The sequence below is a fragment of the Clostridium yunnanense genome, assembly GCF_016595795.1.
In the GTDB taxonomy this organism is placed as follows: Bacteria; Bacillota; Clostridia; order Clostridiales; family Clostridiaceae; genus Clostridium_AR; species Clostridium_AR yunnanense.
This window is the reverse complement of record NZ_JAENHN010000026.1, coordinates 1-57,671: the sequence shown is the minus strand read 5'-3', so window position 1 is coordinate 57,671 and position 57,671 is coordinate 1. Positions and strand designations below refer to the sequence as shown.

At 30.3% G+C, this 57,671-nt stretch carries 61 protein-coding genes and 1 riboswitch (1 of these 62 running past the window's edge); of the genes, 7 read left to right on the top strand and 54 right to left on the bottom strand.

Features of this window, described 5'->3' with window-relative positions:
* From plsX to pta, 5 genes are all read right to left on the bottom strand, one after another.
* Positions 1-4, bottom strand: partial view of a phosphate acyltransferase PlsX gene (gene plsX, locus JHL18_RS08295; protein ID WP_200268039.1) — the 5' portion only. The gene continues 1,004 nt to the left of window position 1, outside the view; the window shows 4 of its 1,008 coding nt (coding positions 1-4); it begins with the start codon at positions 2-4; its stop codon lies beyond the left edge, outside the window.
* A 492-nt stretch (positions 5-496) separates the two neighbouring features.
* Positions 497-679 carry a 50S ribosomal protein L32 gene (gene rpmF, locus JHL18_RS08290; RefSeq protein WP_200268037.1) on the bottom strand — a complete coding sequence of 61 codons (183 nt, stop codon included), beginning with the start codon at positions 677-679 and terminating at the stop codon, positions 497-499.
* A 12-nt stretch (positions 680-691) separates the two neighbouring features.
* A complete protein-coding gene (locus tag JHL18_RS08285; RefSeq protein ID WP_200268035.1) occupies positions 692-1,189 on the bottom strand; it encodes a YceD family protein in 498 nt (165 codons plus the stop codon).
* A 122-nt stretch (positions 1,190-1,311) separates the two neighbouring features.
* Entirely contained in the window at positions 1,312-2,508 is a 1,197-nt protein-coding gene (locus JHL18_RS08280; protein ID WP_200268033.1) for an acetate/propionate family kinase, read from the bottom strand.
* Positions 2,509-2,538: 30 nt separating this feature from the next.
* Positions 2,539-3,540 carry a phosphate acetyltransferase gene (gene pta / locus JHL18_RS08275; protein WP_200268031.1) on the bottom strand — a complete coding sequence of 334 codons (1,002 nt, stop codon included), beginning with the start codon at positions 3,538-3,540 and terminating at the stop codon, positions 2,539-2,541.
* Positions 3,541-3,753: 213 nt separating this feature from the next.
* On the opposite strand from pta, the gene JHL18_RS08270 reads away from it, so the two are divergent.
* Both JHL18_RS08270 and ylbJ read left to right on the top strand, forming a co-directional pair.
* A complete protein-coding gene (locus tag JHL18_RS08270) occupies positions 3,754-4,983 on the top strand; it encodes a nucleotidyltransferase (RefSeq protein ID WP_200268029.1) in 1,230 nt (409 codons plus the stop codon).
* A 75-nt stretch (positions 4,984-5,058) separates the two neighbouring features.
* Entirely contained in the window at positions 5,059-6,216 is a 1,158-nt protein-coding gene (gene ylbJ, locus JHL18_RS08265; RefSeq protein WP_200268027.1) for a sporulation integral membrane protein YlbJ, read from the top strand.
* Here the strand turns inward: ylbJ and JHL18_RS08260 are convergent.
* From JHL18_RS08260 to JHL18_RS08235, 6 genes are all read right to left on the bottom strand, one after another.
* Positions 6,199-6,738 carry an ATP synthase subunit B family protein gene (locus tag JHL18_RS08260; protein WP_420839214.1) on the bottom strand — a complete coding sequence of 180 codons (540 nt, stop codon included), beginning with the start codon at positions 6,736-6,738 and terminating at the stop codon, positions 6,199-6,201. The two genes, ylbJ and JHL18_RS08260, sit on opposite strands and share 18 nt — an antisense overlap.
* Positions 6,739-6,740: 2 nt before the next feature.
* Entirely contained in the window at positions 6,741-7,223 is a 483-nt protein-coding gene (gene coaD, locus JHL18_RS08255; RefSeq protein ID WP_200268025.1) for a pantetheine-phosphate adenylyltransferase, read from the bottom strand.
* A gap of 1 nt (position 7,224) precedes the next feature.
* On the bottom strand, positions 7,225-7,782 hold the full coding sequence (gene rsmD / locus JHL18_RS08250; RefSeq protein ID WP_200268023.1) for a 16S rRNA (guanine(966)-N(2))-methyltransferase RsmD: 558 nt from the start codon (positions 7,780-7,782) through the stop codon (positions 7,225-7,227).
* A gap of 111 nt (positions 7,783-7,893) precedes the next feature.
* On the bottom strand, positions 7,894-9,927 hold the full coding sequence (gene recG / locus JHL18_RS08245) for an ATP-dependent DNA helicase RecG (RefSeq protein WP_200268022.1): 2,034 nt from the start codon (positions 9,925-9,927) through the stop codon (positions 7,894-7,896).
* Between the two features lie 366 nt (positions 9,928-10,293).
* Entirely contained in the window at positions 10,294-11,943 is a 1,650-nt protein-coding gene (locus tag JHL18_RS08240) for a DAK2 domain-containing protein (RefSeq protein ID WP_200268021.1), read from the bottom strand.
* 12 nt (positions 11,944-11,955) lie between these two features.
* On the bottom strand, positions 11,956-12,303 hold the full coding sequence (locus tag JHL18_RS08235; RefSeq protein WP_200267995.1) for an Asp23/Gls24 family envelope stress response protein: 348 nt from the start codon (positions 12,301-12,303) through the stop codon (positions 11,956-11,958).
* Positions 12,304-12,496: 193 nt separating this feature from the next.
* Between JHL18_RS08235 and rpmB the strand changes: the two genes are divergently transcribed.
* Entirely contained in the window at positions 12,497-12,688 is a 192-nt protein-coding gene (gene rpmB, locus JHL18_RS08230) for a 50S ribosomal protein L28 (protein WP_128213979.1), read from the top strand.
* Positions 12,689-12,792: 104 nt separating this feature from the next.
* Here the strand turns inward: rpmB and spoVM are convergent, their stop codons facing one another.
* The 25 genes from spoVM to JHL18_RS08105 all read right to left on the bottom strand — a co-directional run bounded on the left by spoVM (position 12,793) and on the right by JHL18_RS08105 (position 35,165).
* A complete protein-coding gene (gene spoVM, locus JHL18_RS26565; RefSeq protein ID WP_420839215.1) occupies positions 12,793-12,876 on the bottom strand; it encodes a stage V sporulation protein SpoVM in 84 nt (27 codons plus the stop codon).
* 222 nt (positions 12,877-13,098) lie between these two features.
* A complete protein-coding gene (locus JHL18_RS08220; protein WP_200267991.1) occupies positions 13,099-13,728 on the bottom strand; it encodes a thiamine diphosphokinase in 630 nt (209 codons plus the stop codon).
* A 2-nt stretch (positions 13,729-13,730) separates the two neighbouring features.
* Positions 13,731-14,381 (bottom strand): ribulose-phosphate 3-epimerase, encoded by a 651-nt coding sequence (gene rpe / locus JHL18_RS08215; protein WP_200267989.1) that lies wholly within the window; start codon positions 14,379-14,381, stop codon positions 13,731-13,733.
* The gene (rsgA, locus tag JHL18_RS08210; protein WP_200267987.1) at positions 14,375-15,241 is read right to left on the bottom strand and encodes a ribosome small subunit-dependent GTPase A; all 867 of its coding nucleotides are present in this window, start codon (positions 15,239-15,241) and stop codon (positions 14,375-14,377) included. The genes rpe and rsgA overlap by 7 nt, the downstream gene beginning before the upstream one ends.
* A 273-nt stretch (positions 15,242-15,514) precedes the next feature.
* Positions 15,515-17,497: a Stk1 family PASTA domain-containing Ser/Thr kinase gene (gene pknB / locus JHL18_RS08205; RefSeq protein WP_200267984.1), complete on the bottom strand. Its 1,983-nt coding sequence runs from the start codon at positions 17,495-17,497 to the stop codon at positions 15,515-15,517.
* A gap of 1 nt (position 17,498) precedes the next feature.
* Positions 17,499-18,218 carry a Stp1/IreP family PP2C-type Ser/Thr phosphatase gene (locus JHL18_RS08200; RefSeq protein ID WP_200267982.1) on the bottom strand — a complete coding sequence of 240 codons (720 nt, stop codon included), beginning with the start codon at positions 18,216-18,218 and terminating at the stop codon, positions 17,499-17,501.
* 15 nt (positions 18,219-18,233) lie between these two features.
* Positions 18,234-19,268 carry a dual-specificity RNA methyltransferase RlmN gene (rlmN, locus tag JHL18_RS08195; protein ID WP_200267980.1) on the bottom strand — a complete coding sequence of 345 codons (1,035 nt, stop codon included), beginning with the start codon at positions 19,266-19,268 and terminating at the stop codon, positions 18,234-18,236.
* A 4-nt stretch (positions 19,269-19,272) separates the two neighbouring features.
* Complete coding sequence (gene rsmB, locus JHL18_RS08190) at positions 19,273-20,598, bottom strand: 16S rRNA (cytosine(967)-C(5))-methyltransferase RsmB (RefSeq protein WP_200267978.1); 1,326 nt, start codon at positions 20,596-20,598, stop codon at positions 19,273-19,275.
* A gap of 13 nt (positions 20,599-20,611) precedes the next feature.
* Complete coding sequence (locus tag JHL18_RS08185; protein ID WP_200267976.1) at positions 20,612-21,289, bottom strand: zinc metallopeptidase; 678 nt, start codon at positions 21,287-21,289, stop codon at positions 20,612-20,614.
* A gap of 73 nt (positions 21,290-21,362) precedes the next feature.
* Positions 21,363-22,295: a methionyl-tRNA formyltransferase gene (gene fmt, locus JHL18_RS08180; protein ID WP_200267974.1), complete on the bottom strand. Its 933-nt coding sequence runs from the start codon at positions 22,293-22,295 to the stop codon at positions 21,363-21,365.
* Between the two features lie 14 nt (positions 22,296-22,309).
* Positions 22,310-22,756 (bottom strand): peptide deformylase, encoded by a 447-nt coding sequence (gene def / locus JHL18_RS08175; protein ID WP_200267972.1) that lies wholly within the window; start codon positions 22,754-22,756, stop codon positions 22,310-22,312.
* Between the two features lie 11 nt (positions 22,757-22,767).
* Positions 22,768-24,972, bottom strand: coding sequence for a primosomal protein N' (gene priA / locus JHL18_RS08170; protein ID WP_200267970.1), 2,205 nt, complete (start codon positions 24,970-24,972; stop codon positions 22,768-22,770).
* A gap of 213 nt (positions 24,973-25,185) precedes the next feature.
* Positions 25,186-26,370 (bottom strand): bifunctional phosphopantothenoylcysteine decarboxylase/phosphopantothenate--cysteine ligase CoaBC, encoded by a 1,185-nt coding sequence (coaBC, locus tag JHL18_RS08165; RefSeq protein WP_200267968.1) that lies wholly within the window; start codon positions 26,368-26,370, stop codon positions 25,186-25,188.
* Between the two features lies 1 nt (position 26,371).
* Positions 26,372-26,590 (bottom strand): DNA-directed RNA polymerase subunit omega, encoded by a 219-nt coding sequence (gene rpoZ / locus JHL18_RS08160; RefSeq protein WP_183277450.1) that lies wholly within the window; start codon positions 26,588-26,590, stop codon positions 26,372-26,374.
* Positions 26,571-27,209, bottom strand: coding sequence for a guanylate kinase (gene gmk, locus JHL18_RS08155; RefSeq protein ID WP_200267966.1), 639 nt, complete (start codon positions 27,207-27,209; stop codon positions 26,571-26,573). The genes rpoZ and gmk overlap by 20 nt, the downstream gene beginning before the upstream one ends.
* Complete coding sequence (remA, locus tag JHL18_RS08150; RefSeq protein WP_128213994.1) at positions 27,209-27,478, bottom strand: extracellular matrix/biofilm regulator RemA; 270 nt, start codon at positions 27,476-27,478, stop codon at positions 27,209-27,211. Before remA ends, gmk begins: the two co-directional genes overlap by 1 nt.
* A 10-nt stretch (positions 27,479-27,488) precedes the next feature.
* Complete coding sequence (locus tag JHL18_RS08145) at positions 27,489-28,370, bottom strand: YicC/YloC family endoribonuclease (RefSeq protein ID WP_200267964.1); 882 nt, start codon at positions 28,368-28,370, stop codon at positions 27,489-27,491.
* Positions 28,371-28,652: 282 nt separating this feature from the next.
* Positions 28,653-30,011: an NCS2 family permease gene (locus JHL18_RS08140; RefSeq protein ID WP_200267962.1), complete on the bottom strand. Its 1,359-nt coding sequence runs from the start codon at positions 30,009-30,011 to the stop codon at positions 28,653-28,655.
* Positions 30,012-30,079: 68 nt separating this feature from the next.
* Positions 30,080-30,179: riboswitch (purine riboswitch) on the bottom strand.
* Between the two features lie 69 nt (positions 30,180-30,248).
* Positions 30,249-31,235, bottom strand: a complete 987-nt coding sequence (locus JHL18_RS08135) for an asparaginase (protein WP_200267960.1) — start codon at positions 31,233-31,235, stop codon at positions 30,249-30,251.
* 282 nt (positions 31,236-31,517) lie between these two features.
* Positions 31,518-31,838, bottom strand: a complete 321-nt coding sequence (locus JHL18_RS08130; protein ID WP_200267958.1) for a hypothetical protein — start codon at positions 31,836-31,838, stop codon at positions 31,518-31,520.
* A gap of 398 nt (positions 31,839-32,236) precedes the next feature.
* Complete coding sequence (gene tpx / locus JHL18_RS08125; protein WP_200267956.1) at positions 32,237-32,731, bottom strand: thiol peroxidase; 495 nt, start codon at positions 32,729-32,731, stop codon at positions 32,237-32,239.
* 171 nt (positions 32,732-32,902) lie between these two features.
* Complete coding sequence (locus JHL18_RS08120) at positions 32,903-33,103, bottom strand: asparagine synthase (protein WP_200267955.1); 201 nt, start codon at positions 33,101-33,103, stop codon at positions 32,903-32,905.
* A 155-nt stretch (positions 33,104-33,258) separates the two neighbouring features.
* Positions 33,259-33,540, bottom strand: a complete 282-nt coding sequence (locus tag JHL18_RS08115) for a hypothetical protein (protein WP_200267953.1) — start codon at positions 33,538-33,540, stop codon at positions 33,259-33,261.
* A gap of 472 nt (positions 33,541-34,012) precedes the next feature.
* On the bottom strand, positions 34,013-34,207 hold the full coding sequence (locus tag JHL18_RS08110) for an alpha/beta-type small acid-soluble spore protein (RefSeq protein ID WP_200267952.1): 195 nt from the start codon (positions 34,205-34,207) through the stop codon (positions 34,013-34,015).
* A gap of 109 nt (positions 34,208-34,316) precedes the next feature.
* Complete coding sequence (locus JHL18_RS08105) at positions 34,317-35,165, bottom strand: YitT family protein (protein WP_200267950.1); 849 nt, start codon at positions 35,163-35,165, stop codon at positions 34,317-34,319.
* A 319-nt stretch (positions 35,166-35,484) separates the two neighbouring features.
* Here JHL18_RS08105 and JHL18_RS08100 point away from each other — a divergent pair, with 319 nt between their 5' ends.
* Positions 35,485-36,771, top strand: a complete 1,287-nt coding sequence (locus JHL18_RS08100) for a methyl-accepting chemotaxis protein (protein WP_200267948.1) — start codon at positions 35,485-35,487, stop codon at positions 36,769-36,771.
* A gap of 132 nt (positions 36,772-36,903) precedes the next feature.
* Here JHL18_RS08100 and JHL18_RS08095 read toward each other — a convergent pair whose 3' ends face one another.
* A complete protein-coding gene (locus tag JHL18_RS08095) occupies positions 36,904-37,203 on the bottom strand; it encodes a Dabb family protein (protein ID WP_200267947.1) in 300 nt (99 codons plus the stop codon).
* Between the two features lie 304 nt (positions 37,204-37,507).
* On the opposite strand from JHL18_RS08095, the gene JHL18_RS25875 reads away from it, so the two are divergent.
* Positions 37,508-37,861 (top strand): DUF5658 family protein, encoded by a 354-nt coding sequence (locus JHL18_RS25875; protein ID WP_338025457.1) that lies wholly within the window; start codon positions 37,508-37,510, stop codon positions 37,859-37,861.
* Between the two features lie 40 nt (positions 37,862-37,901).
* Here JHL18_RS25875 and JHL18_RS08090 read toward each other — a convergent pair whose 3' ends face one another.
* The 6 genes from JHL18_RS08090 to JHL18_RS08065 all read right to left on the bottom strand — a co-directional run bounded on the left by JHL18_RS08090 (position 37,902) and on the right by JHL18_RS08065 (position 46,307).
* Positions 37,902-38,642, bottom strand: a complete 741-nt coding sequence (locus JHL18_RS08090; RefSeq protein WP_200267945.1) for an N-acetylmuramoyl-L-alanine amidase family protein — start codon at positions 38,640-38,642, stop codon at positions 37,902-37,904.
* A 242-nt stretch (positions 38,643-38,884) separates the two neighbouring features.
* Positions 38,885-40,339, bottom strand: coding sequence for a MocR-like pyridoxine biosynthesis transcription factor PdxR (pdxR, locus tag JHL18_RS08085; RefSeq protein WP_200267943.1), 1,455 nt, complete (start codon positions 40,337-40,339; stop codon positions 38,885-38,887).
* A gap of 14 nt (positions 40,340-40,353) precedes the next feature.
* Positions 40,354-41,244, bottom strand: a complete 891-nt coding sequence (locus JHL18_RS08080) for a D-alanine--D-alanine ligase (protein ID WP_200267941.1) — start codon at positions 41,242-41,244, stop codon at positions 40,354-40,356.
* A gap of 242 nt (positions 41,245-41,486) precedes the next feature.
* Positions 41,487-44,828 (bottom strand): ABC transporter permease, encoded by a 3,342-nt coding sequence (locus JHL18_RS08075; protein ID WP_200267939.1) that lies wholly within the window; start codon positions 44,826-44,828, stop codon positions 41,487-41,489.
* Positions 44,829-44,830: 2 nt separating this feature from the next.
* Positions 44,831-45,535 (bottom strand): ABC transporter ATP-binding protein, encoded by a 705-nt coding sequence (locus JHL18_RS08070; RefSeq protein ID WP_200267937.1) that lies wholly within the window; start codon positions 45,533-45,535, stop codon positions 44,831-44,833.
* Positions 45,536-45,704: 169 nt separating this feature from the next.
* A complete protein-coding gene (locus JHL18_RS08065) occupies positions 45,705-46,307 on the bottom strand; it encodes a TetR/AcrR family transcriptional regulator (RefSeq protein ID WP_200267936.1) in 603 nt (200 codons plus the stop codon).
* A 308-nt stretch (positions 46,308-46,615) separates the two neighbouring features.
* Between JHL18_RS08065 and JHL18_RS08060 the strand changes: the two genes are divergently transcribed.
* Complete coding sequence (locus tag JHL18_RS08060) at positions 46,616-47,428, top strand: DUF368 domain-containing protein (RefSeq protein WP_200267934.1); 813 nt, start codon at positions 46,616-46,618, stop codon at positions 47,426-47,428.
* A gap of 147 nt (positions 47,429-47,575) precedes the next feature.
* On the opposite strand, the gene JHL18_RS08055 is transcribed toward JHL18_RS08060, so the two are convergent.
* From JHL18_RS08055 to JHL18_RS08030, 6 genes are all read right to left on the bottom strand, one after another.
* Positions 47,576-48,061: a flavodoxin domain-containing protein gene (locus tag JHL18_RS08055; protein ID WP_200267932.1), complete on the bottom strand. Its 486-nt coding sequence runs from the start codon at positions 48,059-48,061 to the stop codon at positions 47,576-47,578.
* 2 nt (positions 48,062-48,063) lie between these two features.
* Positions 48,064-48,945: a hypothetical protein gene (locus tag JHL18_RS08050; RefSeq protein WP_207752991.1), complete on the bottom strand. Its 882-nt coding sequence runs from the start codon at positions 48,943-48,945 to the stop codon at positions 48,064-48,066.
* Positions 48,946-48,971: 26 nt separating this feature from the next.
* The gene (locus tag JHL18_RS08045; protein WP_200267930.1) at positions 48,972-49,586 is read right to left on the bottom strand and encodes a TetR/AcrR family transcriptional regulator; all 615 of its coding nucleotides are present in this window, start codon (positions 49,584-49,586) and stop codon (positions 48,972-48,974) included.
* Between the two features lie 343 nt (positions 49,587-49,929).
* Entirely contained in the window at positions 49,930-50,478 is a 549-nt protein-coding gene (locus tag JHL18_RS08040) for a GNAT family N-acetyltransferase (protein WP_200267928.1), read from the bottom strand.
* Positions 50,479-50,550: 72 nt separating this feature from the next.
* Complete coding sequence (locus JHL18_RS08035; protein WP_200267926.1) at positions 50,551-51,297, bottom strand: hypothetical protein; 747 nt, start codon at positions 51,295-51,297, stop codon at positions 50,551-50,553.
* 349 nt (positions 51,298-51,646) lie between these two features.
* The gene (locus tag JHL18_RS08030; RefSeq protein ID WP_200267924.1) at positions 51,647-52,492 is read right to left on the bottom strand and encodes a YitT family protein; all 846 of its coding nucleotides are present in this window, start codon (positions 52,490-52,492) and stop codon (positions 51,647-51,649) included.
* Between the two features lie 399 nt (positions 52,493-52,891).
* Between JHL18_RS08030 and JHL18_RS08025 the strand changes: the two genes are divergently transcribed.
* Positions 52,892-53,080 (top strand): YjfB family protein, encoded by a 189-nt coding sequence (locus tag JHL18_RS08025; protein WP_243277831.1) that lies wholly within the window; start codon positions 52,892-52,894, stop codon positions 53,078-53,080.
* Positions 53,081-53,391: 311 nt separating this feature from the next.
* Here JHL18_RS08025 and JHL18_RS08020 read toward each other — a convergent pair whose 3' ends face one another.
* The 5 genes from JHL18_RS08020 to JHL18_RS08000 form a co-directional block, all read right to left on the bottom strand.
* A complete protein-coding gene (locus tag JHL18_RS08020) occupies positions 53,392-53,547 on the bottom strand; it encodes a hypothetical protein (protein ID WP_200267922.1) in 156 nt (51 codons plus the stop codon).
* A gap of 259 nt (positions 53,548-53,806) precedes the next feature.
* Positions 53,807-54,004 carry a hypothetical protein gene (locus JHL18_RS08015; RefSeq protein WP_200267920.1) on the bottom strand — a complete coding sequence of 66 codons (198 nt, stop codon included), beginning with the start codon at positions 54,002-54,004 and terminating at the stop codon, positions 53,807-53,809.
* A 212-nt stretch (positions 54,005-54,216) separates the two neighbouring features.
* On the bottom strand, positions 54,217-55,239 hold the full coding sequence (locus tag JHL18_RS08010; protein WP_200267918.1) for a GH25 family lysozyme: 1,023 nt from the start codon (positions 55,237-55,239) through the stop codon (positions 54,217-54,219).
* Positions 55,240-55,359: 120 nt separating this feature from the next.
* Complete coding sequence (locus JHL18_RS08005; RefSeq protein ID WP_200267916.1) at positions 55,360-56,217, bottom strand: GNAT family N-acetyltransferase; 858 nt, start codon at positions 56,215-56,217, stop codon at positions 55,360-55,362.
* A 21-nt stretch (positions 56,218-56,238) separates the two neighbouring features.
* On the bottom strand, positions 56,239-57,408 hold the full coding sequence (locus tag JHL18_RS08000; RefSeq protein ID WP_200267914.1) for an alanyl-tRNA editing protein: 1,170 nt from the start codon (positions 57,406-57,408) through the stop codon (positions 56,239-56,241).
* Positions 57,409-57,671 lie beyond the last annotated feature (263 nt).

The window sequence follows — 57,671 nt, the reverse complement described above, 5'->3', positions numbered from 1 at the left end:
TCATTTTATCACCCCTTTGTAACCTATCATTCAACTTAGAATCTAATATTTTATTATTTACACATTTGATGCAGAATTAAGATATATAATCTTATAATTCTAACATGCATTATTAATAATAATCTTATACTTCAATCTCACTTACAACATTAGGATAATATGGATGTACCACTTCGTAATAAAATTTATATTTTCAAATTCCCACCTTAGAACCAGAGAGGTTTTCAAAATAAATTTCAACTGTAAGTGATACATCTTTATAGGGTTCCATTACGAAAATTCAAGTTATGCGTGTCTGAAAATCGTGGCTCCTGATGATTTTCGCAGCATGCATAACTTAATAGTTGAATTAGGAACCATATATATTAAAATCAAATAACTGATGCATGATGAAACTCAGCAAAATGACTTTAACAAAAAATAAGCTTTATATGGTTTAAAAACTTTTGTTAAATATTTTATTGCATATAAAGAAAAGAAAGTCAATTGACTTTCTTTATTGTTCTGAAGCAACTACTTCTTTACCCTTGTAATGTCCACAGCTTTTACAAACTCTGTGAGCTAATTTCATTTCATGGCATTGTGGACATTCTACAATACCAGGTATGCTTAACTTAAAAGTTTGAGCTCTTCTTGAATCTCTCTTTGCTCTGTATGTTTTTCTAGCAGGATTTCCCATAATTACACCTCCTTATTTGCTAAACAAATCATTCAATTTAGCCAATCTAATGTCAATATCAGTGTTGTCACAGCTACATTGCTTTTTGTTTAGGTTTGTTCCACATTGCTGACACAGACCTTCACAATTTTCATCGCAAAGTCTTTTTATAGGCAAGGCTGATATAATATTGTTAACAATTATTTCTGTGATATCTATTGTATCACTATCAACGAAGATAATATCATCATCTTCATCTGATAAATTATTTGTAAATCTCTCATTAACACTAATGTGTATTGGATATGAGAAGATTTCTAAGCATCTTGAACAAGAAAGTTCTAAAACTGTTTCAACATCCACATCTAACTCTAACAGCCCTTCATTGAAAGAGAACTTACCCTTCACCTTTACAGGTTCAACAGCTTTTATTGATTCACCTTCATAATTAAAGGTTCCTAGATCTAATGTAAAGTCTAAAGCCTTTACTCTTTCTCTGTTGCTAATTAAATCTGAAAATTGTAGTATCATATGTACAACTCCACTTCATGCCTAAGAATGGCACAGCCATTCTTATAGCAGAATTAGTAATCTTTACTGACAACACAATTTATTATATAAACATGACTTTTAAAAGTCAAGAAATTTATTTTTTATTTTCTAACAAGTTCCAAAGTATCCTTAGCTATCATCATTTCTTCATCAGTAGGTATTACAAACACCTTAACCTTTGAACCTTCTTTACTTACTTCAGCTATTTTGCCTCTTACGTTGTTTTTATCAGTATCTATTTCTATTCCAAGGAACTCTAAACCTTCACATGACTTTTGTCTTGTTAAAGGATCATTTTCCCCTACACCAGCAGTAAATACAACTACATCAAGGCCACCCATAGCAGCAGCATATGAGCCAATGTATTTTCTTACTCTATATTGGAATATGTCTAAAGCTAATTGAGCTCTAGCATTACCATTTGCAGCAGCTATTTCAATGTCTCTAAAATCACTGCTTACTCCTGATATACCCAATACTCCTGATTTTTTATTTAATAATTCGTTAGTTTCTTCAACTGTATAGCCAAGTTCATCCATTATAAAAGTTACTACAGCTGGATCTAGATCTCCTGTTCTAGTCCCCATTGCAATACCTTCTAATGGAGTAAATCCCATAGATGTGTCAATTGATTTACCATTCTTTATAGCAGTTAAACTTGAACCATTTCCTAAATGACAAGTTACCATCTTTAATTCTGATAAATCTTTACCCATAACTTCTGCAACCTTAGCAGATACATATTTATGAGAAGTACCATGGAAACCGTATTTTCTTATATTATGCTCTTTATATAATTCATATGGCAAAGCATATAAGAATGCCTTGTCTGGCATTGTTTGATGGAAAGCTGTATCAAAAACAACTGCCATTGGTGTGTTAGGCATTAGAGCTTTACAAGCATCTATTCCTATTAGGTTTGGTGGATTATGAAGTGGAGCAAGTTTAATGCATTCTTCTAAATACTTCATAACCTCATCATCAATAAGAACTGAACTTGAATATTTTTCACCACCGTGAACAACTCTATGTCCTACTGCAGATATTTCATCCATTGACTTTAGTACACCATTATCTTTGTCTACAAGTGCTTCTAAAACCAATTTTATTGCATCTTTGTGGTCATTCATCTTGTGTTCTATTACGTATTTGTCCATGCCTTCTACTTTTTGAGTAAGTATTGATCCTTCTATTCCTATTCTTTCAACAAGTCCTTTTGCTAAAACTTCTTCCTTACTCATATCAATTAACTGATACTTCAAAGACGAACTTCCACAATTAATTACTAATATGTTCATTTCTATTCCTCCTAAAATGATTAAAATGTTCTATTTATCTAATTGTGCTTGAACAGCAGTAAGTGCTACTACATTAACAATATCATCTGAACTACAACCTCTAGATAAGTCATTTATAGGCTTATCAAAACCTTGACAGATTGGTCCAATTGCTTCTGCATTCGCAAATCTTTGTACAAGCTTATAGCCTATATTTCCAGCTTGAAGATCTGGGAATATAAGAACATTAGCTTTACCAGCTACATCACTATTAGGTGCCTTTTGACTCGCAACTTTTTCAACTATAGCTGCATCTAATTGCATTTCTCCATCTATTGATAGATCAGGTCTTAATTCTTTTGCTTTTTCAGTTGCAGCTCTAACTTTATCTACAACCTCATGATCTGCTGATCCCATTGTTGAGAATGAAAGCATAGCAACCTTAGGCTCTATCTTACATAATTTTTTTGCTGTATCAGCTGTTGCTATTGCAATAGCTGCAAGTTGCTCTGAACTTGGGCTTGGGTTAACAGCACAGTCTGAGAATAAAAGCATTCCTTCTTCACCATATTTAGAACCTGGTACCATCATAATGAAGAAACTTGATACAACAGAAACTCCTGGTGCAGTCTTGATTATTTGAAGACCTGGTCTTAATAGATCTCCAGTAGTATGCACAGCACCTGAAACCATACCATCTGCATCTCCAACCTTCACCATCATTGTACCAAAATATAATGGATCTCTTACAATTTTCCCTGCTTTTTCAATTGTCATACCTTTACTTTTTCTAAGCTCATAAAATTCATTAATATAAACTTCAAGCTTATCTGAAGTTTCTGGATCAGCGATATTTATTCCTGTTAGATCAACACCTAAATCTGCGGCTTTACTTCTAATAACTGATTCAGATCCTACTAAAGTTACCTCTGCTAATCCATTTTCTTTAATTCTTTGAGATGCTACGAGTGTTCTCTCTTCATCTCCCTCAGGTAGCACAATTTTCTTTATATCTTTTTGTGCCATATCCCAAATTTGCTTCATAAGTTCCATGTTCATTTCTCCTTTCAGTCGAACGGATAATATCTACATATACTAATATACTCCTAAATTAGAGTAGATTTCAACACATAAAGCCAAAAACATAGTAGTTCTTATATTTGAATAATTAATAATAATCTGACATTTCATTTTTTTAATACTTTATTTATTCTATCCAATGTTTGGTGTATTATATATCTATAATTAATAAAGGATGGTTTTATTATGAATATTGTTGGAATAGTAACTGAATATAACCCTTTTCACAACGGGCATAAATTACATCTTGAACAGACTAAGAAGCTAACTAATGCTGATGGTGTAATATGTGTAATGAGCGGAAATTTTGTTCAGCGAGGACTACCTTCAATCTTAGATAAATGGACTCGAGCTCAAATTGCTGTGCTTAATGGAGTTGACTTAGTTATAGAACTCCCTACAGTATTTTCAGTATCTTCAGCTGAATTTTTTGCAAAAGGAGCTGTAGATATTTTAAACCAAACATCGGTGGTTAAGTCCATATGTTTCGGAAGTGAAGTTGGAGAAATAGATATAATTATGAAAGTAGCTAAAATATTATCATATGAATCAGATGAGTTTAAAGCATTATTACGAAATCATTTAAACCTTGGCAAATCATATGTAAAAGCACGTTCAGAAGCTTTACTAGAGTATTTTAAAAAATACGATGATTTAAATTTAAATACAGAGGAATTCGAAAACTTCTTAAATTCCTCAAATAATATTCTAGGTATAGAGTACTGCAAAAGTATAATTAAATCAGAAAGTAATATCAATCCGATAACTATTAAAAGAATAGGTTCAGAATACAATGACATAACCCTTACCAGTAGTTTTGCAAGTGCCACCGCTATAAGAGAAGAGCTTTATAAAAATTCTTCAATAGATGAACTTTATAAATACATGCCTAATACAACTATACAAATAATAAATGATATAAGGAAAAACTCAAATAACTTTCCATCAAATGATGATTTCCTTAAGTACATAAAGTATAAGATCACAACTAATCCTGATTCGTTTTCTAAGCTCCCAGATAACATGGAAGGTTTGGAAAACAAATTTATAAAAGAAATTATAAAAGCAAAATCTGCTGACGAACTTATAATGTTAGTTAAGAGTAAAAGATATGCCTATACAAGACTTTCAAGACTTATATGTCAATATTTTATAGGTTTTGAAAACTATGATATTAAGTCTTTAAGAACTTCAAAGCCAAATTATCTTAGGGTTCTTGGACTAAACAGTGTTGGCGCTCAGATAGTAAAAGAAATAAAAAAGAAATCAGAAATAAATATAATAAATAAGTTGCCAAAACAAATAAATGATTCTATGCTAGAACTTGATTTAAGAGCTTCAAATGCATATTCACTCATAAATCCAGTTATCCCAGTTAATGCAGATTATCTAATTAGTCCTTTTGTGCATAAATAAATATTAAAAGCTTTCAAAGTAATTGAAGAATAAAAATATAAAAAAGATACTATACATGAGATAAGGAGGGATCTCATGTATAGTATCTTTTTATTGCTTATCGCATCAGCTTTATTAATATTTATGCTACTAAAGCTTAATTTTAATAGGACAAGCACCTTTGTAACTTTATCATTAACAATATTAATATTCTATTTTGTAGTAAATCCAAGAAGTTGTATGGAAGCAGCTCTACAAGGCGCGCAATTATTTATAAAAGCCATATTGCCTTCTTTGTTTCCATTTATGGTTATATGCAATCTTCTTATTGCTTTTGATGGAATATCTATATATTCTAAATTATTAGGACCAATTTTATGTAGACCTCTAAGATTGAGTAAAAACTGTAGTTTCGCTATTGTTGCAAGTATGTTATGTGGTTATCCTCTTGGTGCAAAATACAGTTCCGAGCTCTATGATAATGGTTATATAGATGAACTTGAGTTCAAAAGACTTTTAAACATCGCTTCTAACGCTGGTCCATTATTCATATTAGGATCTGTAGCTAGTTCAATGCTCAACAATATTTATTATGGTTATATAATACTTGCTGCAAACTACTTGTCATTTTTTATAATTGGCTTATTTTCCAAAAGTAAAGCAAATCCTAAAAGATTAAATTTTAAACCATCACCTAAAAACCTCAATATAGGCGAAGCTTTTAAATTATCTATTAACGACGGTATAAATGGCACTCTAATGGTAGGCGGCTATGTAATTATTTTTGCTGTATTAATAGCTATAATAAAAAATAATGCTATTGCAAGCATTATTTCTAAAAGTATATCAAATATGAACTTAAATAACGAATTGTTATCAGCTTTATTCCTAGGTAGCTTAGACTTAACTAACGGATGTTATATTATAACAAGCAGTACTTTATCTATAACAATAAAATTATGCCTCATAAGCTTTTTTTGCTGCTTTGGAGGCTTTTCAATCATTGCACAAACACACGCTTTTTTTTACAAATATGATATCTCTGTAAAAAAGTATTTTATTGTTAAGTTCTTGCAAGGATTGATAGGTGTAATCGTCACATTCATTCTATGTACTATATTCATAACTACAATACCTACATTCAGCACAAATTTACCATTGGGTATTAACAACCAAATTTGGCTGCCATACTTAATATTTATGCTACTCACAATAATTTGTCTAAGTATAAAAAAATTATTTAATGCTTCTTAATTCCTTAATATTTTCTCTTATAGTAACAGCTGTTTTATTCATATCATCATTCATATTAGTTGCTAGAGTTTCTACGTTAGTCTTAATTATATTTAGAATCTCTTTTGTTTTAACTTCTATTTCTTTTTCAAGTTGACTTAATATTTCATCTGCATAATCCCGTGCACCTATTCTTATAGCCTTGGCTTCTCTTTGAGCTGAGGCTATTATTTCTTGTGCTCTAATGTTAGCTTCTTTTACAATATCATGATTTTCAACTTGCTTTTTTAGAAGATCCATAGTCTGTTTTTTTACATTTTCGTATTCTTTCTGGGCTTCTCCTAAAATTCTTTCCCTCTCAGTCATTACCCATTGTGCTTTTTTAAATTCATCTGGCAAGTAATTTATAACTTGATCTACAACTTCTAAAACTTCTTTCTTATCAACCACAACTTTTCCCGTAATAGGAACCTTAGCTGCACTTTCAACAATATCTTGAAGATATTCAAGAAGCTCAATAACATTAACCTCCATTTTGCTCACTCTTATTCCCCCTTTGTTCTACTTATAACATCAACAATTATTTCATCAGGAACTAAGCCACGTATACATCCACCAAACTTAGCAACCTGCTTTACAGCAGAACTGCTTAGATATGAATACTGTGCATTAGTCATCATAAAAACAGTTTCTACTTCTGGATCCAATTTATTATTCATTAGAGCCATCTGAAACTCGTACTCAAAGTCCGAAACAGCTCTTAATCCCTTTAATATTACAGTGGCTTTCTTTTGTCTCATAAAATCCACTAACAAACCATTAAATAGTTCAACCTTAACATTTGGAAAATCCTTTGTAACCCTCTTTATTAGATCAACTCTTTCATCGATTTTAAATAGTCCTTTTTTATCAACATTAACTAGTACTACTACTATTACTTCATCAAAAACCTTAGCCCCTCTAGAAATAATATCAAGATGTCCATTTGTTATTGGGTCAAAGCTTCCAGGGTATACGGCAATCTTCATTTTAGGCCTCCTTGTACTTATAAAAGACAACTGTTGTATTTCCATATTTTCTTTCATGTGTTATTTTAATTTTTTCACTACCTTGGTAGATTTCTTCACTTGTATCTATCTTAGTCACAATTATACCATTCGGATCCAGTAAATTCCTATCCTCTACTATCTTTATCGCATCAGGAATCATATTCTTTAGATAAGGTGGATCAATAAAAATAATATTAAACACCTTTCCCTTATCAGCCATTGAGTTCAAGGCACTATAGGCATCCATATTTAGAGAGAAACAGAACTCATCGAACTTTAAGTTTTGAATATTCTCCCTTAAAACTGGATATGTTATCGGACTTTTATCGACTAAATAACATTCTTTAGCACCTCTGCTTGCAGCTTCTAACCCTAAGCTACCTGTACCTGCAAATATATCAATTACAACAGCATCAGGAATATAAAATTGTATGCTGCTGAACATAGCTTCTTTTACTCTATCTAATGTTGGTCTTGTATCGTATGTAGGTGGTGATAATAATTTTTTCCCTTTTGCTTTTCCTGCTATTATTCTCATTTGTATGTCCTCCTAAATTAAGTGAATTTTATCATATAGATAAATAATTTTAAATATTATTTAAGTAGATAGGTACCTATCTGCAATCAAAAAATATCTTATTAAGTTTTTTTAGTTAAAGCAAATATACTTTGAGCTTCTAGAAAGATTTTTACTGATTTCTGTAATTAGCTTTACATTATTTAAATCAGAGCTTTGTAGGATTATTTTAGCTTCTTCACTGGCACACCTTAGAATCTTCATATCTTCAATTATATCTGCTAAAATCAATCCAGAATCTCCACTTTGTCTTAAGCCAAACATTTCTCCAGATCCTCTTAGCTTTAAATCTTGTTCTGCAATGTAGAATCCATCGTTACTTTCAGTCATTATCATCATTCTTTTCTTAGTAATATTATTTTTAGCATTGCCAACTAAGATACAATAAGATTGATATTGCCCTCTGCCTACTCTTCCTCTAAGCTGATGTAATTGACTTAATCCAAATCTTTCACAATTTTCAACGATCATTACACTAGCATTAGGCACATTTACTCCAACTTCAATAACCGTTGTTGATATTAATGCTTTTATATGCCCTTCTTTAAATCTATTTACAATATCTTCTTTATCCTTTGGAGCCATCTTCCCATGTAGTCTTTCGATTTTATGTTCTTTTAAAACTCCATCAACAAGGTCATTATATACCTTATCAACAGAATTTAGCTTTCCATCTTCATCCTCTTCTATTAGAGGGCAAACGACATAAACTTGTCTTCCTTTGTTAATTTCATCTAACGCCAAATTATATGCTTGATATTTTGATTCGCTTTGAAAGAACAATGTTTCAATCTTTTTTCTACCAGGAGGAAGTTCGTCAATAATAGAAACATCCAAGTCGCTATATAAATATAAAGCTAAAGTTCTAGGTATTGGAGTCGCAGTCATTACTAGAACATCTGGTTCTTTTCCTTTATTGATTAGTTTACTTCTTTGTTCTACCCCAAATCTATGCTGCTCATCAGTGACAACCAACCCTAAATTTGTAAAATTAACATCTTCCTGTATTATAGCATGAGTCCCTATTACAACAATAGGGATTCCAGAAGAAATTTTTTCTTTTATCCTAATTTTCTCTTTATTCGTTGTACTTCCTGTCAAAAGTTCGATATCTATGTCGAATTTACCAAGTAGCTTTTTTGCCTCATAAAAATGCTGCGATGCCAAAATTTCAGTTGGTGCCATCATAGCTACCTGATATCCGTTCTTATATACATTAAACATTGATATAAATGCTACAACAGTCTTACCACTTCCTACATCTCCTTGAACAAGTCTATTCATAGGACTAGAGCTTTTTTGATCAAGGAGTATCTCTCTAACAACTTTCGCTTGCGCATTAGTCAACTGGTAAGGAAGTGATTTTTTTAAGTCTGTAAGTTCCGGACACATGGTAAATTTAATACCATTATTGCCTTGTTTCAAGTGATTCTTCAACATTAAAAGCTTTACCGAATATGTAAACAACTCTTGAAATTTCAATCTAGTAATTGCTCCATTTAACTTTTCTTTTGAAGAAGGGAAATGTATATTTCTTATAGCTTCATCCAAAGAAACAAGATTATACTTTGACAATAAGTATTCGGGCAAATTTTCACCAATAACTATATTGCATAGTATACTATTAACGAGCTTTGATATAACTCCTCCTGTAATATCCCCTTTCAAAGGGTATACAGGCAGTATTTCGTTATCACTGGCATCTCTAAATACTATAGTAGGATTAACTATTTCAAAATAGCTTCCTACCTTTTTGTATTTCCCCATTAAATTATAACTTTCACCAATCTTAAAATTATTCTTTATGTACGGTTGATTAAACCATTTTGCTATAACTTTAGTATTTTCATATTTTAAAGCAATGGAGGTTATCCTCTTTCCATTTTTAGTTCTAACATCTCTTTCAAATGAAACCACCTTACAATTTATTATCTGTTTAATTTCTTCAGAAATATCATCTATATTAGGATTACCATCCACAAATTCATAATCTCTTGGAAAATAGAGAAGCAAATCTAACATAGTAAAAATACCGCATCGATTTAGCTTTTCTTCTAATTTAGGACCTACCCCTTTTAATTTTTTTATCTCGCTATATATATCCATCTTTACCACCTAAAATAAAAAAATCATTAAGTTTATCAGTCATTTTTAATTTGTTTTAATAATTATTAAAGCATTTTATATACGACTAATAATCTATTATTCTATATTTTACTTAAATTTTCATTACATTAAATTTCACTTTACTATTTATTATAGTATCAGAAATAGTAAAAAGAAAAGCGACATTGTCGCTTTTCTTATATTACATCATATGTCAATTATTATCAATATCCTGATTAACCCTAATAGACATATATATTTAAAATTTCAATAGGATTACATGTACTATTTAGCAGTTTATTATATAAATTCATCTTTAAATAAATCTATATTCACTAAGCTAGCATATGTATGAAATATTAAAATTTATTCAACAGATATTAGAAAGTAATATAATGGCTGCTCACCATTATAACATTGAACATCTATATCACTATACTTCTTTTCAAGTCTAGCAACAAATTGCTTTACTTCATTTTCATCACATTCTTTTCCATAAAATAAAGTAATAAGTTCGCTGTCTTCATCTACCATTTGGTTCAATAACTCTTCAGTAACTTCATATACATCGCCGCCAACATGCTTAATTTTACTTTCAATTAGACCTAGTATATTACCTTCTTTTATTTCTATTCCATCCATTTCAGTATCTCTTACTGCATATGTTACAGATGCTGACTTAACTAGTTCGATTGAATCATTAAGTTCTTTTATATTATCCTCAACTTCAGCTTCTGGATTAAACATCGTAATACATGTAATACCTTGAGGGATTGTTTTTGTAGGAACAACCACTATATGTTTATCAGATATTTCTGCAGCTTGATTAGCAGCCATTATAATATTTTTATTATTTGGGAATACAAAGATATGCTCTGCATTTAGTTTATCTATGCATTCAAGTATATCTAATGTACTTGGATTCATGGTTTGACCACCTTCAATTACATGGTCAACTCCTAAATCCTTAAATATATTTTTTATTCCAGCTCCCATAGCTACTGACACAAAAGCATATTTTTTCTTTTCTTCCACATCTTGTTCAACAGCTACTATATTTTCGTCTGGAACATCTTCGTATTCTTTTTCAACTAAAAGATGTCTGTGTTCTTCCCTCATATTATCAATCTTAATCTTTGATAATTCTCCCAGCTTAACTGCCTTTGAAAGAACTGCGCCAGGATCATTTGTATGAATATGAACCTTAATAACGTCTTCATATCCAACAACAATCATTGAATCTCCATAGTGTTCTATTTCATCTTTAAACTTATTGGATTTAGAGCTATCTCCCATAATTATAAATTCAGTACAATATCCGAATTTAATATCATGATCTTCCATGTTATTTGCAGCTGATACTCCTGTAACTGCTGGTTTAAAGTTTTGTATTTCTGCTTGTAGATTTTTTTCTAAAGCCTCATACATCCCTTGTAATATAATTAAAAGACCCATTCCACCAGAATCTACAACTCCTGCTTTCTTTAAAGCTGGAAGCATTTCAGGAGTTCTATCTAGCATTGTTTTACTATGATTACAAACTTGTTCCATTAGTACTGTTACATCAGTAGCAGAAGATTCTGAAGCAGCTTCAGCTGCAGCTCTTATAATAGTTAAGATTGTACCCTCTGTTGGTCTCATAACTGCCTTATAAGCTGATTTAGCGCCTTCTGATAAAGCATTGGCAAACTCAGTTGTATCCGCTTCCACTTTATTTTCTAAGCCCTTTGAAATACCTCTAAGTATTTGAGATAATATAACACCTGAATTTCCTCTCGCACCCATTAAAGCACCTTTAGCAAGTTTCTTTGAAATCTCACCTAAAGAAGCTCCTTTTAAGGGTTCAATTTCCTTAACAGCAGCTTTAAATGTCATTGACATATTAGTTCCAGTATCACCATCTGGAACAGGAAAGACATTAAGCGAATTAACATACTCGCTTTGCTCTTCCAATCTATTACTTGCATTGATCACCATATTATAAAAATTTTCACCATTTACTCTAATATAATTCATTAGTTTGCCCTCCTAAACTCTCACAGCTTGCACGTTAACAGTTATTGATGATACTTTAATTCCAGTATAATTTTCTACGTTATATCTAACTTTTTGAATTATATTATTTGCTATAACAGATATCTTTGTACCGTACTCAACCATAACGAATAGTTCTACATTTAGTTTATCTTCTTTAAAATTTATTTTAACACCTTTGCTTAAATTCTCAACTCTTATTAACTCCCAAAAACCATCAGTTGCATTTTTAGATACCATTCCAACAACACCATAGCATTCCATAGTTGAAAGTCCAACTATTTTAGCCACTACTTCATCAGAATATGATATATTTCCAAACTCATTTGATACGCCTATCATAATTAAATTCCTCCTTGCTATATTCCGTTAAATATATTCTATATTAAATAGGAAGATTATTCAATACTCTTAATTATCTCTAATATTTTGCACATATTTTGTATTTTTATCTTGCATAAATTATACATGTTGTGATAATATATTATATGTCCTATTGAAGATCACAATCTTCAGAGTTAAGGAGGTGTTGTAAATGTCAAGAAAATGCGAAATCTGCAACAAGGGTGTAATATCAGGAGTACAATACAGCCACTCACACAGACAAAGCAAGAGAAAATGGGCTCCTAACATAAAGAAAGTTAAAGCTGTAGTTAACGGAACACCAAAAACTGTTCATGTTTGTACTAGATGCTTACGTTCAGGTAAGGTTCAAAGAGCTGTCTAAGAATCTTGTGAAATGCAGTTGTAAATTAGCAATTGCATTTTTTTTTAACATTAAAAGCGTGCCTATGGCACGCTTTTTACTTTATTAAATAATATTAGTTTTTCTTATGTATGTTTCCTATCTTTTCTTATAAAAATCCTTAAAAAAACAGATAAAAATTTAGGTAACTTTATAGCTACTATCTTCATTCTAATTCCTCCCACAATTAATATAAAAGCCACCAATAAGTTGCTTTATATATAATATGCAAAAAGCAATTTATTGGTGACAAATAATTTTTCATAAATTATTAGATTTTTTATTTTATGATGTACCACTTCGTAATAAAATTTATATTTTTAAATTCTCTCACCAGAAGCCGTGAGAGTTTTAAAAATAGATTTCGGTTCGAACTGGTACATCTTTAATTGTTAGTCATTACTATAGATAACCATAACTGTGCCACTAGAAAAAGTAATTTTAATAGATTTATCTATAAATTCATTAGAAACAGTTCTTCCATCTCCAAATTCTAAGCTATAATCTTGAAGTGGATATTTTGCATCCACTATATAAAAATTTCCTACTTTCTCTCCAAAAGCTTGAAAAGATATAGTTTGTCCGTGAGATCCTTGAAGTACTGTGTCTTTAGAAACTAAAAAAATACAGTTGTTCTCATCTTTAATCATAGCCTTTATATTCAAATCTAGAGCACTCTTTAATAGCCCTATATTAGCTATAGTATGATCAAGCCTAGTACCTGTACATCCAAGTAAAACAATCTCATCTGCTCCATTTTCTATTGCATGCTTAAAAGCTAATTCACTATCTGTAAAATCCTTTTCTGGTTTAAACTTAACTATCTCAACTTCTTTAAAAGCATCAATCGCTTCATGTTTAGCAGAATCAAAATCACCTAATAGAACATTAGGGCAAACGTCATATTTATAAAAAACATTAACACCACTATCCGCAGCTATTAAATAATTTGCATCTTCAATTTCACGTAAAAACAGCTCTTTATCTGGAGCCTTTCCTCCTGCTACTATAACAGCTTTCATTATTACAGCACCCTTCTAAGCTCCATTAAATTATTTTCTATATTATCTCCATTAAAAACTGAAGAACCTGCAACTATTACATTAGCTCCAGAATCTACAACTTTCTTTATATTACTCTTATCTATCCCACCATCTACTTCTATAAGAAGTTCATGATTATATCTTTTTGATAATTCTTTTACTTGCTCAATTTTTTCTAGAGAGTAATCAATAAATTTTTGGCCACCAAAACCTGGATTAACAGACATGATAAGAACCATATCTAGTTTTGGTATAAGATGCTTGATAATGTCAACAGGTGTTGCAGGATTAAGAGATATCCCTGCCTTTATTCCCTTACTTTTTATATACGAAATGGTTCTATCAATATGTTTATCGGCTTCGTAGTGTATTGTGATTATATCAGCTCCTGTAGCTATAAATTCATCTACATACCTTGCAGGTTCTTCAACCATTAGATGAACATCAAAAACCTTTTTTGTTAAAGGTCTAATAGCCTTTATAATAGGAAATCCAAAAGATATGTTTGGAACAAAAGCTCCATCCATAACATCAATGTGGATAAATTCGGCCCCAGCCTCATCTACCCTTTTTATTTGCTCTCCTAGTTTAGTAAAATCTGCTGCTAAAATTGATGGTGAAAAAACTACCATTTAATCTTCCTCCTCATTATGTCTTCTAGTGATCTTATGTAAAATTCATATCTAAGCTTGCTTATTTTTCCTTCTTCTACTGCATCTTTAACTGCACATTTAGGTTCCTTGTAATGACTACAACCTGTAAACTTACACTGTTCATTATATTCAATAAACTCAGGGAAACAATACTTTAGGTCATCTTTTTCAATAAAATCTAAATCTAGACTTGAAAAACCAGGAGTATCTACTAAAAAACCATCCTCCACTGGAATAAGTTCGCTATGTCTAGTAGTGTGTTTTCCTCTTTTTAGCCTTTCACTTATTTCGCCAGTCTCCATATGTTCTTTGTCAGCTAAGGCATTTATAAGAGTTGATTTCCCTGCTCCTGATGGACCGCATAATACAGTTACATTGTCTGAAAGCCTGCTTCTTAAAACATCAAGTCCCAATTGTCCTTTTGCATTTATGTATAAAACTTCATATCCAAGATTATTTATGATGTTTTTTATATTTATGCTTTCTTCTTCACTACATAAATCGATTTTATTTAGACAAACAATGGCCTTTATATTATTGTGTTCACACAATACTAAAAACCTATTCAGCAAGTCAAAATTTATATCTGGATTCTTTATAGCAAAAACTACATATGCCTGAGTAACATTTGAGACAGTAGGTCTTATAAGCTCAGAAGTTCTTTCGTGTATAGAGTTAATTACGCCTTTACCATTAGTAACTTCTATCTCAACCTTATCACCTACCATGGGCTTCAGATCATTATGCCTAAATATGCCTCTTGCCTTACATTCAATTATTCCTTCTTCTGTCTTTATGTAATAAAAACCACCAATGCCTTTAATTATTGTACCTGTCATAGTACCTCCCAAAAAATATATTCTATAAATATAATAAACACTTTTTCGATAAAAATGCAATGGTGCCAGCATATACTGGCACCATTTTTTACTGTATATGAAAATATAAAATTATCAACTTATCTAAACCTATATACTTCAATAGTTTTATAAGCCTTTTATGTTCACACAGTAAAAGATAAAACTTATTCACCTGCCAAGTTTTCCTCATATACATTAGGAAAGGCTTACGCGTTAAAAAGCTCGCTGAAGAAGGACGCTTCAGCGACTTTTTTATTGAGCTGGTTTATTTGCTGGTTTTAAATAAACTTTCACAGTGTCTTTAGGAGCAGCTTGAGCTGGTTCTACTCTGTCTACTATGGAATCTTTAGGTTGACTTGGATCATCAAAATTATAGAAGAAACCTTTTGCATTAAGCCAAGCTTCAGCATAATCCCTAGTTCTCCCATGTAGTTCATTTTGAACATCTATTTTCCTAGGCTGATATTTATAATATTGAACAGTTATATCTGTATTCTTAGCTACCTCAGTATCCTTAGGTATTGTTTGATCAAATATTTTACCATCCATATCTTTATTTTCAACTTTATCAGTTACAACTTCTTTTGGTTTTAAATTTAAACTCAATTTTTTATCGCTAATAGATTTTTGAGCTTCATCTACAGTCATATTTATAAAGCTTGGTACTAATACAGGTTGTGGACCTTTACTTATAACAAAGCTCACTGCAGTATTATCATCTTTATTTTTCACAGCATTTGCAGCAGGCTCCTGACTCATCACCTTGCCCTTTGGCACAGTATCGCTATAATCTTGAGTCACATTTCCTACAGAAAATCCTGCACTAGCTATAGCTTTTTTAGCAGCAGCTTCATCTAAGCCTTGTGATACTAAATCTGGAACATTTATTGTTGCAACACCAGCACTTATTACAACTTTAACTGACGTTTTTTTGTCAACTTTTTGACCAACTCCTGGAGTTACTTGCGTAACTGTATCCTTTGGTTTGTCACTGTTTTCTTGGCCGCCATCAACAAATACAAGTTCTTTTCCCTCAATAGTACTTTTTGCTTGGTCCTTAGTCATTCCAATTACATTAGGAATTTCAACTTGCTCCTTAGTTGCAGGCGGTTTTGCATTTTTATTTGTAATAGCATATGCCGTAACCGCACCAATAACAAGTAAAAGTGCAAGTAGAAGACCAAGTAAAATTCTATTCTTGGTTCTTTGTTTTTTCTGCTTTGGGGTTAACTTTTCATCTTCGTCTTCATCATCATAATACTCATCGTCTTCTTCATCTTCGTCATCAACATCTTTCGGTTTTACATTAGAAGCTTTTTTTGCCGCTGCTTGCTTTATAGCTTCAACCGTTATTGGTTCCATTATTCTGGTATGATCATCTTCTAAAGATTCAACTGGAATAATTATTTGAGCATTTGGATTTTCTTTAATTTTTTCCAAATCTCCTATTATTTCTTTAGCACTTTGATATCTCTTAATAGGTTCTTTTTCAGTTGCTTTTAGAATTAGAGAATTTAAGCTATCTGGAATTTTGCTATTTAAATTCTTAGGTGGAACTACCTCTTCCTGAATATGTTTTAAAGCTACAGATACCGGTGATTCGCCATCAAAAGGAACTCTACCAGTTACCATTTCATACAACACCACACCTAAAGAATATAAATCTGTTCTACAATCTATATAACTTCCTTTTGCTTGCTCTGGGGAAAAGTAATGTGCTGAACCCATAACACTATTAGTATAAGTTATTGTAGAAGAATCCGTTGATTTTGCAATACCAAAGTCTGTAACCTTTACTATACCTTCTTCAGTAACCAATATATTTTGAGGTTTTATATCCCTATGTATTATATTATTTCTATGTGCACAATCTAGTGCATTTGCTACTTTAGAGGCAATACTTATTGCACTTTCATAGGAAAACTTCCCATGCTCGTTTATTATTTCTTTAAGATTTTTACCTTTTACATATTCCATCACTATATAGTGAATATTATCTTGTGTACCTACATCTAATATATTCACAATATTAGGATTAGTTAAATTGGCAATGGCAGTAGCTTCTCTTTTAAATTTTTCGATGATTTCTTCATTATTGGTAAAGGAATCTTTTAGTATTTTAACTGCTACATATCTTTTTAACTTATGACATTTTGCTTTATAGACATAGGACATTCCCCCTTCGCCTATCTTCTCAAGGATTTCATATCTTTCTCCTAAAACCTTACCTACCATGCTATATCTCTCCTCCAAATATCATTACAGTAATATTGTCTTTTCCCCCTCTGTCTTTAGCCAGTTCAACTAGAGCAGTACAAGCGTCATCATAGTTAGATTTGGACTTGATCAAGCCTTTAATCTCTTCATTCGAAATCTCATTGGTTAAGCCATCTGAGCACAAAACAAGTATCTCAAAACCTGAAGAAGTTATATCAAATAAATCTACTTCTACATTTAAATTTGTACCTATAGCTCTTGTAATGACATTTTTTCTAGGATGATGCATTGCCTCTTCTTCACTTATAGACCCACAATCCACAAGTTCTTGAACTAAAGAGTGATCTTTAGTTATCTTGATTATTTTATCCTTTATAATTCCTAAGCAACAACTATCTCCAACATTAGCTATCTGAACTAAGTTCTTAGTTACAAAGCAAGCAGTTATTGTAGTGCCCATACCATTTAAGGCATCGTCGCCTAAAGAAAATTCAAATATACTTCTATTTACATGCTCTATAGCAGTTTTTAATAAATCAATATCATCTATTGTACCATAATTTTCACTAAAATAGGAAATCAAGCCTTCTGCAGCCATCTTACTTGCGACTTCTCCAGCATTATGACCTCCCATACCATCTGTGACTACGTAAATAGAATATTTATCATCTTTATAGTAACTAGCAAAATCCTCATTTAAATTTCTTTTGTTACCCACATCTGTTTTAATGCTTACCATAGAATCCTCCCCCTATTAATTCTGGGAATTGATATAGCTTCTTCTTAATTGACCGCAAGCGGCATTTATATCCGTTCCCATCTCTCGCCTTACAGTAACTTCAACACCATAGCCTTTTAAAATACTTTCGAATTCTTCAATTGTTTTCTTAGATGATCTTTTAAAGGAGTTCTCAATTACTTCATTGACTGGTATTAAATTCACATGACACAGCATATTTTTAAGCAATCCCGCCAATGCCTTTGCATCTTCTTTTGAATCATTTACATCCTTAACCAATGAATATTCGAAGGTTACTCTTCTTTTCGTTTTCTTAATATAATAATCACAAGCATCTAATATCTCTTTTATTGAATATTTATTTGCTATTGGCATTATCTGTTTTCTCTTTTCATCACTGAAAGCATGTAACGAGATAGCTAAAGTAATCTGTGTATCTTTATCTGCAAATTCCTTTATTTTAGGCACTATTCCACAAGTTGAAAGCGTTATGTGTCTTTGACCAATGTTCAAACTATAGTCAGCATTTACTAATTCTAAAAATTTCATAACATTTTCAAAATTGTCAAAGGGTTCTCCACTCCCCATCAAAACTACATTGGATATTCTCTCACCAAGAATTTTTTCACCAACTAAAATTTCTGCTATGATTTCTCCAGTAGTTAGATTTCTGACCATTCCATTTAAGGTTGAAGCACAAAATTTGCACCCCATTCTACAGCCAACTTGAGTAGAGACACAAATTGAATTTCCATGTTTATACTTCATAATAACTGCTTCAATTAAATTTCCATCTTTAAATTCCAAAAGCAACTTTTTTGTATCATCATTAATAGATGTGTAGATTTCCTTAATTTCCGGTATACCAAAATAAAAGTTATCTTCTAATTTTTCAACTAAAGCCTTAGATATATTAGTCATATCTTTAAATTCAAAAGTATGCTTCTTGTATACCCATTCTAAGACCTGTTTAGCTCTAAAAGCTCCTTCATTATTTGTCTTCATCCATGATTTAAGTTCATCAAGAGTTAAATCTAAGATATTATCCATTGTATCACCTACTTAACTTCCTAAGTTTTGCAATATAAAAACCATCAAAAAATTCATTTGGTAATATAGTTACTGATCCATCTTCGTTGTATATTACATTGTCACTTTCCCCTAAATAGATCTTTTCAAGCTGCGCATCTTTATAATTTTCTTTAATCCATTTTATATTTTCTTCATTTTCTTTTTTATTCAATGTGCATGTAGAATATACCATTATTCCATCAGGTTTTAAGTATAACCATGCATTCTTTAACATATCTCTTTGAATATCAACCAGATCTTTTAGATCTTTTTGAGATTTTGTCCATTTTATTTCTGGTTTTTTTCTTATAATTCCCAAACCTGAACATGGAGCATCAACTAAAATCCTATCAGCAATTCCCCTAAATTCACTATTGTACTTAGCTGCATCCAGTAGTTTTGTTTGTATATTCTCTATTCCTAATCTAACTTTATTTTCTTCTACTAATTTAAGTTTATGCTCATAAATATCACAACCTATTACTGTCCCTTTATTATCTAGAAGCTCCGCAATATGAGTTGTTTTACCACCCGGAGCGCTGCATAGATCTAGCACTTTAAGGTCTCCATTAAGTTCTAATAGTGGAGCTACCATCATAGCGCTCTCATCTTGAACTGTTATTTTTCCTTGTATGAACAGAGGATTGTTTTCTATACTCTTTCCTCTAATTATGTTTATAGCTTCCGGGCATATATTTCCCTCTTCAACTGTATACCCCTGTTCATTTAATTCATCAAAAACTTCATCATAATCTGATTTTAACGAATTAACCCTTACAGTAACGCTTGGAGTTGAATTGAGTCCACTTAATATCTTTATACATTTTTCTCTACCATATTGTTCTAAGAAAAGTTTAACCATCCACGGTTCAAATGAGTACTCAATTGAAAGATACTCAACATCACTTATATTACTTTTAATTTCATTATCTTTGTTTCTTATAAAGTTTCTGAGCACTCCATTTATAAACCTTGAAGAATTCATTGAAATCTTTTTACCCAAATTTACAGATTCATTAACTACAGCAAAATCAGGAACTCTATCAAGATATTTAATTTGGTATATTGCACTTCTTAATATATTTAGAATTCTTTTATCTATTTTCTTTTCATCAGCCACTAAAGTAGAGATTATATAATCTATACTTTTTTTATATTTAATTGTACCATAAACTACTTCAGTAACTAGACCTTTATCTTTGTCGTTTAAATCACTTTCGCTAAGACGCTTATTTAGTTCTATATTTGAATAAGCGCCGTTATACAAAATATTATCTAAAGTATCTTTGATTATTTTTCTACTATTCATCTTTTACCTCGATTTATCTGTCTCTATCACTGATGACTATAAGTCTTAACAGCTGAGAAATAGCCATTAGTGTTGCAGCAACATAAGTCATCGCTGCAGCACTAAGTACTTTTTGAGCGCCTTTAACTTCATCTGGATAGAGTATATTTCTGCTTTTTAAAATTTTTAAAGCTCTGTTGGATGCGTTAAATTCAACGGGAAGTGTTATAAGCTGGAACACTACTACAGCTGAGAAAAGTAATATTCCCAAAGTTATTAATGGTCTTATACTTAACATTAATCCTAAAACAAATAAAATCCATGAAAAATTCGAACCAATATTAACTGCTGGTATAATTGTGTTTCTTATAATTAATGGTGCATAGGAATTTTTATGCTGAATTGCATGCCCTACTTCATGCGCTGCAACACCAATTGATGCAACAGAATCATTATAATAAACATCCTGTGATAATCTTAAAACCCTTTGTCTTGGATCATAATGATCTGATAGTTTACCAGACACCAATTCTATTGGCACATTATGAAGTCCAGAGTCATCTAAAATCATCCTAGCTACTTGAGCACCAGTATATCCATTATAACTCTTAACTTTGCTGTATTTGTTAAAAGTTGATGAAATTTTCGATTGAGCATATATAGATATTAACATTGCAGGTACTAACAATAAAAAAGTTGAATCAAAAAACATTAATATTCACTCCTTTTATCATATTCTACTGCTAAGCACTTTACCCTCTTAATTATTTGTAAACAGAATTATATTATTTATTGAGTATATAGCCTATTTCGAAGGAATTGCCGTTTATATATTGCTCTATATATAATGGCTTTCCGTTTGGAAATTGAACTTTCTTTAAAAGCAAAATATTTTCCCCTGTGGATACTTCAACCCCAGCCTTACTAACTGAAAGAATGGTTCCTGGTGCTTTTGCACTATCTTTCTCTATCACTTTGGTTTCATAAATCTTCATTTGTTTATCCATATACTCAGTATAAGCTATAGGCCATGGATTAAGTCCCCTTACTAGATTATGAATTTCTATTGCACTCTTACTCCAATCAATATTAGCTAAATTTTTATCTAGCATTGAAGCATGGCAGGCTTTACTTTCATCTTGTTTTACCGGTGATATAGTGTTATTAATTAAACCATTTATTGTATCAACTAAAAGCTTTCCACCAGTTTCCTTAAGTATATCGAATAGTTCTCCAGCAGTCATATCATCAGTTATTTCTACACTATTTGTTAAAAGCATATCCCCAGTATCTACCCCAACATCCATGAGCATAGTAGTATTTCCTGTTACTTTTTCTCCATTTATTATAGACCATTGAATAGGTGCAGAGCCTCTATATTTTGGAAGTAAAGAACCATGAAGGTTTATACACCCATACTTTGGTATATCTAAAACAGACTTAGGTAATATTTGACCAAAGGCTACAACCACTATGAAATCTGGTTCCATACCTCTTAATGCATCTATAGTTTCTGGTTCATTCTTAATTCTAATTGGCTGATATACAGGTATATTATTTTCTACTGCTACCTCTTTCACTGCAGACATAGCTAACTTTTTACCTCTTCCCTTAGGTCTATCTGGTTGAGTAAATACTGCCTTAACACCAAATTCAGATATTAAAGCCTTTAATGATGGAACTGCAAAATCTGGAGTCCCCATAAAAACTATATTCATAACTTATCTTCTCCTTACTGTTTAGAATAATCTACAAAAAGCACTCCATTTAAATGGTCATTTTCGTGACATATCGCCCTAGCAAGAAGACCCTCTGCTTCTAATATAAATTCTTCTCCGTTTAAATCAAGCGCTTTTACCTTAACTTTGCTTGGTCTTTCTACTTCCGATTGTTCTCCTGGTATGCTAAGACATCCTTCCATATCAGTTTCAGCACCTTCAGTTTCTAATATTTCTGGATTTATAAACACTCTTGCTCCATTATCATCATATACATCAATTACAAATATTCTCTTAAGGATTCCTACTTGAGGTGCAGCAAGCCCAACTCCATCTTCATCGTACATTGTATCAATCATATCCTTAACTAGGGTTTTGATTCTATCATTTATAGTATCTACTTCTCTAGATTTTTTTCTTAAAATATCATCACCAATTTTTCTTATATTTCTTAAAGCCAAAGCTATCACTCCTATACTAAATTATTTGGATTTATATCCATACTAATCCTTATATCATTATAAACTTCATTTGATAATTCATAAACTATATCTTTTATATTATGTGCCAAAGATAACTCAAAATTACCTTTTATTAAAATTTGCCATCTATACATTTCATTAATTCTTTGAATTATACACGGACATGGACCTAGCACTTCTACTTGATCATTATCTTTTAATTCAGTTTTGATACTGTAACCAAGCTTTTCACAGTGCTTTTGCAAATCAACTTGGTTCTTAGAACTTAAGTTAATAAGCATTATATTGGAATATGGAGGATAATTCATAGATTTCCTAAGAACAATCTCTTCTTCATAAAAGCCTTCATAATCATTGTTTTTTGCATAACTTAAGCTATAATGTTCTGGGTTATAACTTTGCACTAAAACATTCCCTTCTTTACTTCCTCTTCCTGCTCTTCCACCAACTTGAGTAATTAGTTGATATGTCCTCTCACTAGATCTAAAATCCGGAAGATTAAGCGAAATATCTGCAGTTATAACTCCAACAAGGGTAACATTCGGAAAATCTAATCCCTTTGATATCATCTGTGTTCCAACTAATATGTCTGCATTACCATTTTTAAAAGTATTATATATTTCCTCATGAGAATTTTTCTTTCTTGTAGTGTCAACATCCATTCTAAGAACTCTCGCTTTAGGAAATAGTTTTGTAATTTCAATTTCTAGTTTTTCAGTACCTGCACCAAAATACTTAACATATTTACTACTACAGGACGGACATTCGCTTTGTTGCCTATGTGCTGTACCGCAGTAGTGGCATACAAGATATCCATTAGTATGATAAGTCATAGCTATATCGCAATGAGGACATTTAAATACATATCCGCATTTTCTACAAGATACAAAAGTTGAATATCCTCTTCTATTAAGGAAAATTATTATCTGTTCTTTTTTTTCCAATCTATCTTGAATTGCTTCATATAATTTTTTGCTAAACATACTTTTGTTATTGTTACTAAGTTCTTCTCTCATATCAATAACTTCCATCTTAGGCAAACTAGAATTATCTACTCTATTCTTTAATTCAACTAATTTCATATTTCCTGCTAAAGCTTTAAAGTAGGATTCAATACTTGGAGTAGCTGAACCATACACAACAGTACAACCAGTTAATTTACTTTTGAATTCTGCTATTTCTCTAGTATGATACTTAGGATTTTGTTCAGACTTGTAAGTTCCCTCATGTTCCTCATCTATTACAATAAGACCTAAATTATCAAAAGGGAGAAATATAGCGGATCTAGCACCAATAACCAGCTTAACATCACCATTTTTAATTCTAAACCATTCATCAAAACGCTCACCATCAGATAATCTGCTATGAAAAACAGCTACATTCTTTCCAAACCTTCCCTTAAACCGCTCAATCATTTGAGGGGTTAAGGCTATTTCAGGAACTAGAATCAAAGATGTCTTATCCTCATTAAGCATATGGCTAACTAGATTCATATAAACCTCAGTTTTACCACTGCCAGTAACACCTTTAAGCAGTATTAATTTATTCTTACTACTTAGAATAGCATCAACAGCTTGTTGTTGTTCCATGTTTAAATTTTTCGAAGAATATGTTTCATATTTCCTAGTATTTATCCTATTTACCTGCTCATCATCAGAAAATATAATATTATTTTCTAATAACTTAGACAGTGTATAGGCAGACAGATTAAATTTATCCATCAGTTCACTTCTAGTATAAATACCGCTATTTTCAGAGATAATATCCACAGCATTTTTATAATTAGGCTTATTAAGATTACCTTGAAGCTCTGCACCACCGTAGCAGATTACTTTTTTAGTCTTTATTTTATTTCCCTTCATAATCCCAGTAGGAATTAAAACCCTTATAGCTTCAATATACTTACATAAGTATTTTTCTCTCATAAATTGTATTAGGCTAAAATCATCTTCTGTAATTAATGGATTTTCATCACAGACTTCTGAAATAGCCTTTAGTTTTGATATGTTCCCGTTATAATCATTATATAGATCCATAACGAAAGCCTCTATAGTTTTATTTCCTTTTCCAAAAGGAACTCTTATTCTATGTCCTTTTTGAATCAAGGGACCAAATTTATCTGGTACTTCATATGTAAACAACTTATCTACTTTTAAAGCATCACTATTTACAACTACACCTGCGAATAAACTCAATATTATCACCCTTAGCTATATTTAAAAATCACTAATACGCTTTTTGTTAGCGATTTTTTTTGCGCATCTGCCTTTTCCGAATATGTGTGAGGAAATTCTGGCAGGCGAATAAGTTCATCTTTTACTCTAATTAAATTATCATCTTAATCATAAAAAAACGCAAGTTATACAAAGATTTTAATTATTATTTATAATAGAGTAAAAAAAGCGCAATTAGCGCTTTTTTATTATATTAAACAAATTTCTTGCTACCTCTTTTTTATTCATTTTATCTAAGGCAAAATATTCACCTTTAGATGAAATAATAGTAACCAAATTATCATCTGATGCAAAACCAGTATCTGATTTTGATATATCATTTGCAACAATATAATCCAGATTTTTTCTTTTAAGTTTGCCATCTGCATTTTCTATTAGATCATTGCTTTCTGCAGCAAAACCTATTAAAATCTGATTTTTTTTGCGGTCACCTAAAGTTTTAAGGATATCATTATCTCTTATAAAATCAATCGAAAGATCACCTTCAGTTTTCTTGATTTTTTTATCATGATACTCTTTAGGTTTGTAATCCGCAACTGCAGCAGATTTTACAACTATATCTGAAGAATCAAAATCTTCTAAAACAGCCTTCATCATTTGCTCATTTGTTCTAACTCTCACTATTTTCATCCCAAAAGGATCAGGTATATCTGAAGGTCCAGCAACAAGCACTACATCAGCACCTCTATCTCTCGCTTCTTCTGCAATAGCAAAACCCATTTTACCAGAAGATCTATTTGATATAAATCTAACTGGATCAATATCTGAAACAGTAGGACCAGCAGTTACTAAAACTTTTTTACCCACTAAATCCTTTTGATCATTTAACATACTTATTACGTATTCAGAAATAAGTTTTGTATCAGCTAGCTTACCTTTGCCAACATCACCACAAGCCAATCTTCCACTTGCAGGTTCTATGAAATTATATCCTAATCTCTTTAGTTTTGTAAGATTTTCTTGAACTATTACATTCTCATACATATTTGTATTCATGGCCGGAGCAAAAACAACTGGAGCTTTTGTAGCCATTATTGTAGTTGATAACATATCATCTGCAATGCCATTTGCAACTTTACCAATAATATTGGCAGTTGCTGGTACAACAAGCATTAAATCTGCTCTTTTTGCTAATGAAATATGCTGAATTTCCCAAGCCTTAGGTTCTGCAAACATGTCTGTAACAACCATGTTTTGACTTAAAGATTGAAATGAAAGTGGTGTTACAAACTCAGTTGCTGACTCAGTCATAATTACATGTATGTCAATATCCTGTTTCCTTAAAGTACTGATAACATCTAAAGCTTTATATACTGCTACTCCTCCAGAAACGCCAACAACAACACACTTCTTACTCATTCTATTTTAAGCCTTCCTTTATTTGTTCATATTTTACAAAGCCATCATTAACTTCATTAATAGAAACGGTTAATGGTTTATTTGAATCTACCTTTACGTATGGTTCAGCACCATCGATTATTTGTCTTGCTCTCTTTGAAGTTACAATAACTAACGAATATCTATTGTCTACCTTTTCTAATAAGTCTACGATTGATGGATTAATCATAGAGTTGCTCATGAATTAAACCCTCCTTTGATTCTATTATAGTTTCTTTTATTCTGTCTACTCTGCATTTTTCAGCTAAGATAATACTTTCAATTTTTTTCACTGCTTCATCAACTGTATCATTTACAACTGCATAGTTATATTTTGATACATAATTTATCTCTTGATACGCTGATTTGAATCTTGTCATTAAGGATTCTTGTGTTTCGCTTCCTCTGTTTATAATTCTTTGTTTAAGTTCTTCCATTGATGGAGGAAGAATAAATACGAAAACACCATCTCTTGCATTTTCCTTAACCTTTAGTGCACCTTGAATATCAATTTCAAGTATTACATTGATACCTTCATCTAACATTTGATCTACTGTGGATTTTGGAGTTCCATAATAATTACCATAAACTTCTGCCCACTCAATGAAGTCATCATTTTCTACCCTTTGTAAAAACTCTTCTTTAGTTATAAAGTAGTAGTTTACTCCTTCCACTTCTCCAACTCTTGGTTTTCTTGTAGTTGCAGAAACTGAAATAAAAAGTTTTTCATTTTTTTCTACCAAAGCTTTACATATGGTACCTTTCCCAGCGCCTGAAGGTCCAGATATCACAATAAGTATTCCTTTATCGTGTTGATGCATTATTCATCTACCTCTTCTACATCATCATCTTTAGTAGATAATCTATGTGCAACTGTTTCAGGTTGAACTGCTGATAAAATAACATGGTCGCTATCTGTTATGATAACAGCTCTTGTTCTTCTACCATATGTAGCGTCAATTAACATACCTCTATCTCTAGCCTCTTGAATTATTCTTTTTATTGGTGCTGATTCTGGGCTTACTATTGCAACAAGTCTATTAGCTGAAACTATATTTCCAAAACCAATGTTGATCAATTTGATACTCATATTATTCCTCCTACTCGATATTTTGGATCTGCTCTCTTATTTTCTCTATCATATTCTTAATATTGATAACTAAATTAGTAATTTCCAAATCAGTAGACTTGGATGCTATTGTATTGGTTTCTCTATTCATTTCTTGAATAATGAAGTCTAACTTCCTTCCAATTGGTTCGTTAAGCAAAAATGTACTTCTTAGCTGATTTATATGACTATACAACCTTGTTATCTCTTCATCAATAGTTGACTTATCTGCAAAGATAGCTACTTCCATTGCAAGTCTATTTTCATCTATCTGCACATTTTCTAAAATACCTTGAAGCTTTTCTCTTAATTTTTCTTTATATGCTTTAAGAACTTCAGGGCATTTAGCTTCAATCTTTCTGACATTAGCTTCAATATCATTAGATTTTAGAGTCATGTCTTCATAAAGCTTTTGTCCCTCAGCTTCTCGCATGCATATTATAGTATCAAGTGACCTATTCACTAGCGGAAGTAGTTCTTTCCAAATATCTTCTAAGTTTTCCTCATGTTCTTCAAGAACTATAACTTCAGGAAATTTAGAAATTAATGTTAAGCTCAATTCATCTTTTAACGAATATCTCTCTTTTATTTGTTTTAGACAATCTACATAACTATCCGCTAATTTAACATTTAATTTTGCAGCAGTATCAAATTGTCCGTAGTTCTTGTAGTTCAAAAAGATATCAACTTTGCCTCTGTTCAATCTTTCTCCTACAATTCTTCTTATTCTTTCCTCAAGTGAAATCATTGATTTTGGCATTCTTATATTTATATCCAGATATCTATGATTTACGCTCTTCATTTCTAATGAAAAGCTTCTAGTACTTTCTTCTTCACTTGAAGCTCTTCCAAAACCTGTCATACTTTTAATCATTGTCAATCCTCCTAAAAAAATATATCAGATTGAGACTATATCCATTGTATATAATACGCTTAGTAAATGTCAACAGTTTGTTAACAGAATGTTTACAATTAAACACAATATATTTTTGAAAGGTTACTTTCGTTAATTTATCTCAATAAATATCTTCAAAGAACGATCATTACATTAAAAAGTCAGCTGAAGCTAGCTTAAAAACTTTATACCTTCCTTCTAAAGTAAAAAAGGCCCTGCTAGATAAATCTAGCAAGGCTATAATAAAATTGAAGGAAGCAATTATAATACTAATTTCAAAATGAATATAACAGCTAACAGATACATTACTGCTGATATTTTCTTTTTATCCTTTGAAATTAGATTTGATATTACATTTATTATTACATATGATAGTATTCCTATCATTAACCCATCACCTATTGAATATGTAAATGGCATCATACTTATTGTTAGGAAAGCTGGAACAGCTTCAGTAATATCATTAAAGTCTATTTCTTTTACTGTCCCCATCATTAAGTAACCAACATATATTAGTGCTGGTGCAGTTGCACACGATGGAATTGCAATAAATAATGGTGATAAAAACATTGCAAGTAGAAATAATACGCCTGTTACTATTGCAGTAAATCCTGTTCTTCCACCTTCTTCAATCCCTGTTGCACTTTCTACGTAAGCAGTAATTGCTGAAGTTCCCATTAGAGCTCCGCCAGTAGTTCCTATAGCATCAACTAATAATGCTCTTCCTGCATTAGGAACTCGTCCATCTTTATCAATAAGATTAGCTCTTGTAGCAACTCCTACCAAAGTTCCAACTGTATCAAAGAAATCTACAAATAGAAAAGTTAAAACAACCCCTATAAATGTAAAAATATTAGCATTGTTTGTAAGGAAAGAAAAATCAACTTTTCCTGCTATAGGTGCAAGCGATTCAAATTTGAATATTCCATTTGGCAGATATATACCAAATGCAGCAGCACCTTGTGTATCGTAAAGTGCATATGCCCAGGCAACTAAAGTACCACCTAAAATTCCCCAAAGCATTGCACCTTTTACTTTTTTCTTTTCTAAAATAACTATTATTAAAATTCCAAGGCAAGTTATTGCAACTGATGGAGTTGTAAATCTACCAAGTGCAACTGTAGTTGATTGATCCTGTACAACAAGCCCTGAATTCAACATACCTATAAATGCAATAAACAATCCTATACCACCAGTTACTGCAAGTTTCATATTACGAGGTATAGCATTAACTACTGCTTCACGAACACTAAATAATGATAAAATTATAAAAATAATTCCTTCTACAAAAACTGCTGTTAAAGCTACAGTCCAAGAAATACCGTACTTACCGCAAACAGTAAAAGCGAAAAATGCATTTAGCCCCATACCAGACGCAAGTCCTATAGGCAGGTTAGCATAAACGCCCATAAATATTGAAGTTAACCCTGCTGATAAACAGGTAGCTGTTACTAATGCACCAACAGGCATTCCTGATTTACTAAGTATATCAGGATTAACTGCTATTATATAGGCCATAGCTAAGAATGTAGTAATACCTGCTAGTATTTCTTTCTTATAGTCTACATTTTTGTTATCCAGTATTGCTAGTTTTCTTTGTTTAGCTTTTAGATTTTGCATAAATTTCTTCCTCCTAAAAAATAAAAGCCGCAGAGGTGAAGAACCAAAGCGACATCATATTGATGTATTGACAACTTTCGATTCCTCATAGTCAGATATTTAAGGTATCTGGTAGAAACTTTCGACCCATATCGTCAAAATTATACGAGCAATAAGCACGAATATTATTATATATTCCGTTCATATCGTTGTCAACACATCCGAATTATTTTTTGTTTTTATTTTTTATAATTCACATTATTTATACAAATCTCTTTCAAACAAGCATTTTATATAGTCGAAATCTGATGTATAGCTTAAAGCAGTAATCAATTTAATCCTAGCTTTCTGACCCGGCATATTATCTCCGAAGATTACCCCCAAGTTTCTAAGCTCTTTTCCACCGCCATGATATCCATAGGAATCATAAACTCTTCCTTCAAAACATCTTGAGACTACAACTACTACAACACCCTTATCTATCGCCCTTTTTATTCCATCTACCATTGCCGGAGGAATATTTCCCCTTCCCATAGCTTCTATTACTATACCTTTATCTCCACTTGCAACCGAAAAATCAATTAATCTAGAGTCCATTCCAGCAAAACATTTAAGTAGAGTTACTTCTCCAGTTATATTTTTGATATCTAGGAAGCTTTCTTTATAAACATCTCTATAAAATATAACACGATTGTTATCTACTATACCAATAGGACCAAAATTAGGTGTTCTAAATGCATTAAGTGCCATTGAATTAACTTTTGTAACTTCTGCTGCACTGTTTAACTCTCCATTGAAACACACCAAAACCCCTCTGTTTTTAGCTTCTTCAGAAATAGCAGTACATATTGACGCTGCAAGATTTGAAGGGCCATCATACCCTAATTCAGATCCGCTTCTCATTGCTCCTGTAAAAACAACTGGTTTTTCTGTATCCAAGGTCAAATCTAGAAGATATGCAGTTTCTTCTAGGGAGTCTGTCCCGTGTGTAATTACAACTCCACTTATGTCTTCCCTTGTAAGTAGCTTTTGCACATACTTTGAAAGATCGAGCATTATTTCAGGGGTCATATGTGGTCCTGGTAAACTTGAATATGTATATGATTCAATTTCTGCAAAGCTTTCAATCCCTGTAACCATTGACATTATTTCTTCACCAGTAAGACTTGGAACTGCCGCTTTTATTCTAGGATCTACTTTCATCGATATTGTTCCACCATTAAAAACTATTGCTATCTTTTTCATTGCTCCTCCTAGGTCACTATATATTTTAAATCCTCAATAAGTAAAATATCACTTTACATCATATAGCTTTCTCTTATATTTTCATTGAATTGCTATATCTACTCCTAGCAATAGATACTAATTTACATTATAAAAGTTTATTATATATAGAGAATTTTTTCAACAACCTGTATCTAATTTAAGTATTTTATTTATAATTTAATTATGAAATATTTATTCTAGAGTATTTTAAAATCTCATTATCATTTATTATTTGTATAAATTCATTAAATAAATATAATCTTATAATTTTGTTTCTACTTTTGTATTATCTGTCCTTGTATTTTGTTGCAAATTATAAATACTGGTCAATAAATCATGGGCAAAGTTAGCCCCTCTAGATATGAGTAACCCAGTTAATACTTGTCCAACATAATTAATTTTTGGTGAAAACCCAATTAAGCTTAATATATCAGCTCCAGTTACTATGCAAAGTAATATACCTACGAGTATTGCGCCAAGTTTATTGAAATCTAATTTGCCATGATTAAACACCATCTTGATTGTTTCCCAAATAGCCTCTGCTATTCCAGCCAAAATTATAATACTAGCTAATTTATCCATCCCCTTCTCCCCTTTGTTTCATTTATTTTTAATAAAGATACTGAAGCGCCTTACTTCAGTAAGCTATTTTTGCACAGCTGCCTTTCCGAATGTATATGAGAAAAACAAATTATTAGAGCTATCTTTTTATAAATATATTCATAAAAGTACTTATAAATTCTGCGATACTTATAAATCCTTCTTTTTTCTGATAGAGGGTTCCTAGCTCAACTATTAAGTTATACTTGCCCGAAAATCCCCAGAGCCTCGATTTTCGAACAAGTATAACTTAAGTTTCCACACAGGAACCCTATAAAAAAAACCATCTTAATTATTTTCATATTTCAATATTTCTTATACTAAAAGAAACTTGAAATATTTATAAACAATTAAAATGGTTTTAAAATACAAATAGTTTTCTATTTTGTACTTTTAGCTACTTGCAATATCTCATCAAAGTTTACTTGATTTGAAACTTCTTCTAAATAGTTAGCATATACTATCCTATTTCCTGAATCAATTACGAAAGCAGCTCTTGTTAAAAGTCCCAACTCTTTTATATAAGTACCACTAACATCAGCAAAATTTCTTTCTTTGTAATCTGAGAATACTTTGACATTTTCAATACCTTTTGCTGCACACCATCTTGCTTGAGCAAATGGCAAATCCATTGATATAGTAACGCAAGTTACATTAGGCAGTTCTTTTACTTTGTCATTAAATGTAGCAACTTCTAAATCACATACTGGAGTATCGACAGATGGAACTGCTAGCAATATTTTAACGCCAGGAATATCTTTAAAATTTACTGAATTAAGATTTGTATCTGTCACGGTAAAATCCGCTATAGTTTCATTAACAGCAAGTTGTTTCCCTTTAAGTTCAACATCATTTCCTTTAAACTTTACCTTCATTCTAAATCCTCCTTGTATTATAAAAAATTATTTAAGTCAATTATTATATAGATGAACTACTTCGTAATAAAATTTATTATTTTCACTTATATTTTAAAAACAAAAAATCGGATTAAATTTATGCACTTTCATATAATGTAAAAATAGAGAACCATAAGGTTCTCTTAAAGATTATCTATGATGTTGAACCATATCAATAGTGCCTAAAACTACATGTGCTAACCCAAATCCTAATAAAGCAGTTTCAGCCATTGGAACTATGTCTTTTTTTCTCATTCCATGTTTTCTAAGTTCATTTGCTCTTAAAGCTGCTGTTCCAGCTACAACAACACTACCTATAAGAGTTGGAATTGTTCCTTCTTTAATTCTCATTAATAATCACTCCTTTCATATATAGTATTTTAAGGAGAAAAATATTAATTATTCTAAAAACTTTTTACCAATTTTTACAATCACTATATAAACTAATTACAAGAGTTAGCTAGTATTAAAATTTTATATTTTCTATATATTAAAAAGGCATATTTCTATGCCTTTATTCTTTCTAATATATATTTTTTAACATCTTCTAAAGAACTAAATTGTTCTTCATTCTCTTCATCTAAAAAGTAAAAACATTTTTTAGCGTCTTCTTCTTCAGATTGATAATCAAATACTACTTCTCCAAGCTTCACATCATCTTCAATCCATATTTCAAGAAAATATTCTTCTATATTTTCTTTATATTTTTCTAATGCTTTGTCTAATTTTTCTGTAGTTAGTTCTACACTAACTCCTTCTTCGTTACCTGAAAAAACTATAATAGTCATTTTACCTACTCCTTCTTAAATTATTGATATATAACTTCGTAATAAAACCTATACTTTTAAAACTTCCACTCACAATTAAACAAGTTTTTAAAAACAAACTTATACGAAGCTAAAATTTCCATAATAAATAATTTGATATACTAAATATTTTATTATAGGATGATTGAATAAAATAATTTTAATATATAATCCTTTTTTTGGCTATATATAATTTAGTTTTTAAATTGATTGCTCCTATATAATCTTTATTTTTTAATATTAATCAAAATTTAAAATTAGATCTTATTTTAGATATATATTTATGAATAAATACTCACTTACGAGTATATTAAATTAGATATTATCACTTTAAGACAAATTAAAAATAATAGCAGGAGTATTCATCCCTCCTGCTATTACCGTTTCATTATTTATAAAATTCATGTTTTAAAAATTTATGATGATGGATGTTATTTGTAAAACTATATTCTTACTATTTTAATCCATCTTCATAGCTTTGTATCATTTTCTTAACCATGTTTCCACCTACAGAACCATTTTCTCTAGAAGTAAGATTTCCGTTGTATCCTTCTTTTAGATTAACTCCAACTTCCTTTGCTGACTCTTGTTTCATCTTATTTAAAGCTTGCTTAGCTTCTGGAACTAAAGTTCTATTACTTCTTGCCATTGTAAATCCCTCCTAAAAATATCTTTTGTTTGTGTTTCTAATACTATTTTATATAATTGTAGATATTATATTCAGGTTGATTAATGGCATGTAATGAAATTTTTACCTATTAATGAATAGGCTTTTTCTTATATCTCTTTCCAGCAACTTCTACACTTCCGATGGTGATCAATGCATTTTCATCAAACCCTTGTACAATATTTTTTACTTTGGCAATCTCTAATCTTGATACCACAACATATATTACATTTGTTTTTATTCCTTTATATCCACCTTTTCCGTCCAGCAATGTCACTCCACGACCAAGCCTGTCCACAATAGCTTCTGTAATATCTATATGTTTATCGGATATTATTGTAACAGCTTTTGATTCATCAAGTCCTTCTACAATAATATCTATTACTTTGAAGGCTATGAAATATGCTATTAACGAATACATTGCTCTGTCAAACCCAAATATTGCTCCTGAAATTCCTAATATAAAGAAGTTGAAAAACATTACAATCTCTCCAATAGAAAAGCTTAACTTTTTATCTAAAATTATTGCAGCTATTTCAGTGCCATCTAAAGAACCGCCATTTCGAATTATTAAACCCACCCCAGCACCTATAATAACACCACCAAATACTGCTCCTAGTAATGTATCATGAGTAATTCCAGGAATAGGATGAAAAAAACTAACACTTATAGATAAACATATTACAGCAAAAAGTGTTGAAATTGTAAAGGTTTTACCAATATGCTTATATCCCAAAACAAAAAATGGTATATTAAGTATGAAAGTAAATATTCCTAAAGGCAGCCCAGTTAAATGACTTACCATTATTGAGATACCAACTATTCCACCATCTACTAATTCATTGGGTATTAAAAATATTTCTAGCCCTATTGCAGCTAGTATTGCTCCTGTTATAATAAATACTATTCTAAAAAGCGTATTTACAAATTTATTTTTCATTATAACCTCCTCCAAAATCATTAAATTCATCTTCTAGTTAATGCTACTTTTCTATTTTTATACTATTAATAATATCATATTAATAATATAATGACAATTTTTTAATAATCTTACGTTAGCAAACTATTATCTATATCAAATATCTTAACTATTAACTAATTGTAAAATTCCAATGTAAACCAATGTACTATATTGTAATCTTATAAAAATTAGTTGTATAATATGCACTATAGTGTATAAATTTATCTATTTTTGGAGGTGAAGCATCAATCAAATATTAATTTATGAAAAAATACAATTTGAATAAGGTGGTAATAACATGAAATCCTCAATCAGAAAAAAGCTTATGTATTCTTTTGGAGCGGTAGTTACAAGTAGTATATTTATAATAATTTACATGTATCTCGTTATAAAGGGACATATAAGCAAAGACAACTTAGATATAATTTTCATAATTGCGGCACCAATCGTTTTAATAAGTATGGCTTTTGCATCTTTTCTTACTTATAAAATTTCAACAAATATTTCAGTTGTTACGAAGATACTTAACAGAACAGCTGATTTTGACTTTAGTGTTGATCAAAATGCATACGATACATTACACAAAATAAAAGGAAATGATGAAATAAATCAAATAGCTACCTCTGTGTCTAAAATGAGAGAGGAACTTAGAAACTTAATTTTAGCTATAATTGAGAGCTCAAATAAAGTTGCTACAGGTTCAGAAGATATGAACAAGATTGTTGAACAAAATGTTTGTACCATCGAATCTATAACTAGCGCAGTGAATGGAATAGCTACTGCCTCAAACGAATTATCAAGCAGTACTTTAAATGGTACAGAAAAACTCGAGCACTTAGCTGATGATATAAACAATATAGGAGAATCTACAACGGTAATAAAACAATATATAGATAAAACAAAGCACTCTAACGATGCTGGAATTAGAAATATAAATCAACTTGTGGATACTATAAAAGAAAACGAGATTGTATCCGATAAGGTAGCTGTGAGGATTAACAATTTAAAAGAACAGTCAAATCATATAAGCAGCATTACAAATACCATAAACGATATCGCAAGTCAAATAAATCTATTAGCCTTAAATGCATCAATAGAATCGGCTAGAGCTGGTGAATCAGGCAGGGGATTTGCTGTAGTTGCAAACGAGATTAAGAAACTTGCGACTGAAACAGAACAATCCACAAAAGAAATAGAAGTTATAATCAATGATTTCCAAGCTATGATTTCTGAAACTGAAAGATATATGACTGAAGCGTCAAACACAATACATAAAACTGGACAAGTATCTGATGAAACTGGTAAGACCTTCACTTCAATTAAAAGTGATGTTGACAATATGTTAGATAAGGTTAACCTACTGATAGGTAAAATAAATAAGGTTAATGAAAATAAAGATAATGTTGTAAGTACAATTGAAGAAATAGCAGCAGTTGCTGAAGAATCAGCTGCAAATACTGAAGAAATTTCAGCCTCACTTCAAGAACAAAATGCCAATATCGAACAAGTTCTCAATACATCAAATCATTTGAACGACATTGCGAAAGATTTAAATGACCTTACAAGCAAATTCAAAATTTCCTAATAATTTTTAATTTAAAAAAGCTAGACTCATATATAACTAAAGTTACTTTAACTAAAAAACTTAAAGTTACTTTATATATGGGCCTAGCTTTTTACTTTATTTCAAACTAATGTTATACAAATCATCAATAACTTAAGCTTCATAATCAACACAGGCTCTATCCACGTTAACTGCTTTAACAAAGGCTGCTACCTCTAAGTGTGAAGGATGATTTTGGTAGCTATTTAAACTTTCATAACTTTCAAATTCTGAATATAAAACTACATCATAAGAATTAGCAGAGTTATTATTTATTCCAACTTCAATTTTCCCTATCTCACTAATTTTATCTTTTAAAGCCTCTAATCGTATTTTAATCTCATTTGCATTAAATTGTTTATCATTTCCTTCTGCGTAATCCTTTAACTTCCACATTACTATATGTTTAATCATATCAATCTCTCCTTGCTCTAAAGCTATACTACTTCAATTCCAACTATATTTTTATACTCACCTAGGTTCTATGATGAGAATTTAAAAATATAAATTTCAATATGAAGCTGTAAATCAATATTAAAGTTTATCTAATTTTATTTTATTTGAAAAAAATATTATTTGCAAGTTTAAGCTTTTAACCTTGATCAACCCTGTATGAGTGTAATTTAAAAGCTTTTTGTTTTTTTATAACACACTTACGATTTATTTATTATATTCTATCTTAAAATGGGAAATCCTAGTATTTATAAGGAGTGATTTTATGTTTAACTTTATGAAAAACCATAATTTATCAATTATAAAACAGAAGTTATTACTTATATATCTTCTTAATGTGTCAGATATATTCTTTACAATTATATTAGTTAATAGCGGGTACTTTTACGAAGGTAATTCGCTAGTTGCCGCAACACTCAAAACTCCTATTTTAGCTGTTCTATTTAAGCTATTAATTCCAGCCTCTTTAATTGTATTCATATATAATAGAATGAAAAAGGCAACTATAAATCAACTAGTATATTCAAATAAAATAATAATAGTTTGTATGATTTTCTATTCCTTAATAAACATTTCTCATTTAATTTGGCTTATAATATTAACATTCTATATAAAGTAAATAAAAAAAAATAAAGGCTCTAATCACATGATTATTGCCCTTATTTTTTTATATTATCCTTAAAGGTTAGGATAGCTTTTGCTATAGCTTCTGCACATTTAGCCTGTCCATCTTTTGAAGTTATAAATTTACTATCTTCTTTATTTGACAGATATCCAATTTCAACTAAAGCTGAAATTGCATCATTATTTTTAAGTACATATAATAGAGAGTTACTTTGATACTTAATATTGCGTTTTTCAGTATACTTTAATTTATAAAGCTCCTCCTGAATATCCTTCGCTAATAATTCAGCTTTTGTATTTGGTTCATTACACCATAACTCGATACCTTTAATTGATGTATCCTTATAACTGTTACAATGAATCGAAACGAATAGGTCAGCTTTATTATCATGGGATATCTGCACACGTTTCTTTAAATCTTCTCTATCATCTGATCCTAATATTGTTTTATCATCTTTTCTTGTATACACAACTTTTATATTATTATTTTCGAGAATTTGTCCCACTTTTAGTCCAACTTTTAGTACTACATCTTTTTCAAATACTCCATTAGCACTTTCTGCACCTCTATCATATGCTCCGTGACCAGGATCAATGCAGACTATAAAGTTTTGTTTAGATTTGACTAATAGAGTAGTATCATCGATTTTATCCTTATTAGAAGTAAATATTGATATGGCACCATTTAATACTAATAGAATAAGCATAGAAATTACAGAAACTGAAAATGCAAGCCTTTCAATCCTAATTTTATAACGTTTTCTCTTCTTTTTCATTTAAAAATCTCCTAACCATATAGCTATAGACTTTCTTTGTATTTTTTTCCATATTTATATATTATATTACATCTTTTTTTTAAATGTGTAAACAATAAATATATGTATTAAGTGTAAAATTTATTACATAAAAAAATAGCTAACACGAATTTTGTTAGTTATTTTTTTACGCATCTGCCTTTCCGAATTGATATGAGGAAAATATGGCAGGCGAATATATTTTTCTTTTTTATTCTTTTCATCTATTCTGTAGGTAATTTTATTTTGTTAATCTCCTCACCTATTACTTTTATACCTTTTTCAATATCTTGTAAGCTAACTTTAGAAAAACCTAATCGTAATGTATCCTCTCCACTACAATCAGTATAAAAAATATCACCAGGTGTAAATACTACTCCTCGTTTATAACAACCTTCAAGTACCTTTCTGCTACTAATTCCTTTAAGCTTAACAAATATATGAAGGCCTCCTTCTCCCATGATAAATTCATTTGGTATATGCTTTATAACTGCAGACAAAGTAAAATTATACTTTTCTCTATAATGTTTTCTCACCTTCTTAAGATACTTGTTGAAGGCTCCACTATTCATATAATTGAATAGCAGGGCTTGATCTAAGAAGGAACTGTGTATATTTCTAGCTCTTTTCACACTTTCTAACGTACTTATAAGTTTCTTATCTGCCAAGATCCATCCAATTCTAAGACCTGGAAAAAGTATTTTAGAAAGGCTGCCTATATATATAACTCCATTTCCTTTATTACATAAACTTGCCAGAGGCGGCACATGTGAACTTGAATACAAAAGCTCTTCATTAAATCCGTCCTCTATTATAGGCACAGAATATTTTTCAAATAAATTAAGTACTTTTTTTCTATGTTCTCCTTTCATAACTATCCCTGTAGGATTATGGTATGATGGTATTATAAACCCGAGCTTAGGTTTTTCATTTATTAATTTATCTTCAAGTTTTTTAATATCCATACCTTCTTGTGTCATTTCTACTCCAAGAACATTAAGCTCATGAGCTCTCATTATTTTTAATGCTGTATTATGGGTTGGATTTTCACATATTACTTTATCACCTGGCTCTGTTAATGAATTTATAAGTATATCAAAAGCTTCAGTAAATCCATTTGTAATTAGAATATCTTTACCCTCAGTATTCACACCCTTATTAGCCATATACATTAATAGATATTCAACAAGTGGTTTATAGCCTTGAGCGTATCCATAATTAAGTAACTTGTCTCCTTGAAAAGACCAAGTGCTTAAAAAAGACCGCTTAAATTCTTCCGTATCAAACAAAGTTTCATCTGGAGCTATACTTTTAAATGAAATCATACCTCTTTCCCATGGTAATTCAGTTTTTATTATATCTAAACTTTCACAGATATTTGCATACTTATTTACTTTTAAATTCCATTTTATATTAAAGGTTTTATCTTCACTCTTAAGCTCCAAAGATACGAAGGTTCCTTTGCCTTTCAAGCTTTTAATTATACCCTCGCTTTCTAAATTCTCATAAGCTGTAACAACAGTGCTTCGACTTATACTTAATAGTTCGCTAACTTCCCTTGTAGAAGGCAGCTTACTCCCTTTTTGAAGTAAGCCGCTATTTAGACTTTCTTTTATATGATTTTCTATCTGTATATAAAAAGGTTCTTTTTTATTAAATTCAAACGAAGAAAAAATCAAATATATATCACCTCTTAAATTAAGGAATATTCAATTATTTTATCTAAAAGCTCTGAATACTCCATATTTGCTGCTTTTGCACTTCTAGGAAACAAGGATGTTTTTGTCATTCCAGGTGCTGTATTGAGTTCTAGCACATATGCAATCCCATCACTTACTATAATATCAACTCTAACATATGATTTGCAATCAAATATATCCCAACAATTTATAGCTATACTTTCCATTTGTTCTTCTAGCTCCTTAGGTAGTTTTACTACAACCTCCTGGGTTTTATCATCAAAATATTTGGCTTTATAATCAAAAAAGGTTTCCTTTGTTTTGATTTGTAATATAGGCATAATCTTACCATTTAATATAGGTATTGTATACTCTTCTCCTTGCAGATACTGTTCAACTAAAACTTCTTTATCATATTTAAATGCTTCGTCAATTGCACTAATTAACTCTGTTCTATCTTTTACTATATAAGTTCCAACACTTGATCCCCCAGAATTAGGTTTGACTACCATAGGGTATCTTAACTTTTCTATATTAAAAATTGAAAAATTCTTATTTTTTAAGTTTATATCTTGAGCTACATTTATACCTTGGTTTTTCATTATCCTCTTAGCTTGTTTCTTACTCATGCAAATTGCACTAGTTAAAACATCAGAGCCAGAGTACGGTATTTTCATAGTCTCAAGTATGCTCTGAACAGTGCCATCTTCTCCAAAGGCACCATGGAGAGCAATAAACGCAAAATCAATATCTTTTGCCTTTTCAAATATATCAATCTTAGAATCTATAACTATTGGAACAACATCATATTTATCTATATCTAAATTTTCAACAATTTCTTTTCCTGACATCAAAGATATTTCTCTTTCTGATGATATACCACCCATTAAAACTCCAACCTTCATAAACATCACTCCTTCTAGTTTTAATATAAGTATATACACTAAGCTGATATTTTTTAAGTACCACTAACTGTAGAGTTTTATAGACGTGTGGTATTTATTATTTCTTTAAACGCAAAAAAACAGCAGGATGGGGGGATCCAACTGTTTTTTACTAACTTGTGTGGTCGATTGTCTTACTATCTTAATTGTATAATCATATTATTAACACAGTATTACTATTTTAAGAATAAACCGTTAATAATTTATTCTGCATTCTTTAAAGATTCAATCATATCTATTTTATCAAATCTTTTATACATAGCTAAATTAACTATAATAGAGAATAATATTGTTAATAACACTGAATATAAGAAATAAATAGGCTTTATAGTTCTTAAAAACATTATTACATTAGTTTCTGCTGCAGACACAACAAAATTATTAATAAATATCCCTACTGCTATACCAGTTATACTTCCTATTACAGTTAATATCATATTTTCTCTGTATATATATGCCGCTAGTTCATGATTATAAAATCCAAGCAATTTTATTGTTGCTAGTTCTCTTCTTCTTTCACTTATATTAATATTAGTAAGATTATAGATTACAACAAAAGCAAGAACACCTGCAGATGCTATAAGTATCAATACAACTGAATTTATACTATCCATACTCTTATTGAAGTCAACGTGCGTACTATTCTTAAAGCTTGTAGATCCAACCTTATCTATGTTGTTAAAACTTTCTGCTATCTTATTTTCTGTATCTTTGGATTTATCTTTAATTAATGCAAAAAATCCATTATACTTAACATCTTCCCCCGAAAGCTTTTTATAATAATTAGAACTCATATATACATAGTGTTGAACATAATGTTCAGTTATTTCAAAAATCTTAGCCTTCATTACTTTATCATTAATAGTTATTTCGATAGTATCTCCAACTTTTTTATTAACTAGCTTTGATAACTTTTCAGTAACTATAACACCATCATCAGAGAGCTTAAGTTTCTTACCTTTAATAGAAAGGTTTATATAATTACTTAACTCATCACTTCTCTCTGGAACAACTACATATGCATCTTCATTAGATGAATCAGCTTTCTTAATTGTTGAATTTTTCGAGTAAGTGAATAGCGTTGATTTAACTTTCTCATTGCTATTAATTTTATCTTCAATACTCTTTTTCTCATCCTTATCAACATTTTGAGTAAGTGAGGTTTGCATATCATAAATATAAATATCGTTAAATTGCTTTTCTACTGCACCAAGTATGCCGTCCTTAAGCCCATAGCCTGTTATCATAAGTCCTGTACAAGCAGCTATTCCTATAACTGTCATAAAAAATCTCTGCTTATATCTAAATATATTCCTTGCAGTGACCTTTCTCGTAAAGCTTAGTCTCTTCCATATGAAAGGTAATCTTTCAAGAAAAATCTTTTTACCTGATTTAGGTGGCTTAGGTCTAAGTAGTGAAGCAGGAACTTCTCTAAGTTCATCTAATGTAGCTGCAACTGCAGCAACAGTTGTAAATAATATAGCAATAAGTCCTGCCTCTAATGCTAACTTAGTGTTAAATGGTGCTAGTGAATCTGGTATTGCGTAAAGTGAAGTATATGCATTCATTATAAGTGGAGGAAATAACTTAAATCCAAAAGAAACTCCTATGACACTTCCTAGAACACTGGCTGATAGAGAATAAATTAAATAGTGAGCAACAATGGATGCTCTTGAATAGCCTAATGCCTTAAAAGTACCTATCTCTATTCTATTTTCCTGGACCATTCTGGTCATTGTTGTAAGACTTACAAGTGCAGCAACTAAGAAAAATATCAAAGGAAAGGCTTTGCCGATATTATCGATTCTATCACTATCCTGTCTATAATTTTCATAACCTACATTCTGTGATCTTCCTAGTACGTACCATTCTGGATTCTTTATATCTTTTAATTTATCCCTATTTTTCTGTATTTCTTCTTCAGCATCTTTTATTTTAGCATTTGCCTTTTCTTCTTCATCTTTCAATTTGCTGGTATTTTCACTTAACTCTTTTTCACCATCTTCAAGTTTCTTTTTCCCATCCTTTAGCTTAGTAGCACCTTCATTTTTTCCCTTAATAAGTTCAGCTTCAGCATCAGCAATTTTTTTCTTGCTGCTTTCTAGTTCACTTCTACCTGCTACAAGTTGCTTCTCTCCTGCAATAAGAGTATTCTCCTTAGAAGATATTTCCGCTCTTGCATTATTAATTTGAATTGAAGAACTATTAAGTTCATCAAGATCTTTAGAATTTGGTAATTGAGCCAACATACCACTGCTTTTCAAGAAACTGTACATAGAATCAAAGTCTTTTCCCTTTATTCCAGCATCATAAGCTTGATTTAGAGTATTAAACTGCGCTATAAGCATTGGATTCGTAGGGTCTTTTGCTAATGTAGCTTTTAATTGTGATATCTGTCCTTCAATTCCAGCGGAGATCCCAGCTGCCGCAAGCTTTTTGCCTTCAGTTACCTTTGCTAAACTATCCTCAAGTTGCTTCTTCCCTCCAGCTAGTGCAGTCTTTCCATTTTCAATTTCAATGGCACTAGCATTTAGCTTTGTTTCTCCAGCTTGAATTGCTTTTTTTCCGTCCGCTATTTGCTTTTCTCCATCGGAGATTTTCTTGTTGTATAAATCTTCATTTTTCTTAAGTTCAGCTTTACCTTGTTCAAGTTTAATTCTTCCATCTTCCAGCTTTTTATGGGCATCAGCAAATTTATCTGCTGCTTCCTTTTTTGAACTGTTAAGCTTATCTTCTCCTTCCTTCAGCTTATCCTCAGCGGTTTTCATTACATCCGCATATCTAACTTCGCTTCTTTTTAATCCAAGATTCTTAAAACCTTTTTCTATACTTGATATAGCTTCTTTATATTTCTCATTTTCTAGAAGACTATTTTTTGATTCTTCGCTTTCAGTTCTTACATATATTTCTGTAAAGACCTCACTTTTAAACACCTCAGGTAAGATATATACAAATCCTCTAACTGCTCCATTTCCTACAGAACTTAATTGTCTTTGACCTGAAACATACATAGGAGATTTTGCTGAACCCACTATTTCGAATTCAGTATTGTTTAAATTGTCTTCTATATTTGTATCGTTACCTGATTGAAGTTTAATCTTATCACCTATTTTAAGATTGTTTTCCTTTAAAAACTTATCTTCTGCAACGACCTCGTTACTGCTCTGAGGTCTTTTTCCCTCTACCAATTTTATTGAGTTAATTCCACTTTCTGACGGAAGGGTATTAATATTGAGTACTAAAGAATGATCTTCTTTCACAATAACCGCATCAAGAGAGTATGCTCCTTCAGCTTCTGTTACACCCTTTTGCTTTTTTACTTCTTCTAAATCATCTTTAGTAAGCCCTAGGGTTGATATAAGTTTAAAATCCATCAAATTGTTGCTGTTAAAATATGAATCTGCAGAGCTTTTCATATCTGGACTAGTAGCTCTAACACCTGCGTAAAAAGATACGCCAACCGCTATTATAATAACTATGGATAAAAATCTTGAAAGTGTCTTTCTAATATCTCTGAATAAATTTTTAAAAAATGTCTTTTTCATATTTACCACTCAATGCTTTCTATTGGTACAGGATTGGAATTAGTTTTAACACTTTCTACCTTACCACTTTTAACGGTTATTATTTTATCAGCAATTGGTGCTATAGCTGTGTTGTGTGTAATTACAATTACAGTCATATTGTATTTTTTAGAGGTGTCAGAAAGAAGTTTCAATATTGATTTACCAGTATTATAGTCTAATGCACCTGTAGGTTCATCACAAAGTAATAACTTAGGATTTTTTGCAAGAGCCCTTGCAATTGACACTCTTTGTTGTTCTCCTCCAGAAAGCTGAGAAGGGAAATTGTTAACTCTATGCTCAAGTCCTACATTTTTTAGTACTTCTACTGGGTTCATAGGTTCTTTACATATTTCAACAGCAAGTTCAACATTTTCTACTGCATTGAGGTTTTGCACTAAATTATAAAACTGAAATACGAATCCAATATCTTCTCTTCTATACTTCGTCAGCATTTTAGTATTGTAGCTGCTTATTTCATTTCCATCCACATAAATTTTACCCTCAGTTACATGATCCATGCCGCCTAGAAGATTAAGAATAGTAGACTTTCCAGCACCACTGGCACCAAGCACAATGACAAATTCCCCTTTTTCTATGGAAAAGGAAACATCATCAACTGCTTTAATTACAACTTCACCCATGGTATAACTTTTCCTAACATTTTTTAACTCGATAAAACTCCCCATTGACTTTCCCTCCAAAATTATTTGTGAACTTTCGTTCTCTTTTACTTTAAAAATTTATGTTACTACTTTTTTCTACAGAGAAACTCTTAAGTAACAACATTCTAAACGTAAGCTATGCCTATATACAAAACAATGAAATCAAACTAACAGTCCTATTTTGTCAAACCTTTTATAATTGATCATACTCAAGCTTATCTATTACATCCTTATAAAAGATATCAATTAAATTTAATATTAACTTTCGAACTTCAGTTTCATCACTTTTTTCTTTTAAAGTAATTGAAATACTCTCAACTAAACTGTAAGAAAGAAGATATATTATAAAATTATCTTTAAGCTTTTTATTTTGAATACTTAAACCGTACTCCATTACTTCTGTAACTACTCTAGTAATAAAATCTACAAAAGTAACCTTACAATTTTCGTATTTTGAACCTTCACTTTTATTAAGTAAGATAGCTAGTTCTATTCTATTATCATCAAATATCTCCATTATTTTTTCCAAAAGATTATAGAATATGTCTTCAGCCTTATCATTAAGTTCTACCTTTTTGAATTGATTTATGTACTCCATAACTTTATGATAGACTGCACCTATAAGATTTTCATATAATTCTTCTTTACTGGCAAAATATTTATATATATTTCCAACTGAAGTACCAGAATTTTTGGCTATATTCCTTATAGAAGCAGCTTTATACCCCTTAATATTAAATTCCTTTATTGCTTCATCTATAATACTTTTTCTGACTTCATCCTTTTGATATTGCATTAGAAAACCTCCGTTCACTTTTAAAATTTTACTCTTAAAAAAAGTCAATGTCAACTTAAGGTATAAAACTAATGTTAAACCTATGTTAAGTGGATTTATATTTAATTTCTATTAGATAAACGTAATTGGCTATATATCTTAATTGTATGTATACATGAACATTATAAACATGTTTACTTTTTATTAACTTATTATTCATGAATAATATTGACACTTTAACTTTTACAGGCTATATAGTATAATTCTTCTTGTTAAACAGTTACTTTAACCATATATTATAATTAAATTCTTTAATAAGGAGTGTTTTGATGCAGTACGCTAAGAATGTTTTGAAAGGTATCTTTATAGGTATAGCTACTTTAGTACCTGGGGTAAGTGGAGGAACTATGGCAATAATACTAGGAGTGTATGATGATTTAATACACTCAATCAGTTCATTTTTTACAAATTGGCGGAAAAGTATATTGTTTTTAGGACAAATAGGGATTGGCGCTATCTTAGGTATAGGTCTTTTGAGCAGCCTTTTAGAAACCGCTCTAAGTAAATTTCCACATACTATGCAATTTTTATTTATAGGGATCATACTCGGTGGATTACCGGTTTTATATAAAAAAACTGGCACAGGTACTAAAAGACCTATAAGCGATTATTTTTTATTTGCATTAGGCTTTATCATTGTTCTTCTTCTTGGGTCAGATCCAGAAGTTGTTACTACAATGGCCTCAACCGAAGGCAGCGGAAACTTTTTATTTCTATTTATTGCAGGAATCATAATTGCAGTAGCTTTAGTACTTCCTGGCATTAGCGCTTCTTTTATGCTTTTAGCCTTAGGTTTATATGAAGTAACTTTAAGATCCATAAATACGCTTAACATTACTTTTCTTATACCTATAGCTTTAGGAATATTAGCTGGAACCTTAGCTTCAACTAAACTTATAGAAAAGTTTTTAGTAGCATATCCAAGTAAAGCTTATATGCTTATAATTGGTTTTGTTGGTGGATCTTTGATATCAGTTTATCCAGGCATACCATCAGGAATTAATATATTAACTTCTATATTAGCTTTTATCATAGGCTTTATTATCATATTTTTATTAGGTAAAAAAGGTGATGCTTATTAAATAAATATTTATTCTGATAAAAAAGCTTCTGAAACCATCAAAATATCTAAGTTTAGTTAACATGAAAATTTTATAGCTTCCTATACAGTAAAAAAGTTCAGTAAATCATACTTCACTGAACTTTTTTTAATACACATCAACAAATTACTATATAGATTCATTCATAATATTTGTAAATTTTTCTATTGATTCTTCTGAAAGTTTATATACACTATCTTTGATTCCTGTTATCTTTTTAATCATTGCTTTTTCGAAAAAATTTAATTTCTCAAACTTATATTCATATCCAAATTGGCATTTACATATAGCATTTTCGAATAATTTAGACGGAAATGCATTTTTTAATTCTTTATACTTTTCCTCTTCCTTATCAGCACCTCCACATATAAAAAGTCCTACTCGCTTCATTAAAAGCTCTTCTTCATGGTTTATTGCAAATTGTTTTAACTTCTTTTGTATATTTCCTATATATATTGATCCGCCTAATATTATATTATCAAATTCAACTGTAGAAGGGGGTTCTTGCTTAAGAATATTAACCATTACTACTTCCCCTTTCATTTTATCTTTTATAAGATTTGAAGCTTTTTCAACTGTACCATATTTAGTGGCATAAATAATTAAACTTTTCATAATTATCTCCTAACCATATGATTATTTTCTTTAACATTACTAATTACAAGATACAGACAATAAATAACAATTAAATTGAAACATGGAAATATAATGATCTCCCCTACTGACATTGAAATACCTGAATATATCTGACCAATTATCATAGCCGTTATAGCTGTAAGCATAGAGATTTCCTTAATGATCATTATCGGAGCTAAAAGATACCCTAATGACTTATTTTTAATTAATAAAATCCCTGAGATAGTTGCTATTGGAACAACAAAACCTAGATCAAGCGCTTGTATAGGCAAAGTGGTATAATACTCTAGTCCTTCTGGATATCCTCCTTTTATAAATGCTGTTCCAATCTTACCAATCCACATTAAACCAACGCTAAAAGACATAAACAATAAAAATCCTCCTATAAACTTTCTCGGAATCTTATCACTAAAATAGGATTTAATGCTGTCTATATCAAAAGAAGTAATCATCAGTGTAAGTGTGAAAAAACTCATAGACATTAAAGCTACATAAACTAAGAAAAACTTATTATACATAGACAGAAAACTGTAGGATGTATAGGTGTAAAAAAAGTAACCTAATGTCCCTGTAAGTAGCAGTCTACCCTTCATGAGCCCTCTGTTTGATAAAAACAATGAAATAATTAGAAGTGGCACTGCTAAAATTATCGTAACTATATCTTGAGAAATTGCTTGAGAAGCTATAGAAACAGAATCGTTATGATATATACCTCTTCCATACATTTTAACAATTTCCCCACCAATTGTTGTAAATTCAGTTTTATCATAAATTTGATTAGAAAAAACACCGTATATTGCCGCTAAAAGTGATAAAAGTGCTATTAAGACCGAAAGAATTTTTACAGATATTCTTAATTTCATCTAATTAACCTCACTTTAATAATATTTTAGTATTTTAATATTTTGAAAACCGCTTCAATATGACAATTGATAAGCTTTTCTTTTTGGTCAATAGTAATAAAGTCTTCAATCATAAGCCTTATTATTAGGCCAAAAGTTGATGTCCATATAACTTGAGCTGTAAGTTCTATTTTACTTTTATCAATATAACTTTCACCCCATAGGCTTTCTATACACTTACATAGTATCCCTATAGCTTTCCGCTCTTTTGATGCCCCTTCAAATAGTACAGACGTATGTTGAAGTACATTTGGTGAGCTATTTAAAAGCAAATTTCTATACTCTTCTTTCATTTTTAAAGCCATCTTTATATAATTTCTTAATCCATCTTCTATTCTAATTGCAGGTTCAGCATCACTATTTTCCATAATTGATATAGACTCAATAATCCTTTTATACCCATCCCTCATTATGCAGTCAATTATTTCATCTTTATCCTTAAAGTAATGATATATAATTGGTGCAGTATATTCTATTTTATCTGCTATTTTCCTTACAGTAACACCGTCTATTCCTTCTGTGTTTATAATGTCTTTTGCTGCTTTTAATATAAGTTCTCTCTTTTCTTGTCTTTCTCTTTCTCTTCTATCTTGAATTCCCAAATTTAAAACTCCTATTCACAATTTTAACTAAGTTAAATTATTTAACACCGTTAAACACATCATATCACCGTTAAATATTGGTGTCAATTACCAAATATAATGAATATAATCTTTTTATAAATAATTATATAATTTAGAAATCTAAAATATTGAATCGTTAGCTTTCTTAAAAATACAAAAAACCACTAGTTAATTTACTACTAAAGATGAACCACTTCAATCCTAAATCTATTTTCAAAACTCCTCTGGGTTCTGAGAGGAGTTTTTGAAAATATAAATTCAATTATGAAGTGGTTCATCTATATGAATAAAATAACTAGTGGTTTCATTTATACTATTAATCCTATAGTTTTTTAAAATATAATAATCTTTCTCTTTGCAATATATCCTCTACCCCATTATCAGTCTTAATGAATTTGCTATGAAATTGAAATCCTAATTTTTCAATGCATTTAATAGATTTATAATTATCCGTTCTTATAGTAGCTCTCAGTCTAATTCCCTTATAATTGTATTTTATTACATTAATCACAGCGTCAATTGATTGTGGAATAATCCCTTTTCCCCAATATTCTTCATTTAAACCATATCCAATTGTTATAGCTTTCTCATCATCCTTGATAAAAAACCTTACTACCCCGATAATCTTATCTGTTTTATCCTCGCATATACCTAAATATAAGTTATCACCGTTTCTGTTTCTATTTGAAATAGTGTCCATAAACATTTCTGTATCTTTAATATCTTTATGTATGCTTCTGCTAATATATTTCGCCACTTTTTCATTGCTATAAACTTCAAAAAGATTTTCTTTATCCTTTGCTTCAATAAGACGTATTTTATACTTTTCTGAAACCTTTATTGGTAGATTACTTTTTATAAAATTAAACATATATAAATCCCCTGTCTAATATATAAATAAAGTTATACAAATTAACCTTTCTATATTTCAATCTTAAAACTTTTATTCATTGAAAATTCTTTGATAAATCTTTATTTCATCTTCATCCTTACCATTAAGCAACAAATAATAATTTTGTTTGTCTATATTTTTTTTGATTTTTTTATCTAATATTATATTATCCAATACGCCAATCGCTCCTATATAGCTTCCTTCATTATAAATGTTATGAGCTGCGTCAAACGAACTTCCATCATTAAATTTAATATTATATACTAATTTCGAATCGTTCTTTCCTCTAGTCTTTATCTTAATATCACAGTATTTTATATCTCCATAGTTATATGTAAGTTCTTTGGACTCAATAATATTATGTCGTACTATCTTACTGGGCAAAAGTTCATAATAATTCTTCACAGTATAGTAAAACCAGAAGCTAAGGATTAAAAGAATAAAAACAAATATAAAACTAAATTTTAATAATCCAAATTTCCTTTTTTGTGGAATCTTATTAATCTGGCCAAACTGAAATATATAGGATCCCTCTCGATTTATGAGCATTAAGATTGCAACATACAAAACTAGCATTATAATAATAACAATTGGTATGGTGGAATAAACTATAGTATTAAATTTGCTATTTACAATCAAGAAGCTTTCTGCAATCCTATTACTAACCACTAACTTGTCCATTACTACCGATAGCCCGAAAGTATATAACAAAGCAGCACTAAGTATCAGCAAAATAATTATTACTTTATTTACAAAACCTCTCACTCTATCTATATTATAAAAAAAATTTTTAAGCACTCTAACTCCCCCTAATAGATACCTCTGTAATATATGAATAAAAAGCCACGTAACTTTAAACACTTTTTTAGTATAAATATACATACTTGTATATTATAAAGTATTTTCACCGCAGATTTACAGGAAGATTGTCGAACAAAAAACTTTTTTTTTGCAAAGTTAAAGGCTAGTAAATAATTTAGTGTTATTTACTAGCCTTTAGAATTCATAATATGATAACTTTAAAAATTCAATTTATTTATTTTTATAGAGTTCCAATCTCAACTATTAATTTATACATGCCCGATAATCCCCAGAAGCCGGGATTTTCGAACAAGTATAAATTAAGTTTCTACATAGGAACTCTAAGTTAACTAAATGTAAAACCTTCACCAACTACCTCATGGACTTCATTAATTGTAATAAAAGCTCTATCATCAATACTGCTAATATACTCCTTCAACTGAACAAACTGTTTTCTACTAAGAACTGTAGTTATGACTTCACTTTCATTGTTATTATAAGCACCTTTTGCATAGTAAATCGTTGCACTTCTTTCTAATATATCCATTATATATCTTTTAATTTCTTCACCTTGGGAACTTATTATTGCAACTTGCTTATATGTGTTTAAAGTTTTAATTACTTTGTCTATAAGTGTACAGTTTATTATTACACCAAGTATTGAATAAAGGCCTATGTTAATCCCAAAAATTGATGTAGCTGCAATAGTTATAATAATATCTGCAGCTAGAAGTGAGTTGCCAATAGATATATTGAAATACTTGTTAATTATCTTTGCTATTATATCAGTTCCACCAGTTGATGCATTTTGATTAAAAACTATTCCCATACCTAGTCCACAAATTAACACTCCAAAAATTAGCTGTATTAGCACATCATCACTTATAGGTTTAATATTAGGAAATACTTCTTCTAAAATTAGTATAGCTCCAGAAATAGAAAAACTACAAAATATTGTTTTTCCACCAAAAAAAGGTCCAATCACCAGGATACCTACTAAAAACAATATCACTTCCATACACATCATAAGCCCACCTATTGGAAGACTAGGTATTAAACTATTAATAATAATAGCTATACCACTTATTCCACCTGCAGCTATCTTATTTGGTGCTAGAAAAAAATATGTTCCTAAAGCTACTAAAACAGATCCAATAAAAAGCAGTAAAAAATCTTTAATTTTATTTTTCATGTAATGTCTCCTCCCGTCATTTAACATAAGAAAATGTCCAAGTTATTTTCAACAAAAAAGAGCACATAAATCAAAATATGTAACAGGCTTCCTTCACCAATTAACAATTTAAGATTTATATGCTCTCATTACACAGAAACACTTTTCTGCGAACGTCTTTTATTTATAACATAATATTATCCAAAGTTGGGCCTTCTGTCAATGTTTAAAATTTTTTTAATGTTTTATGCCTATTTATCCAAATGTTGATCTTTATTGGTTAAGTTTCTTATTTTTATTACGATATATTAAATATACCACTTCTTTAAACAATATTTTTTCATAGAATCCCCTATAATTTAATAAGTTTAAAGATAGTGGTATTACGTTTATTTATATATTCATATAGGAGATGATATCTTGGATATTATTACAGATATAGCGTCATTATCTATAGGAATGAAGCAGGATAGTTTAGCTCAAGCCGTCAGTATTTCATTAGTAAAAAAAACTCTTGATAGTTCTAAAGAAGATTCACAAAATCTAATTAAGATGATGGAACTAAGCACAAACCCTAATCTAGGTAGTAACTTAGATGTTAAAGCGTAGAAGGGCTGGATTTTCTCCAGTCCTTCTACGCTTTAACACTGTAAGCAAGTTTTAATAATTTGCGTTTTTTAGATTGATAAAAGCAGGAGTTTTTTTGAATAAAATGCTAAAATATGCACAATATAATATCGTAGCTAATCTAAAGACATATAAATCAGTAATTTGAAGTATATCCTCAGTTTCAAATTATTTAGCTTTAGTTTATATGTCTTAAATTACTCACTGTGGTCAATGCTAAAACCAAAATAATCCAAACGCTAAATTTTATTTAGAGTTTGGATTATTTCCATTTTATTGAACTTAGTACTTTTTTATATTTTTTTTCTTACTAGCATATAAGTTGCAACACCTACACCTGTAGCTGTTCCTAAAAAACTAATAGTTTTAGAAGGAAATGTTTTCTTTGGTTTCTTTTCATTACCTAACATGTTTATTAAAGTTGAAACTCCTACGATTTCGCGTATCATTAATCACACCTCCAATATTAAATATAAATATATTTTCTATTGCCTTACTTAAGTTTTCATAATCTTAAATATTTACCCTAAATAAATTTTAAAAGCTTTCAGTAATTGCAATAATATATAGATGTATTATTAAATCCATCTATATATATTTTCTCTAGAACCTATATAATTATCCTTTATTAAAATAGGAGGTACTAATCAATATACGTATACTTTTCTTTTATTGGAATACTTTATAAGGTTTTTAACTCAACAATTATTAGTGTATATATTCTGCAGCAAGAATATTTTCTTTTTTAAAGTAACGTTTTTGTCTTCTTAGGTAGCAAAATGCTTCGACATTCTCACCTTTTATACCTAATACTTGAATATTTCTTCTTGTTATTTTTCTGTCTTTGTCCATGTAGATAATCGTAACAGGCCTATGAAATTCTAAAGCACTTTTTAATATATCCATTACTAATCACCTCAATATTATTATAATATATATCATTACGATATGCAAACACAAGTTCGCATATGCTATATTTTTATAGTTTTATCAAGGTTTAATCTAAAATTATAATTTGATAAATTTTAAGTACTACTCCATTCAATGAATTAATAAATTTGCTGAAGCCGTTTTATTCAATAAAAAAGCTCAGAAGCAAAAACTTCTAAGCTTAATTCTTATCTTGTTATTACTCCTGATTTAGTCCATGGTCCTTTGTCAGTACTATATACTACGTTTAGTCTACCATTTCCCAAGTCCTCTAAAACAATGACATTTTCACTATTAACGCTTCCTATATTTGCACCTGAAAATCTATCATATACTTGTCTAAAACCACTTATATAAATTGGAGCATTTAAATAACCAATATTAGCTACAACATTTCTTATATAAGTTTGTCTTGTACCTCCTGGTATAGGATATTCAATTAGGTTAAGCTGCCTACTGTAGGAAACATCAATAATTTTTATTCTATCTCCAATGTCAACTATTCTTCCTTGTTCAATATCACCGTTAATGGTTCTTCCATAGAACCAGTCATTTTTTACGACTGCATTTGCTCCACTTACTTGACCAATAGGTTGAGTTGGTATTACTGGTGGTGTTGTCCTTCCTGTCAATAAATCTTCCTTAAATTGATTCATATCAACCCCACCGAAAATACCACTAACTGAACCTGAAGAGGTATATTGCCATCCACTCCAGGTATCCCAAATATTCGTATTCCAGCTAGGTGTTCCATTAGTGTAATGAGCTAGCCACAATTGAGTACCTTTCAATATCTCTGTTAAATTATTTTTTGAGAAGTAGCTTCCCGTATATACTATACATTCAACTCCAGTCAATTCCTTCACTCTATCAATAAAAGTTCTAACACAGCTACTTAAAAGATTTTTATCTAGTCCTTCAGTAGTTTCTACATCGCAGGTATATTTTAAGTCAACACTATATCCTTTTGTTGCTTCCACAAAAAAGTTAGCTTGATCTATTGCATTTTCAACACTTCTTGCCCTAAAAAAGTGATAGAATCCAACTAATATGCCTTGCGCTTTTAATCCATGATAATGAGTAGCCATCATCGTATCTTTATAAGTTACACCTTCAGACGCTTTTAGATAGGCGGCTTGTATTCCGCTATTTTTTACTCGAGCATAATCAACATTAGTTTGGTAATTTGAAATATCAATTCCTTTATACATAATATCCCTCCCTATTAATATATATGAAAAAATGTGCAATTTTGGTCCCTTTTTGTACATTATAGTCATATTTTTTATGGAGTAATTATCAGTATAAAATTAATATTCTTTTGTTATTGACTACATGGTTTTTCTGTGGTACTCAAAAGCAGTTTTTATCTCAAAACCACATTTTTTATATAAATTAAAAGCTATATCATTTCCACTATCTACTTCAATAAAAATATTTTTGCTTTCATCCCTACATAAAACTTCAATTAATTTCATCAGAGTTTCTTTTCCCATCCCCTTACCTTGATTAACCTTAGCTATTGCAAAACCAAATAAAAATATATCATTTCCATCATAGCTTACAGAACATGAACCAATAATCTGATTATTCAATTCTGCCACATAAATTTCTCTATCTGCAGCTTCTAAAGTTTTCACTGCAAAGCTTTCAGCAACTTCATAACTATCATCAAAAGCATCAACACTAACATCAATAATTTTTTCAGCATCATCATAAGATGCCTTTCTAATCCTAATTAAATCTGACGGAGTTATTTTTTTACAGTCTCTATTAAATTTTAAAAGATATTCTGTAAAATCATAATCAGCCTTAAGATTTTTTATAGTTTCTTTTCCATCCTTTGATTGACTCTCACAAACAAATAATAAATCCTTTATACCATATTTTTTAGTCTCTTCACTTGCTCTATGAAGTAAAGCTTTAAAACACCCTTTATTTCTATACTTTGGATGAGTATATGCTGATATTTCTGCTTCAGCCTTAGTTGGAAGGAACATATATAAAACACTCACTAAAATGTCATCCTCATATGCCATAAATAAATTTTTTATATCCTTGTTAAAGTTTAATGAGTTGTCTAAAAACATATCCCCATTTAAACCATCATGTTCTTTACAAACATTTTCTAAAATTCTTATAGAATTAATTAATTCCTCGTTTAGTTCACTGAATTCTTTTATTATCAAAAATAATCCTCCAATTTCTTTTTAAAGATTTTCTTTTAAATACTCTATATATTTATTAAGTGAGTTTTTGTCTTCAAAGCTAGCTTGAGCTCTTTTAGCATTTCCTCCACCTTTGCCTCCAAACTCTTTCAAAGTTTCTTTGAATATCTTCCCACACTCAAAATCAAAAGTTCCATTTTGGGCTAATATTAATTTTTTATATCTTAAAGAACTTAAAATTAATATAAAATCTTTTTCTTTAAATTCATCACATATTTTTTCTAAAAGCTCAAAATCTTCATCTTCATATTGAGCTATTATAAATTTATCATTGGCACCATTCAGAAGTTCTTGAGCTTTACTTAAAGCTAAAGTGCTATATAAACTTCCAACCTTCTTTTTAAGATCTATGATTTCTTCCTTCTGATTCTTTATCTTATTACTTATTTCTGATGGATCTGCAGAAAGAGTTCTTGTTAAATCAACTATATAGTCATGCTTTATTTGATAATCTTTTAATGCTCTGAGTCCACATTTAAAATAGACTCTAGTCATACCTTTATATTTTTCATACTTTATTATCTTTACAAGACCAATCTCTCCAGTTCTATTTGCATGTGTTCCGCAACAAGCACTAAAATCAGTGTTTTCACCCACTTGAACCATTCTTATATTATTTCCTTCTGCTTTTATCTCTTTTCTAAGTGGAAGCTTTAGTGCCTCATCTTTTGATAAAAAATATGTTTTGATTGGTTCGTTCTTAAATACGTATAAGTTAACTTCTTTTTCTATACTCTTTATCATTTCTTTAGTGGCATCTTTTAGTTCCATATCAATTGTCACATAGTCTTCTCCTAGATGGAATCCTGCATTGGATACTCTAAAAAGTTTAAAAAAGGCAGCTGACAATAAGTGTTCACCTGAATGCTGCTGGATATGATCCACCCTTCTCTCGTAATCAACTTTACACTTGACTACGCTTCCTTCCGGTTTTCTATCAACCACGTGATATATCACGTCATCTTCTTCATATACATAACTTACTTCAATGTCATTAATGTATCCAAAATCATTTGGCTGTCCTCCACCTTCTGGATAAAAAGGAGTTCTTTTAAGGACAATTTCAAATTTATCACCTTTATCTAATATACTTTCAATTTCGCAATCCGCTTCACATATATATGGATCTTTATAAAATAACTTTTCAGTCATATTAATCCCCCCAATTTTCATTAGCTTATTATCTAACTTATAAGTTCCCATTACAAAAACTTAATTTATTGTTGTTTGAAAATGCCGATATCTTAGAATCTTTGCCACTATATAAACTAACAATTGAAGTTAGAATCCTATATATAGGTATCCTAGGTCTAAGTTTAAGTTATACTGAATAACCACAATTTTTCTTCAAATACTAAACATACGGAGAAAGGTGGTTGAATTATGGGTAGAAATCATTTAAAAGTAGAATCTTT

Excerpts from the sequence above, each read along its gene's own strand:
- rpmF (WP_200268037.1), bottom strand. The coding sequence starts at position 679 with ATGGGAAATCCTGCTAGAAAAACATACAGAGCAAAGAGAGATTCAAGA.
- JHL18_RS08285 (WP_200268035.1), bottom strand. The coding sequence starts at position 1,189 with ATGATACTACAATTTTCAGATTTAATTAGCAACAGAGAAAGAGTAAAG.
- JHL18_RS08280 (WP_200268033.1), bottom strand. The coding sequence starts at position 2,508 with ATGAACATATTAGTAATTAATTGTGGAAGTTCGTCTTTGAAGTATCAG.
- pta (WP_200268031.1), bottom strand. The coding sequence starts at position 3,540 with ATGGAACTTATGAAGCAAATTTGGGATATGGCACAAAAAGATATAAAG.
- JHL18_RS08270 (WP_200268029.1), top strand. The coding sequence starts at position 3,754 with ATGAATATTGTTGGAATAGTAACTGAATATAACCCTTTTCACAACGGG.
- ylbJ (WP_200268027.1), top strand. The coding sequence starts at position 5,059 with ATGTATAGTATCTTTTTATTGCTTATCGCATCAGCTTTATTAATATTT.
- coaD (WP_200268025.1), bottom strand. The coding sequence starts at position 7,223 with ATGAAGATTGCCGTATACCCTGGAAGCTTTGACCCAATAACAAATGGA.
- rsmD (WP_200268023.1), bottom strand. The coding sequence starts at position 7,782 with ATGAGAATAATAGCAGGAAAAGCAAAAGGGAAAAAATTATTATCACCA.
- recG (WP_200268022.1), bottom strand. The coding sequence starts at position 9,927 with ATGGATATATATAGCGAGATAAAAAAATTAAAAGGGGTAGGTCCTAAA.
- JHL18_RS08240 (WP_200268021.1), bottom strand. The coding sequence starts at position 11,943 with ATGAATTATATTAGAGTAAATGGTGAAAATTTTTATAATATGGTGATC.
- JHL18_RS08235 (WP_200267995.1), bottom strand. The coding sequence starts at position 12,303 with ATGATAGGCGTATCAAATGAGTTTGGAAATATATCATATTCTGATGAA.
- rpmB (WP_128213979.1), top strand. The coding sequence starts at position 12,497 with ATGTCAAGAAAATGCGAAATCTGCAACAAGGGTGTAATATCAGGAGTA.
- spoVM (WP_420839215.1), bottom strand. The coding sequence starts at position 12,876 with ATGAAGATAGTAGCTATAAAGTTACCTAAATTTTTATCTGTTTTTTTA.
- JHL18_RS08220 (WP_200267991.1), bottom strand. The coding sequence starts at position 13,728 with ATGAAAGCTGTTATAGTAGCAGGAGGAAAGGCTCCAGATAAAGAGCTG.
- rpe (WP_200267989.1), bottom strand. The coding sequence starts at position 14,381 with ATGGTAGTTTTTTCACCATCAATTTTAGCAGCAGATTTTACTAAACTA.
- rsgA (WP_200267987.1), bottom strand. The coding sequence starts at position 15,241 with ATGACAGGTACAATAATTAAAGGCATTGGTGGTTTTTATTACATAAAG.
- pknB (WP_200267984.1), bottom strand. The coding sequence starts at position 17,497 with ATGGTAGGTAAGGTTTTAGGAGAAAGATATGAAATCCTTGAGAAGATA.
- JHL18_RS08200 (WP_200267982.1), bottom strand. The coding sequence starts at position 18,218 with ATGGTAAGCATTAAAACAGATGTGGGTAACAAAAGAAATTTAAATGAG.
- rlmN (WP_200267980.1), bottom strand. The coding sequence starts at position 19,268 with ATGGATAATATCTTAGATTTAACTCTTGATGAACTTAAATCATGGATG.
- rsmB (WP_200267978.1), bottom strand. The coding sequence starts at position 20,598 with ATGAATAGTAGAAAAATAATCAAAGATACTTTAGATAATATTTTGTAT.
- JHL18_RS08185 (WP_200267976.1), bottom strand. The coding sequence starts at position 21,289 with ATGTTTTTTGATTCAACTTTTTTATTGTTAGTACCTGCAATGTTAATA.
- fmt (WP_200267974.1), bottom strand. The coding sequence starts at position 22,295 with ATGAATATAGTTTTTATGGGGACTCCAGATTTTGCAGTTCCATCATTA.
- coaBC (WP_200267968.1), bottom strand. The coding sequence starts at position 26,370 with ATGAGTAAGAAGTGTGTTGTTGTTGGCGTTTCTGGAGGAGTAGCAGTA.
- rpoZ (WP_183277450.1), bottom strand. The coding sequence starts at position 26,590 with ATGAGCAACTCTATGATTAATCCATCAATCGTAGACTTATTAGAAAAG.
- gmk (WP_200267966.1), bottom strand. The coding sequence starts at position 27,209 with ATGCATCAACACGATAAAGGAATACTTATTGTGATATCTGGACCTTCA.
- remA (WP_128213994.1), bottom strand. The coding sequence starts at position 27,478 with ATGAGTATCAAATTGATCAACATTGGTTTTGGAAATATAGTTTCAGCT.
- JHL18_RS08145 (WP_200267964.1), bottom strand. The coding sequence starts at position 28,370 with ATGATTAAAAGTATGACAGGTTTTGGAAGAGCTTCAAGTGAAGAAGAA.
- JHL18_RS08140 (WP_200267962.1), bottom strand. The coding sequence starts at position 30,011 with ATGCAAAATCTAAAAGCTAAACAAAGAAAACTAGCAATACTGGATAAC.
- JHL18_RS08135 (WP_200267960.1), bottom strand. The coding sequence starts at position 31,235 with ATGAAAAAGATAGCAATAGTTTTTAATGGTGGAACAATATCGATGAAA.
- JHL18_RS08130 (WP_200267958.1), bottom strand. The coding sequence starts at position 31,838 with ATGGATAAATTAGCTAGTATTATAATTTTGGCTGGAATAGCAGAGGCT.
- tpx (WP_200267956.1), bottom strand. The coding sequence starts at position 32,731 with ATGAAGGTAAAGTTTAAAGGAAATGATGTTGAACTTAAAGGGAAACAA.
- JHL18_RS08120 (WP_200267955.1), bottom strand. The coding sequence starts at position 33,103 with ATGAGAATTAAAGAAGGAACAATTCCAACTCTTATAGGTAGTGTTGTT.
- JHL18_RS08115 (WP_200267953.1), bottom strand. The coding sequence starts at position 33,540 with ATGACTATTATAGTTTTTTCAGGTAACGAAGAAGGAGTTAGTGTAGAA.
- JHL18_RS08110 (WP_200267952.1), bottom strand. The coding sequence starts at position 34,207 with ATGGCAAGAAGTAATAGAACTTTAGTTCCAGAAGCTAAGCAAGCTTTA.
- JHL18_RS08105 (WP_200267950.1), bottom strand. The coding sequence starts at position 35,165 with ATGAAAAATAAATTTGTAAATACGCTTTTTAGAATAGTATTTATTATA.
- JHL18_RS08100 (WP_200267948.1), top strand. The coding sequence starts at position 35,485 with ATGAAATCCTCAATCAGAAAAAAGCTTATGTATTCTTTTGGAGCGGTA.
- JHL18_RS08095 (WP_200267947.1), bottom strand. The coding sequence starts at position 37,203 with ATGATTAAACATATAGTAATGTGGAAGTTAAAGGATTACGCAGAAGGA.
- JHL18_RS25875 (WP_338025457.1), top strand. The coding sequence starts at position 37,508 with ATGTTTAACTTTATGAAAAACCATAATTTATCAATTATAAAACAGAAG.
- JHL18_RS08090 (WP_200267945.1), bottom strand. The coding sequence starts at position 38,642 with ATGAAAAAGAAGAGAAAACGTTATAAAATTAGGATTGAAAGGCTTGCA.
- JHL18_RS08080 (WP_200267941.1), bottom strand. The coding sequence starts at position 41,244 with ATGAAGGTTGGAGTTTTAATGGGTGGTATATCATCAGAAAGAGAAATA.
- JHL18_RS08075 (WP_200267939.1), bottom strand. The coding sequence starts at position 44,828 with ATGAAAAAGACATTTTTTAAAAATTTATTCAGAGATATTAGAAAGACA.
- JHL18_RS08070 (WP_200267937.1), bottom strand. The coding sequence starts at position 45,535 with ATGGGGAGTTTTATCGAGTTAAAAAATGTTAGGAAAAGTTATACCATG.
- JHL18_RS08065 (WP_200267936.1), bottom strand. The coding sequence starts at position 46,307 with ATGCAATATCAAAAGGATGAAGTCAGAAAAAGTATTATAGATGAAGCA.
- JHL18_RS08060 (WP_200267934.1), top strand. The coding sequence starts at position 46,616 with ATGCAGTACGCTAAGAATGTTTTGAAAGGTATCTTTATAGGTATAGCT.
- JHL18_RS08055 (WP_200267932.1), bottom strand. The coding sequence starts at position 48,061 with ATGAAAAGTTTAATTATTTATGCCACTAAATATGGTACAGTTGAAAAA.
- JHL18_RS08050 (WP_207752991.1), bottom strand. The coding sequence starts at position 48,945 with ATGAAATTAAGAATATCTGTAAAAATTCTTTCGGTCTTAATAGCACTT.
- JHL18_RS08040 (WP_200267928.1), bottom strand. The coding sequence starts at position 50,478 with ATGTTTAATTTTATAAAAAGTAATCTACCAATAAAGGTTTCAGAAAAG.
- JHL18_RS08030 (WP_200267924.1), bottom strand. The coding sequence starts at position 52,492 with ATGAAAAATAAAATTAAAGATTTTTTACTGCTTTTTATTGGATCTGTT.
- JHL18_RS08020 (WP_200267922.1), bottom strand. The coding sequence starts at position 53,547 with ATGATACGCGAAATCGTAGGAGTTTCAACTTTAATAAACATGTTAGGT.
- JHL18_RS08015 (WP_200267920.1), bottom strand. The coding sequence starts at position 54,004 with ATGGATATATTAAAAAGTGCTTTAGAATTTCATAGGCCTGTTACGATT.
- JHL18_RS08010 (WP_200267918.1), bottom strand. The coding sequence starts at position 55,239 with ATGTATAAAGGAATTGATATTTCAAATTACCAAACTAATGTTGATTAT.
- JHL18_RS08000 (WP_200267914.1), bottom strand. The coding sequence starts at position 57,408 with ATGACTGAAAAGTTATTTTATAAAGATCCATATATATGTGAAGCGGAT.